Source organism: uncultured Modestobacter sp. (assembly GCF_947486615.1).
In the GTDB taxonomy this organism is placed as follows: Bacteria; Actinomycetota; Actinomycetes; order Mycobacteriales; family Geodermatophilaceae; genus Modestobacter.
Map to the genome: position 1 here is coordinate 287,432 of NZ_CANKUD010000002.1, position 57,412 is coordinate 344,843.

General features: G+C 74.7%; 52 protein-coding genes and 1 pseudogene (2 of these 53 cut by a window edge). 13 read left to right on the top strand and 40 right to left on the bottom strand.

The window, feature by feature from the left end:
* From Q1A09_RS04635 to Q1A09_RS04660, 6 genes are all read right to left on the bottom strand, one after another.
* Positions 1-979 carry the 5' portion of an NAD(P)H-quinone dehydrogenase gene (locus Q1A09_RS04635; RefSeq protein ID WP_299952311.1) on the bottom strand. Its footprint begins 524 nt before the window's first position, so the window shows 979 of its 1,503 coding nt (coding positions 1-979); the start codon lies at positions 977-979; its stop codon lies beyond the left edge, outside the window.
* Between the two features lie 15 nt (positions 980-994).
* The gene (gene meaB / locus Q1A09_RS04640) at positions 995-1,972 is read right to left on the bottom strand and encodes a methylmalonyl Co-A mutase-associated GTPase MeaB (RefSeq protein ID WP_299952312.1); all 978 of its coding nucleotides are present in this window, start codon (positions 1,970-1,972) and stop codon (positions 995-997) included.
* Positions 1,969-4,206: a methylmalonyl-CoA mutase gene (gene scpA, locus Q1A09_RS04645; RefSeq protein WP_299952313.1), complete on the bottom strand. Its 2,238-nt coding sequence runs from the start codon at positions 4,204-4,206 to the stop codon at positions 1,969-1,971. Before scpA ends, meaB begins: the two co-directional genes overlap by 4 nt.
* Positions 4,203-6,200 carry a methylmalonyl-CoA mutase subunit beta gene (locus Q1A09_RS04650; protein WP_299952314.1) on the bottom strand — a complete coding sequence of 666 codons (1,998 nt, stop codon included), beginning with the start codon at positions 6,198-6,200 and terminating at the stop codon, positions 4,203-4,205. The genes scpA and Q1A09_RS04650 overlap by 4 nt, the downstream gene beginning before the upstream one ends.
* Positions 6,201-6,267: 67 nt before the next feature.
* A complete protein-coding gene (locus Q1A09_RS04655; RefSeq protein ID WP_299952315.1) occupies positions 6,268-7,497 on the bottom strand; it encodes an amidohydrolase in 1,230 nt (409 codons plus the stop codon).
* Complete coding sequence (locus tag Q1A09_RS04660) at positions 7,494-8,630, bottom strand: glutamate--cysteine ligase (protein WP_299952316.1); 1,137 nt, start codon at positions 8,628-8,630, stop codon at positions 7,494-7,496. The genes Q1A09_RS04655 and Q1A09_RS04660 overlap by 4 nt, the downstream gene beginning before the upstream one ends.
* A gap of 74 nt (positions 8,631-8,704) precedes the next feature.
* Between Q1A09_RS04660 and Q1A09_RS04665 the strand changes: the two genes are divergently transcribed.
* Genes Q1A09_RS04665 through Q1A09_RS04675 form a run of 3 tightly spaced genes read left to right on the top strand, consistent with a single transcriptional unit; the run spans position 8,705 to position 12,038 of the window.
* Positions 8,705-9,523 (top strand): purine-nucleoside phosphorylase, encoded by an 819-nt coding sequence (locus tag Q1A09_RS04665; RefSeq protein WP_299952317.1) that lies wholly within the window; start codon positions 8,705-8,707, stop codon positions 9,521-9,523.
* Positions 9,524-9,558: 35 nt separating this feature from the next.
* The gene (locus tag Q1A09_RS04670) at positions 9,559-10,413 is read left to right on the top strand and encodes an NAD(P)-dependent oxidoreductase (protein WP_299952318.1); all 855 of its coding nucleotides are present in this window, start codon (positions 9,559-9,561) and stop codon (positions 10,411-10,413) included.
* A complete protein-coding gene (locus Q1A09_RS04675; RefSeq protein ID WP_299952319.1) occupies positions 10,410-12,038 on the top strand; it encodes a phospho-sugar mutase in 1,629 nt (542 codons plus the stop codon). Before Q1A09_RS04670 ends, Q1A09_RS04675 begins: the two co-directional genes overlap by 4 nt.
* A 60-nt stretch (positions 12,039-12,098) precedes the next feature.
* Here Q1A09_RS04675 and Q1A09_RS04680 read toward each other — a convergent pair whose 3' ends face one another.
* The 5 genes from Q1A09_RS04680 to upp all read right to left on the bottom strand — a co-directional run bounded on the left by Q1A09_RS04680 (position 12,099) and on the right by upp (position 15,198).
* The gene (locus Q1A09_RS04680) at positions 12,099-12,530 is read right to left on the bottom strand and encodes a DUF805 domain-containing protein (RefSeq protein ID WP_299952320.1); all 432 of its coding nucleotides are present in this window, start codon (positions 12,528-12,530) and stop codon (positions 12,099-12,101) included.
* A 222-nt stretch (positions 12,531-12,752) separates the two neighbouring features.
* Positions 12,753-13,238: a DUF805 domain-containing protein gene (locus Q1A09_RS04685; RefSeq protein ID WP_299952321.1), complete on the bottom strand. Its 486-nt coding sequence runs from the start codon at positions 13,236-13,238 to the stop codon at positions 12,753-12,755.
* A 29-nt stretch (positions 13,239-13,267) separates the two neighbouring features.
* Positions 13,268-13,687 carry a DUF805 domain-containing protein gene (locus tag Q1A09_RS04690; RefSeq protein WP_299952322.1) on the bottom strand — a complete coding sequence of 140 codons (420 nt, stop codon included), beginning with the start codon at positions 13,685-13,687 and terminating at the stop codon, positions 13,268-13,270.
* A complete protein-coding gene (locus Q1A09_RS04695) occupies positions 13,684-14,571 on the bottom strand; it encodes a Gfo/Idh/MocA family protein (RefSeq protein ID WP_299952323.1) in 888 nt (295 codons plus the stop codon). The genes Q1A09_RS04690 and Q1A09_RS04695 overlap by 4 nt, the downstream gene beginning before the upstream one ends.
* A 3-nt stretch (positions 14,572-14,574) precedes the next feature.
* Positions 14,575-15,198, bottom strand: coding sequence for a uracil phosphoribosyltransferase (gene upp, locus Q1A09_RS04700; protein ID WP_299952324.1), 624 nt, complete (start codon positions 15,196-15,198; stop codon positions 14,575-14,577).
* A 98-nt stretch (positions 15,199-15,296) separates the two neighbouring features.
* Here upp and Q1A09_RS04705 point away from each other — a divergent pair, with 98 nt between their 5' ends.
* The 6 genes from Q1A09_RS04705 to Q1A09_RS04730 all read left to right on the top strand — a co-directional run bounded on the left by Q1A09_RS04705 (position 15,297) and on the right by Q1A09_RS04730 (position 21,931).
* Positions 15,297-16,172, top strand: a complete 876-nt coding sequence (locus Q1A09_RS04705; RefSeq protein ID WP_299952325.1) for a GNAT family N-acetyltransferase — start codon at positions 15,297-15,299, stop codon at positions 16,170-16,172.
* A 39-nt stretch (positions 16,173-16,211) separates the two neighbouring features.
* The gene (locus tag Q1A09_RS04710) at positions 16,212-16,625 is read left to right on the top strand and encodes a hypothetical protein (RefSeq protein ID WP_299952326.1); all 414 of its coding nucleotides are present in this window, start codon (positions 16,212-16,214) and stop codon (positions 16,623-16,625) included.
* 138 nt (positions 16,626-16,763) lie between these two features.
* A complete protein-coding gene (deoC, locus tag Q1A09_RS04715) occupies positions 16,764-17,768 on the top strand; it encodes a deoxyribose-phosphate aldolase (RefSeq protein WP_366139753.1) in 1,005 nt (334 codons plus the stop codon).
* Between the two features lies 1 nt (position 17,769).
* Positions 17,770-19,215, top strand: coding sequence for an aldehyde dehydrogenase family protein (locus Q1A09_RS04720; protein ID WP_299952328.1), 1,446 nt, complete (start codon positions 17,770-17,772; stop codon positions 19,213-19,215).
* A gap of 70 nt (positions 19,216-19,285) precedes the next feature.
* On the top strand, positions 19,286-20,152 hold the full coding sequence (locus Q1A09_RS04725; protein ID WP_299952329.1) for an aldehyde dehydrogenase family protein: 867 nt from the start codon (positions 19,286-19,288) through the stop codon (positions 20,150-20,152).
* Positions 20,153-20,425: 273 nt separating this feature from the next.
* Positions 20,426-21,931 (top strand): hypothetical protein, encoded by a 1,506-nt coding sequence (locus Q1A09_RS04730; RefSeq protein ID WP_299952330.1) that lies wholly within the window; start codon positions 20,426-20,428, stop codon positions 21,929-21,931.
* A gap of 77 nt (positions 21,932-22,008) precedes the next feature.
* Here the strand turns inward: Q1A09_RS04730 and Q1A09_RS04735 are convergent, their stop codons facing one another.
* The 10 genes from Q1A09_RS04735 to Q1A09_RS04780 form a co-directional block, all read right to left on the bottom strand.
* Positions 22,009-23,643 (bottom strand): DEAD/DEAH box helicase, encoded by a 1,635-nt coding sequence (locus Q1A09_RS04735; protein ID WP_299952331.1) that lies wholly within the window; start codon positions 23,641-23,643, stop codon positions 22,009-22,011.
* Between the two features lie 335 nt (positions 23,644-23,978).
* Positions 23,979-25,064, bottom strand: coding sequence for an adenosine deaminase (locus Q1A09_RS04740; protein ID WP_299952332.1), 1,086 nt, complete (start codon positions 25,062-25,064; stop codon positions 23,979-23,981).
* Positions 25,065-25,099: 35 nt separating this feature from the next.
* Positions 25,100-25,915 carry an ABC transporter permease gene (locus Q1A09_RS04745; protein WP_299952333.1) on the bottom strand — a complete coding sequence of 272 codons (816 nt, stop codon included), beginning with the start codon at positions 25,913-25,915 and terminating at the stop codon, positions 25,100-25,102.
* Complete coding sequence (locus Q1A09_RS04750; protein WP_299952334.1) at positions 25,912-26,826, bottom strand: ABC transporter ATP-binding protein; 915 nt, start codon at positions 26,824-26,826, stop codon at positions 25,912-25,914. The genes Q1A09_RS04745 and Q1A09_RS04750 overlap by 4 nt, the downstream gene beginning before the upstream one ends.
* A gap of 143 nt (positions 26,827-26,969) precedes the next feature.
* Positions 26,970-28,253, bottom strand: coding sequence for a thymidine phosphorylase (locus Q1A09_RS04755; RefSeq protein ID WP_299952335.1), 1,284 nt, complete (start codon positions 28,251-28,253; stop codon positions 26,970-26,972).
* Positions 28,250-28,666, bottom strand: a complete 417-nt coding sequence (locus Q1A09_RS04760) for a cytidine deaminase (protein ID WP_299952336.1) — start codon at positions 28,664-28,666, stop codon at positions 28,250-28,252. Before Q1A09_RS04760 ends, Q1A09_RS04755 begins: the two co-directional genes overlap by 4 nt.
* A complete protein-coding gene (locus Q1A09_RS04765) occupies positions 28,666-29,940 on the bottom strand; it encodes an ABC transporter permease (RefSeq protein WP_299952337.1) in 1,275 nt (424 codons plus the stop codon). The genes Q1A09_RS04760 and Q1A09_RS04765 overlap by 1 nt, the downstream gene beginning before the upstream one ends.
* Entirely contained in the window at positions 29,937-31,178 is a 1,242-nt protein-coding gene (locus tag Q1A09_RS04770; protein ID WP_299952338.1) for an ABC transporter permease, read from the bottom strand. Before Q1A09_RS04770 ends, Q1A09_RS04765 begins: the two co-directional genes overlap by 4 nt.
* Positions 31,175-32,710: an ABC transporter ATP-binding protein gene (locus tag Q1A09_RS04775; protein WP_299952339.1), complete on the bottom strand. Its 1,536-nt coding sequence runs from the start codon at positions 32,708-32,710 to the stop codon at positions 31,175-31,177. Before Q1A09_RS04775 ends, Q1A09_RS04770 begins: the two co-directional genes overlap by 4 nt.
* A gap of 184 nt (positions 32,711-32,894) precedes the next feature.
* Positions 32,895-33,956, bottom strand: a complete 1,062-nt coding sequence (locus Q1A09_RS04780) for a BMP family protein (RefSeq protein ID WP_299952598.1) — start codon at positions 33,954-33,956, stop codon at positions 32,895-32,897.
* 353 nt (positions 33,957-34,309) lie between these two features.
* On the opposite strand from Q1A09_RS04780, the gene Q1A09_RS04785 reads away from it, so the two are divergent.
* A complete protein-coding gene (locus tag Q1A09_RS04785; protein ID WP_299952340.1) occupies positions 34,310-35,719 on the top strand; it encodes a D-alanyl-D-alanine carboxypeptidase family protein in 1,410 nt (469 codons plus the stop codon).
* A 196-nt stretch (positions 35,720-35,915) separates the two neighbouring features.
* On the opposite strand, the pseudogene Q1A09_RS04790 reads toward Q1A09_RS04785, so the two are convergent.
* The 4 genes and pseudogenes from Q1A09_RS04790 to hisC all read right to left on the bottom strand — a co-directional run.
* A pseudogene (locus tag Q1A09_RS04790) lies at positions 35,916-36,650 on the bottom strand (YihY/virulence factor BrkB family protein); the annotation flags it as partial.
* A gap of 196 nt (positions 36,651-36,846) precedes the next feature.
* Entirely contained in the window at positions 36,847-37,443 is a 597-nt protein-coding gene (locus Q1A09_RS04795) for a 2'-5' RNA ligase family protein (protein WP_299952341.1), read from the bottom strand.
* Positions 37,440-38,456: a tryptophan--tRNA ligase gene (gene trpS, locus Q1A09_RS04800; protein ID WP_299952342.1), complete on the bottom strand. Its 1,017-nt coding sequence runs from the start codon at positions 38,454-38,456 to the stop codon at positions 37,440-37,442. The genes Q1A09_RS04795 and trpS overlap by 4 nt, the downstream gene beginning before the upstream one ends.
* Before the next feature lie 36 nt (positions 38,457-38,492).
* Complete coding sequence (gene hisC / locus Q1A09_RS04805; protein WP_299952343.1) at positions 38,493-39,617, bottom strand: histidinol-phosphate transaminase; 1,125 nt, start codon at positions 39,615-39,617, stop codon at positions 38,493-38,495.
* 61 nt (positions 39,618-39,678) lie between these two features.
* On the opposite strand from hisC, the gene galE reads away from it, so the two are divergent.
* Positions 39,679-40,629 carry a UDP-glucose 4-epimerase GalE gene (gene galE, locus Q1A09_RS04810; RefSeq protein WP_299952344.1) on the top strand — a complete coding sequence of 317 codons (951 nt, stop codon included), beginning with the start codon at positions 39,679-39,681 and terminating at the stop codon, positions 40,627-40,629.
* 167 nt (positions 40,630-40,796) lie between these two features.
* On the opposite strand, the gene Q1A09_RS04815 is transcribed toward galE, so the two are convergent.
* Complete coding sequence (locus tag Q1A09_RS04815) at positions 40,797-42,131, bottom strand: hemolysin family protein (protein ID WP_299952345.1); 1,335 nt, start codon at positions 42,129-42,131, stop codon at positions 40,797-40,799.
* A gap of 198 nt (positions 42,132-42,329) precedes the next feature.
* On the opposite strand from Q1A09_RS04815, the gene Q1A09_RS04820 reads away from it, so the two are divergent.
* Positions 42,330-43,169 carry a CAP domain-containing protein gene (locus tag Q1A09_RS04820; protein ID WP_299952346.1) on the top strand — a complete coding sequence of 280 codons (840 nt, stop codon included), beginning with the start codon at positions 42,330-42,332 and terminating at the stop codon, positions 43,167-43,169.
* Positions 43,170-43,274: 105 nt separating this feature from the next.
* Here Q1A09_RS04820 and Q1A09_RS04825 read toward each other — a convergent pair whose 3' ends face one another.
* From Q1A09_RS04825 to Q1A09_RS04845, 5 genes are all read right to left on the bottom strand, one after another.
* The gene (locus tag Q1A09_RS04825) at positions 43,275-44,156 is read right to left on the bottom strand and encodes a DUF559 domain-containing protein (RefSeq protein WP_299952347.1); all 882 of its coding nucleotides are present in this window, start codon (positions 44,154-44,156) and stop codon (positions 43,275-43,277) included.
* Between the two features lie 258 nt (positions 44,157-44,414).
* Positions 44,415-45,629, bottom strand: a complete 1,215-nt coding sequence (locus Q1A09_RS04830; protein WP_299952348.1) for an NADP-dependent isocitrate dehydrogenase — start codon at positions 45,627-45,629, stop codon at positions 44,415-44,417.
* Between the two features lie 83 nt (positions 45,630-45,712).
* Complete coding sequence (gene mdh / locus Q1A09_RS04835) at positions 45,713-46,666, bottom strand: malate dehydrogenase (RefSeq protein ID WP_299952349.1); 954 nt, start codon at positions 46,664-46,666, stop codon at positions 45,713-45,715.
* Between the two features lie 82 nt (positions 46,667-46,748).
* Positions 46,749-47,075 (bottom strand): DUF3017 domain-containing protein, encoded by a 327-nt coding sequence (locus Q1A09_RS04840; RefSeq protein ID WP_299952350.1) that lies wholly within the window; start codon positions 47,073-47,075, stop codon positions 46,749-46,751.
* A complete protein-coding gene (locus Q1A09_RS04845) occupies positions 47,072-47,941 on the bottom strand; it encodes a bifunctional methylenetetrahydrofolate dehydrogenase/methenyltetrahydrofolate cyclohydrolase (RefSeq protein ID WP_299952351.1) in 870 nt (289 codons plus the stop codon). The genes Q1A09_RS04840 and Q1A09_RS04845 overlap by 4 nt, the downstream gene beginning before the upstream one ends.
* 94 nt (positions 47,942-48,035) lie before the next feature.
* Here Q1A09_RS04845 and Q1A09_RS04850 point away from each other — a divergent pair, with 94 nt between their 5' ends.
* On the top strand, positions 48,036-48,773 hold the full coding sequence (locus tag Q1A09_RS04850; protein WP_299952352.1) for a hypothetical protein: 738 nt from the start codon (positions 48,036-48,038) through the stop codon (positions 48,771-48,773).
* 52 nt (positions 48,774-48,825) lie between these two features.
* Here the strand turns inward: Q1A09_RS04850 and purH are convergent, their stop codons facing one another.
* From purH to Q1A09_RS04895, 9 genes are all read right to left on the bottom strand, one after another.
* Positions 48,826-50,376 carry a bifunctional phosphoribosylaminoimidazolecarboxamide formyltransferase/IMP cyclohydrolase gene (gene purH / locus Q1A09_RS04855; RefSeq protein WP_299952353.1) on the bottom strand — a complete coding sequence of 517 codons (1,551 nt, stop codon included), beginning with the start codon at positions 50,374-50,376 and terminating at the stop codon, positions 48,826-48,828.
* Positions 50,373-51,029, bottom strand: a complete 657-nt coding sequence (purN, locus tag Q1A09_RS04860; protein ID WP_299952354.1) for a phosphoribosylglycinamide formyltransferase — start codon at positions 51,027-51,029, stop codon at positions 50,373-50,375. The genes purH and purN overlap by 4 nt, the downstream gene beginning before the upstream one ends.
* 150 nt (positions 51,030-51,179) lie before the next feature.
* Positions 51,180-52,373, bottom strand: a complete 1,194-nt coding sequence (locus Q1A09_RS04865; RefSeq protein ID WP_299952355.1) for a DUF6350 family protein — start codon at positions 52,371-52,373, stop codon at positions 51,180-51,182.
* A gap of 61 nt (positions 52,374-52,434) precedes the next feature.
* Complete coding sequence (locus tag Q1A09_RS04870; protein WP_299952356.1) at positions 52,435-53,088, bottom strand: hypothetical protein; 654 nt, start codon at positions 53,086-53,088, stop codon at positions 52,435-52,437.
* Entirely contained in the window at positions 53,075-54,250 is a 1,176-nt protein-coding gene (locus Q1A09_RS04875) for a hypothetical protein (protein ID WP_299952357.1), read from the bottom strand. The genes Q1A09_RS04870 and Q1A09_RS04875 overlap by 14 nt, the downstream gene beginning before the upstream one ends.
* 177 nt (positions 54,251-54,427) lie before the next feature.
* A complete protein-coding gene (sucD, locus tag Q1A09_RS04880) occupies positions 54,428-55,306 on the bottom strand; it encodes a succinate--CoA ligase subunit alpha (RefSeq protein WP_299952358.1) in 879 nt (292 codons plus the stop codon).
* A gap of 81 nt (positions 55,307-55,387) precedes the next feature.
* Positions 55,388-56,548 carry an ADP-forming succinate--CoA ligase subunit beta gene (gene sucC / locus Q1A09_RS04885; RefSeq protein WP_299952359.1) on the bottom strand — a complete coding sequence of 387 codons (1,161 nt, stop codon included), beginning with the start codon at positions 56,546-56,548 and terminating at the stop codon, positions 55,388-55,390.
* A 106-nt stretch (positions 56,549-56,654) separates the two neighbouring features.
* Entirely contained in the window at positions 56,655-57,065 is a 411-nt protein-coding gene (locus Q1A09_RS04890) for a cobalamin B12-binding domain-containing protein (protein WP_299952360.1), read from the bottom strand.
* A gap of 34 nt (positions 57,066-57,099) precedes the next feature.
* Positions 57,100-57,412: the end of a hypothetical protein gene (locus tag Q1A09_RS04895; RefSeq protein ID WP_299952361.1), read on the bottom strand. Its footprint extends 728 nt past the window's final position; 313 of the gene's 1,041 nt are visible here — the last part of the coding sequence; its start codon lies off the right edge, out of view; the stop codon is at positions 57,100-57,102.

A 57,412-nucleotide genomic window follows, 5' to 3' on the forward strand; every position in this document is an offset into this window, starting at 1 on the left:
GCCCCGCCTTGGTCACCTCGACCCCGCAGGCCTCCAGGTTCAGCCCCTCGGTGTTGGGCACGGTGCCCACGGTCATCAGCGCGTGCGAGCCCTCGACGACGCGGCCGTCGGTGAGCTCGACCCGCACGCCCTTCTCGGTGCGCACGACGCTCTGTGCCCGGCTGCGCTCGGCGATCCGGCCGCCCCGGGACTGGAAGACCTCCTCGACGACGGCTGCGGCATCGGCGTCCTCCCCCGGCAGCACCTGGTCGCGCGAGGACACCAGGGTGACCGGGACGCCGGCCTCCAGGTAGCCGGAGGCGAACTCCGCCCCGGTGACACCAGAACCGATGACCACCAGGTGCTCGGGCATCTCCTCGAGCTCGTAGACGTCGCGCCAGGAGAGGATCCGCTCGCCGTCCGGCTCGGCGCCGGGGAGCACCCGGGGGTCGGCGCCGGTGGCGATCAGGACGACGTCGCCCTCCAGCGTCTCGGTGACCCGCCCGTCGACGTCCAGGACCTCGACCCGGTGCACCGTCAGCCCACGCACCTCGTCGGCGAGCCGGGCGGCGCCCCGGATGATCCGCACCCCCTCGGACTCCAGGCGGTGGTGGATGTCGGCGGACTGGGCGACCGCCAGCCCCTTGATCCGGGTGTTGACCGCCCCGAGGTCGAGGGCGGCCCGCCCCAGCTCCGTGCCGGTGACGCCGAGGGTGACGGAGTCCCGGACGGCGGTCATGGCGCCGGCGGAGGCGATGAAGGTCTTGGACGGCACGCAGTCGGTCAGCACGCTGGCCCCGCCGATGCCGTCGCGCTCGACGACGGTGACGTCGGCGCCGAGCTGGGCGGCGACGAGCGCGGCCTCGTAGCCGGCCGGGCCGCCGCCGATGATCACGATGCGGGTCATGGTCGTTGCTCCAAGCGTGGTCTGACGGGTGCCCGCCCATTGTCCCTGCCCGGACCACACGCGTCGCCCACCCACGCGGGCGGGCCACCCCATGGGGCTCTCGAGGCCTCAGCGCGGCGAGGCGAAGGCGTCGAGCAGCTGCTGGGCGGCGAGCGCGGGGGTGAGCTCTCCGGCCAGCACCGCGGCCTCGAGCTCCGGCGCCGCCGACCGCACGGCCGGGTGTTCGCGCAGCTGGTGCTCCAGCCCGTCCCGGACCAGCTGCCAGGTCCAGCGCACCTGCTGCGCCCGGCGTCGTCCGTCCAGCTCCCCCGCGGCCTGGAGCCGGTCCTGGTGCGTGACGACCTGCGCCCAGACCTCGGCCAGCCCGGTACCGGTCAGCCCGGCGCAGGTGAGCACCGGCACGGCCTCCCCGCGCAGCATGCGCATCGCCCCGGCCAGCTCGCGGGCGGCCCGCCGGGCGTCGACCTCGCCGGGCCCGTCGGCCTTGTTCACCGCGATCACGTCGGCGATCTCCAGGATCCCGCGCTTGATCCCCTGCAGCTGGTCACCGGTGCGGGCCAGGGTGAGGAACAGGAACGTGTCGACCATCTCGGCGACGGCCACCTCCGACTGCCCGACCCCGACGGTCTCCACCAGGACGACGTCGTACCCGGCGGCCTCGACCACCACCATCGACTCCCGGGTCGCCTGCGCGACGCCGCCGAGGGTGCCCGCGGTCGGTGCCGGCCGGATGAACGCGCTCGGGTCGACGGCGAGCCGGGCCATCCGGGTCTTGTCGCCCAGGATCGAGCCACCGGAGCGGGCCGACGACGGGTCGACGGCGAGCACCGCCACCCTCGACCCGGCCGCGGTCAGGTCCGTGCCCAGGGCGTCGATGAAGGTCGACTTGCCGACCCCCGGCACCCCGCTGATCCCCACCCGCCGGGCCTTCCCGGCGTGCGGCAGCAGCTGCACCAGCAGCTCCTGGGCCGCCTCCCGGTGGTCGGCCCGCCGCGACTCGACCAGCGTGATCGCCCGCGCCACCGCCCGTCGCTCCCCGGCGAGCACCCCCTCCGCCAGCGCCGGGACGTCGACGGGCCGGCTCACGTCCCGTCCGCGGTGGCCGGGTCCAGAGCGTGGCCGAGCCGGGTGGACAGGGTGCGCAGCAGGTCCTGCGCGGCGTCGGCGATGACGGTGCCGGGCGGGAAGACAGCGGCCGCGCCCATCTCCTTCAACGTCGGGACGTCGTCGGGCGGGATCACCCCGCCGACCACGACCAGCACGTCGTCGGCGCCGAGCTCGGCGAGCGCGTCCCGCAGCGCCGGCACCAGCGTGAGGTGGCCGGCGGCGAGGGAGGAGACCCCGATGACGTGCACGTCGGCCTCGACCGCCTGCCGGGCGACCTCCTCCGGGGTCTGGAACAGCGGGCCGACGTCGACGTCGAAGCCGAGGTCGGCGAAGGCGGTGGCGATCACCTTCTGCCCGCGGTCGTGGCCGTCCTGGCCCATCTTGGCCACCAGGATCCGCGGCCGGCGGCCCTCGGCCTCGGCGAACGCGGCCGCCATCGCGCGGGTGTCCTCCACCGGACCCGATCCCCCTGCCTCGTCGCGGTAGACGCCGGAGATGGTGCGCACCTGCCCGGAGTGCCGGCCGTACACCGCCTCCAGCGCGTCGGAGATCTCGCCCACCGTCGCCTTCGCCCGGGCGGCGTCCACGGCCAGCTTGAGCAGGTTCGCGTCCAGGTCGCTGCCCCGCCGTCCCTCGGCCGCGGCGCGGGCGGCGTCGGTCAGCCGGCCCAGCGCCTCGGTCACCGCGGCCCCGTCCCGGGAGGCGCGCAGCTCGGCGAGCTTGGCCTTCTGCTGGGCCAGCACGTCGGCGTTGTCGACCCGCAGCACCTCGACCGCCTCGTCGGCCTCCACCCGGTACTTGTTCACCCCGATGACCGGCTGCCGGCCGGAGTCGATCCGCGCCTGGGTGCGCGCGGCGGCCTCCTCGATCCGCAGCTTCGGGATGCCGTCGTCGATCGCCTGCGCCATGCCGCCGTGCGCGGCGACCTCCTCGATGTGCGCCCACGCCCGGCGGGCCAGGTCGGCGGTCAGCTTCTCGACGTACGCCGACCCGCCCCACGGGTCGATGACCCGCGTCGTCCCGGACTCCTGCTGCAGCAGCAGCTGGGTGTTGCGGGCGATCCGGGCGGAGAAGTCGGTGGGCAGCGCCAGCGCCTCGTCCAGGGCGTTGGTGTGCAGCGACTGGGTGTGCCCCTGGGTGGCGGCCATCGCCTCCAGGCAGGTGCGGACGACGTTGTTGTAGACGTCCTGCGCGGTGAGCGACCAGCCCGAGGTCTGGCAGTGGGTGCGCAGCGACATCGACTTCGGGTTCTGCGCACCGGCCTCGCGCACCAGCTTCGCCCACAGCAGCCGGCCGGCGCGGAGCTTGGCGACCTCCATGAAGAAGTTCATCCCGATGCCCCAGAAGAAGCTCAGCCGGGGCGCGAACGCGTCGACGTCCAGGCCCGCGGCCTTGCCCGCCTGCAGGTACTCGACCCCGTCGGCGAGGGTGTAGGCCAGCTCCAGGTCGGCCGTCGCCCCGGCCTCCTGGATGTGGTACCCGGAGATGGAGATCGAGTTGAACCGCGGCATCCGCGCGGCGGTGAAGCTGAAGATGTCGCTGATCAGCTGCATCGACGGCTTGGGCGGGTAGATGTAGGTGTTGCGGACCATGAACTCCTTGAGGATGTCGTTCTGGATCGTCCCCGTGAGCTGGTCCGGGCTCACCCCCTGCTCCTCCGCCGCGACGACGTAGAGCGCCAGCACCGGCAAGACGGCGCCGTTCATCGTCATCGAGACGCTCATCTTGTCCAGCGGGATGCCGTCGAACAGCTGCCGCATGTCCAGGATCGAGTCGATCGCCACCCCGGCCATCCCGACGTCGCCGAGCACCCGCGGGTGGTCGGAGTCGTAGCCGCGGTGGGTGGGCAGGTCGAAGGCGACGCTGAGACCCTTCTGCCCGGCGGCCAGGTTGCGCCGGTAGAAGGCGTTGGACGCCGCCGCGGTGGAGAAGCCGGCGTACTGCCGCACCGTCCACGGCTGGGTGGTGTACATCGTCGGGTAGGGCCCGCGCAGGTACGGCGCGATGCCCGGGTAGGTGCCCAGGAAGTCGACGCCGGCCAGGTCGTCCGGGGTGGACAGCGGCGGGACGGCGATGCCCTCGGGCGTCTGCCAGGTCGCCTCGCCGACGTCCCGGCCGGTGGCGTCGGCGTACGCCTTCGCCCAGTCGTCCGCCGTCGCCGTCGGCTGCGGGTGGCCCAGGTCCAGGCCGCCGAAGTCGGGGATCGCACTCATGCCGACACCTCCGTGCGGCCATCTTCGCCGACATGGCCGCCGTCTGGGGTTCCTTCGTCCTCGCCCGGCCGGCCATGTTGGCGAACATGGCCGGCCTCCCGGGCATGGCCGGGGAGGAGCTCGTCGCGGACGGCCGTGAGCACGGCCAGGGCATCGCAGCCGGCGTGCAGGTAGCCGTCGACGCCGTCCACCGCCAGGGACGGCGGACCGGCCAGCCACACCTGGGTGGCACCGGCGGCCCGCAGCTCGGCGGCGAGCGCGGCGGCGGAGTCGGCGTGGTCGCGGTCGGTGCCGCAGATGCAGGCCACCGTCGTCCCGGCGAGGCCGTCCACCCCGTCGCCGGTCGGGGCCAGCAGCCCGCCGGCGCCGAAGAGGTTGGCGGCGAAGGTGGCCCGCGCGGTGTGCCGGGCCACCGGCCCGATCGTGGCCAGGTGCACCCGCGGCCGGGGGTCGACGGCCTCGACCCGGTCGCGGAGCTCCTCGAACGCCTCCGCGGTCCGCACCCGGGGCAGCCCGCCCGGTGCCGGGGGCAGCGCCTCGGCCGCCGGACGGCGCTCGGGGAGCACCTCGGCCGGGTTCGGGAACTCGGTGACCCCGGTGATCGCGTCCGTGCGGTGCGCCACCCGCTCCTGCCGCTCCGCCCAGGCGGCGCCGATGCGGTCGGCGACCAGCCCGGAGGAGAGCGCTGCGGCCAGCCCGCCGGCCCGCTCGATCTCGGTGAACCACGCCCACGCGGCCTGGGCCAGGGACTCGGTCAGCGACTCGACGTACCAGGAGCCGCCGGCCGGGTCGAGCACCCGGGCGAGGTGCCCCTCCTCGACAAGCAGGCTCTGGGTGTTGCGGGCGATCCGCCGGGCGAACGCGTCGGGCAGCCCGAGCGCCGCGTCGAAGGGCTGCACCGTCACCACGTCGGCCCCGCCGACGCCGGCGGCGAAGCAGGCGACCGTGGTGCGCAGCATGTTCACCCACGGGTCGTGCCGGGTGACCATCACGTTCGAGGTGACCGCGTGCTGGCGCATCGCCCGCGCCTCGGCCGGCACCCCGCTGGCCTCGCCCACCCGGTCCCACATCCGGCGGGCGGCCCGCAGCGCGGCGATGGTGGTGAACTGGTCGGCGCTCGCCGACAGCCGGAACTCCAGCTGGCCGAACGCGTCCGCCACGTCCAGGCCCTGGGAGGTGAGTGCCCGCAGGTGGGCCACCCCGGCGGCGACCGCGCAGCCGAGCTCCTCCACCGCCGAGCCCCCGGCGTCGGCGAAGACGGTGCCGTCGGCGACGACCGTGCGCCAGCCGGCCGGCGCGCGGCGGGCCAGGTCGGCCAGGCCGGTCAGGTCCTGCGGCTCCCCCGTCGCCGCCTGGACGCTCAACGGGTCCATCCCCAGGCAGCCGCCGGGCGCCAGGTCGGTGCGGCCCTCGACCAGCGCCAGGAACGCCTCCGCCGCCGGTACCCCGCCCTGCAGGGTCACCGGCGCGAGGTCGAGCAGGACGTCGGCGAGCACCTCACCGAGCGCGCCGGCCGGCACGGCGCCGTCCCCGACGACCAGCCACAGCGAGGAGACGCCGTTCTCCAGGTCCGCGGCGATCGCCTCCCGGGTGCGCGCGACGTCGGGGTCGGCGTGCCGTTGCCGCACGTCCCACCCGGCGGGGACGTCGGGGTCGGCTCCCCCGGCCGCGGTCACCCCGGCCGCGCCGGCCCGGGAGCCGCGCACGAACGGCGGCAGCCCCGGCACCCCGGCGAGCGCCGGCAGGTCACCGGCGTCCGCGGCGGTGTAGAGCGGTGCCACGGTCACCCCGGTGGCGACGGTGCGCGCCAGCGCGTCCTCGACCGGGTCGGGCAGCTGCTCCCGCCCGGCCTTGCGCAGCACCCCGGCCACCAGGTCGCGCCACTGGTCCCGGGTGGCGGCGGGGAAGTCCCCGGCCAGCGTCAGGACGTCGGGCGCCGGTGGCTCGGCGGGTGGCCGGCCGGCCGGCGCGGTCGGGTGGTCGGTGGAACTCATCGTCGGGTCCCCGCCTCTCGTGGACGACGCGCGTCGGCCCAAGATCTACACGATCCGGGGCCCTTCCCTACCGTGCGGGTGCCACCGCGTCCGCGGTCAGGGCGTGCAGCGCGGTGCGGGCCAGCAGCCGCACCCCGACCCCGATCGCCCGCTCGTCGACGTCGAAGGTGCCCCGGTGCAGGTCCAGCGGGGTGCCGCCGCCGTGCGTCCCGAGCCGGGCGAGCGCGATGGGCAGCACCTCGGCGAACCAGCCGAAGTCCTCCCCGCCCATGCTCTGCGGGGAGACCGCCACCCCGTCGCTGCCCACCGTCTCCAGCGCGGCCGACCGCAGCAGCGCCACGCTGCGCGGGTCGTTGACCACCGGCGGCACGCCACGCACGTACTCGATCGACACCGCGGCCCCCGACGCCCCGGCGACCTCGGTGACCAGCCGGCGCACGAGGTCCTCGGCCTCGTCCCACACCGACCGGTCGAGCACCCGCAGGGTGCCGCGCAGCTGACCGGTCTCCGGGATGGTGTTCGCCGCGACCCCGGCGGTGATCGCGCCCCAGACCAGCGAGAGGCTCGCCCGCGGGTCGACCAGCCGGGACAGCAGGCCCGGCACCTCGGTGGCCACCCGCCCCATGGCGTGCACCAGGTCGACGGTCAGCTGCGGCCGCGCGGTGTGCCCTCCCGGCCCGGTCAGGGTCACCTCGACCCGGTCGCACGCGGCGGTGATCGCCCCGGTGCGCAGGCCGACCTGGCCGGCCGGCAGCGAGGGGTCGCAGTGCAGCGCGAAGGCCCGGGTCGCCCCGGCCAGCACGCCCTCGTCCACGACCTCCAGCCCACCGCCGGGCACCTGCTCCTCGGCCGGCTGGAACACGCAGCGCACGGTGCCCGGCAGCCCGTCCAGCGAGGCCAGTGCCTGCGCGACCCCGAGCAGCACGGTGGTGTGCACGTCGTGGCCGCAGGCGTGGCAGAGCCCCTCGCGGGTGGAGGCGTACGGCACGTCCTTCAGGTCGGTCAGCGGCAGTGCGTCGATGTCGGCGCGCAGCACCACCACCGGGCCGGCGTCCGGGTCGCCACCGACGTCGCAGACCAGCCCGGTGCCCGACTTCAGCCGCCGCGGCGCCAGGCCGGCCGCGGTGAGCCGCTGCTCCAGGAAGGCGGTCGTCTCGTGCTCGGCGAAGCCCAGCTCGGGGTGGGCGTGCAGGTGCCGGCGGACGGCGACCAGCTCCGGCTGGTGCGCCTGCGCCCAGGTATCGACCGCCCGGCCTGCCTGGTCGTGCCGGTCGTCGGGGGTCGGTGCTCCGGTCACGAGGGCAGCCCGTCGCGGAGCTCGGCCAGCAGGCTGTCGACCACCGGCGCCAGCTCGCCGTCGTGCGCGGCCGCGACCGCTCGCTGCCGCCCGGCGGACCCACCGGTGGCGAGCACCCGCCGGACGTCGGTGAGCTCGGCCTCGCAGCCGAGCTTGCGCGCGGTGGGCAGCAGCTCCTCGACCACGTCGGCGATCGCCTCCCGCACCGGCCGCACGGTGCCCTGCTCGTCCACGACGATCTCGGCGTCCAGGCCGTAGCGCACGGCCCGCCACTTGTTCTCCCGCACGACCCAGTCGGCCGGCGAGGGCAGGGTGTAGCCGCGGTCGAGCTGGGTGTCGAACTGCTCGACCAGGCACTGCGCGAGCGCGGCGACCGCGCCGACCTCGTCGAGGGTGGGCAGCCCGTCGCAGATCCGCAGTTCCACGGTGCCGAAGTCCGGGTGCGGGCGGATGTCCCACCACACCTCGCGGACGCTCTCGATCGCCCCGGCGTCGATCAGCGTGCCCATGTACTCCTCGAAGTGCGCCCAGTCGTCGAGCTGGTAGGGCAGCCCCGCGGTCGGCATGGCCTCGAAGACCTTGGTGCGCGCCGAGGCGAGCCCGGTGTCGCAGCCGGCCCAGTAGGGCGAGGACGCCGACAGCGCCAGGAAGTGCGGCACGTACTGGGTGAGCGCGTTGACGATCGGGATGATCTTGTCGGGTGAGCGGACGCCGACGTGCACGTGGACGCCGAAGATCTGCAACCGTCGGGCCAGCCACTGCATCCGCTCGACCAGCTGGGTGTACCGCTCCTTGGGCGAGATCTCCTGGGAGTCCCACCGGGTGAAGGGGTGACTGCCGGCGCACATGACCCCCAGGCCCCGGCGCTCGGCGGCGGCGACCACCTCGGCGAGCGTGCCGGCCAGGTCGGCCTTGGCCTCCGCGACCGTGGTGCAGACCCCGGTGATGATCTCCACGGTCGACTGCAGCAGCTCGTGCTTGGCCTTGGGGTGCTCGTCGAGGCCCTCGGGGGTGAGCTCGGCGAGGATCTCGGTGGCGCCGGCGGTCAGCTCGCGGGTCTGCGGGTCGATCAGCTGCAGCTCCCACTCCACCCCCAGGCTGGCCCGCTCGGAGGCGTGGAAGGGGATCTGCACGCCGGGGAGTCTAGGGACGGCGTCCGACACCCGCCGGGCGGTGAACTGTGGGTGCTGCTTCCTATGCTCACGGGGTGAGCCAGCCTGCCGCCGCCCAGCCTGCCGACCCGACCGCCCTGGCCGCCAGCGCCGCGTCCGAGCTGACCGCCGCCCTCGGCGACGGCCACGACGTCGCCGTGGTGATGGGGTCCGGGTGGGCGCCCGCCGCCGACGCCTTCGGCGAGACGCTGGCCAGCGTCGCCATCGGCGACCTCCCGGGGTTCGCCGCCCCGACCGTCACCGGGCACGGCGGGGAGATCCGCTCGGTCCAGGTGGGCGAGCGCAAGGTGCTTCTCTTCCTGGGCCGCACCCACCTGTACGAGGGCCGCGGGGTCGAGCCGGTGGTGCACGGCATCCGCACCGCCGCCGCGGCCGGGGTGCGCACCGTCGTCCTCACCAACGCCGCCGGCGGGCTGCGCCCCGAGCACCGGGTCGGCCAGGCGGTGCTGATCAGCGACCACCTGAACATGACCGCCCGCTCGCCGCTGGTGGGCGCCACCTTCGTCGACCTCACCGACCTGTACTCCGCCCGGCTGCGCACGCTGGCCCGGGAGATCGACCCGTCGCTGGCCGAGGGCGTCTACGCCGCGCTGCCGGGCCCGCACTTCGAGACCCCGGCCGAGATCCGGATGCTCACCACGCTGGGCGCGGACCTGGTCGGCATGTCCACCGCGCTGGAGGCGATCGCTGCCCGGGCCGCCGGCATGGAGGTGTTCGGCCTGTCGATGGTCACCAACGCCGCGGCCGGCATCACCGGCGAGGCGCTGGACCACCTCGAGGTGCTGGAGGCGGGCAAGGCCGCGGCCGGCCGGCTCGGCAGCTTCCTGGTCGAGCTGATCGGCCGGATGCCGTGAGCGGAGCGGGCCCCGGGAGCGCCCCGTCGAGCAGCGTGACCGGTCCGGTCCTGGTCACCGGCGCGGCCGGCGGGCTCGGGACGGCGCTGCGCGGCGGGCTGCCCGAGCGGGGCTGGGCGGTGCGCAGCCTGGACGTCGTCCCGATCGAGCAGCCGCGCCCGGGCGAGGAGCACCTGGTCGCCGACGCCGCCGACCTGGATGCGGTCACGGCCGCGGCCCAGGGCGCCTCGGCGGTCGTGCACCTGGCCGGGATCCTCGGCGAGGCGACCTGGCCGGCCATCGTGCGCTCGCACATCGAGACCACCCGCACCGCGCTGGAGGCCGCCCGCCGCGCCGGCGTCGGCCGCGTCGTGCTGGCCAGCAGCAACCACGCCAGCGGCTTCACCGCCCGGCCGTCCTCCGGCCTGCTCACCGAGGCCGACGCCCCGCCGCGGCCGGACACCTACTACGGGGTGGCCAAGGTGACGATGGAGGCGCTCGGCTCGCTGTACGCCGACCGCTACGGCCTCGACGTCGTCTGCCTGCGGATCGGCAGCGCCTTCCCCCGGCCCACCTCGGTGCGGCAGCTGGCCACCTGGCTCTCCCCCGGCGACACCGTGCGGCTGGTCGACGCCGCACTGCGCACGCCCTCCCCCGGCTACCGGGTCGTCTGGGGCGTGTCGGCCAACACCCGCGGCTGGTGGGACCTCACCGCCGCCCGCGCGCTGGGCTACGAGCCGGCCGACGACGCCGAGGCGTACGCCGACGAGCTGATCGCCGCCCAGGGCGAGGCGAACCCGGCCGACCCGGTGCACGCCCGGGTGGGCGGGGAGTACACCCTGCCCGGCGTGGACGTCGACGTGGTCGAGGCCGCCCAGGGCCCGGTCCAGCCCAGTGGAGGCCCGCGATGACCGACCTGCTGGACGACGCCCGCGCCTGGGCCGCCGCCGACCCGCACGCCGGCGACCGGGCCGAGATCGAGGCGCTGGTCGCCGCCGGTGACACGGCGGAGCTGGCCCGCCGGTTCACCGGCCCGCTGACCTTCGGCACCGCCGGGCTGCGCGGCCCGCTGCGCGCCGGCCCGGCCGGGATGAACGCCGCCGTGGTCAGCCGCGCCGCCGCGGGGCTCGCCCGGTACCTGGTCGACTCCGGGCAGGGCGGCCGCGGCGTGGTGATCGGCTACGACGCCCGGCACCGCTCCGACGAGTTCGCGCACGTGTCGGCCGCGGTGCTCGCCGGCGCCGGGTTCGCCGTGTCGGTGCTGCCCCGCCCGTTGCCCACGCCGGTGCTGTCCTTCGCCGTCCGGCACCTGGGCGCGGTGGCCGGGGTGATGGTGACCGCCAGCCACAACCCGCCGCAGGACAACGGCTACAAGGTCTACCTCGCCGACGGCGCCCAGCTGGTGCCGCCGGCCGACCGGGAGATCGAGGCCGCGATCGCCGCCGCCGGCCCGGCCCGCGAGCTGCCGCTCTCCGACGACTGGAACACCCTCGGCGACGACGTCGAGGCCGACTACGTCGCCGCGGTGGTGGCCGCTCTGGACCCCGACCGGGTGGACGCCGTGGCCCGCCGGCGTCTCGTGGTGGCCTACACCGCGATGCACGGCGTCGGGTCGGCGACCACGCAGCGGGTGTTCGAGGCCGCCGGCTTCGCCGCCCTGCACTGCGTCACCGAGCAGGACCGGCCCGACCCGGCGTTCCCGACGGTCGCCTTCCCGAACCCGGAGGAGCCGGGCGCGGTCGACCTGCTGACCGCGCTGGCCAGCCGTACCGGTGCCGACGTCGCGATCGCCGAGGACCCGGACGCCGACCGGTGTTCGGTGGTCGTGGGCGGGCGCCAGCTCACCGGCGACGAGGTCGGCGTGCTGCTGGGCGACTGGCTGCTCCGCCGCGGGGCGCAGGGCACCTACGCCAACTCACTGGTCAGCGGCTCCCTGCTCGGCGCCCTCGCCGCGGCGCACGGTGTGCCGTTCGAGCAGACCCCGACCGGCTTCAAGTGGATCATCCGGGCCGGCTCCGCCGCGGCGCCGCTGGTGTTCGGCTACGAGGAGGCGCTGGGCTACGCGGTCTCCCCCACGGTCGCGCACGACAAGGACGGCGTCTCCGCGGCGCTGGCCGTCGCCCTGCTCGCCGCAGAGCTCGCGGCCGAGGGCCGGACGCTGACCGACCGGCTCGACGAGCTGGCGGTCGAGCACGGGCTGTTCGCCACCGGCCAGCTGTCGGTGCGGGTCGAGGACCTCACGCTCATCTCCGACGCGATGGCCCGGCTCCGCGCCCAGCCACCCGCACAGCTGCTCGGCCGCCCGGTCCAGGTGGTCGACCTCGCGCACGCCGACCCGCCGCTGGACGCCGTCCGGCTGACCGGGGACGGCGTGCGGGTGATCGTCCGCCCCAGCGGCACCGAGCCCAAGCTCAAGGCCTACCTGGAGGCCGTCGTCCCGGTGCCGGACGCCACGGGGCTGCCGGCCGCCCGCACCCGCGGGGCGGCCGAGCTGGACCGGCTGCGCACGGAGATGGCTGCCGCCCTGGGGGTCTGACCGCCCGGTCCGCCGTCGGCACACCTCGTCGTGCGCCGCCGGCGACCGGCGGTTCGGCCCTCAGCTGTAGGACGTCGGGTAGGCCGGGTCCGCCATCGGCTGCCGCCCGGCCGGGAGCGGGCCGTACCCGTTGTCGTGCGGCTGACCGGGCAGGAACCAGGTCTGCACGATCAGCACGATCCACCCGATGACCGGCAGCAGCAGGAACAGCAGCCACCAGGCCGAGTGGCCCCGGTCGTGCAGCCGGGTGACGGTCGAGGAGACCGACGGCACCAGGGTCAGCAGGCTCACCACCAGTCCGATCGGCCCGCTCGTCGTGTCGAACGAGTAGGACGTCGAGTCCGCGGTGCTGGTGTCGAACGAGGTGAACCCGAATGCGATGTCCAGCAGCCCGGCGAGCACCGAGACCGCCAGGATCGGCAGGAAGTAGTGCAGCCAGAAGGTGCGGCGGGTGATCCGGCCGCGGGAGACATACCAGTTGCCGAAGCTCATGCGAACCCTCTTCTGCTCGGGACGAGGCCGCCGGGAGCGGGCGGCGGCTCATCCTGGCGGCAAGACCCCCCTGACGGTGTCCCCCGGAAGAGCGACACGCAGCACCCACCTGCGACTCTCTCCCGCGGTCGATGGCATCCCGTCCGCTCCTGACGGGCTGCTGGGCGGCTCGACAGCGATCACGGACCGCCGGCGCGCGCCGCGAGCCGGGCACCGACGGGGTCAGCCCCAGTAGGGCGGCGCGGACGGCGGCGGCGCTGGGGGTCCGGGCGGTGCGGTCGGCGGCACCGAGTACGGCGGCGGCGTAGGTGGCTGATCGGGTCCGGCCGGGGTGACCGCCGTGCCGGGGGCGGGGCCGTAGCGGTTCGGGCCGCCGTCCCCACGCAGGAAGCCGGTGAGCACCAGCAGCGCCACCGAGCCGACCAGCGGCACCAGCCCGATGAGCAGCCACCAGGCGGCCATCCCGCGGTCGTGCAGCCGGGTCACCCCACCGGAGATGGACGCCGGGAGGGTCAGCAGGCCCGTGGCGGTGACGAGCGGTCCGTAGCCGGTCTGGCCGGTGGCGATCAGCTCGACGTCGCTGTTGCCAAGCGCCACGTCGGCGAACAGGGCCAGGACGCTGAGCACCGCCAGCGGCAGGGCGTACTGCAGCCACCAGGTGCGCCGGTCGATGCGCCCGCGGCGCACGTACCACTGCCAGAAGCTCACCCCGCCAGTGTGCCTGGCGCCACCGGCGGTCAGCGAGGAGGCGGCCCGTACCGGTTGGCGTGCGGCTGCGTGCCGAGGAAGCCGCAGGTGATCAGCAGCACCAGCCAGCCGACGACCGGGAACAGGCCCCACAGCAGCCACCAGGCCGAGTGGTCGCGGTCGTGCAGCCGGGTGACGGTGGCCGCGATGTTCGGCACGGTGAGCACGAGCCCGACCACGGCGGTGACCGGTCCGCCCTGGTCGGGGAAGAACCACAGGACGTCGGCGAGGTCCGCGGAGCCCTCCCGGTCCTCGAACCGCGGGTAGCTGTCCGGGAACCACTGCGCGTCGATGACCGAGGCCATCAACCCGAGCAGGCCGATGAGCAGCACGTAGCGGACCCACCAATCGCTGCGCCGGATCCGCCCGGTGGGCACGTACCAGCCGAGCAGCCCCCCGCGATCGCTCATCCGCCGACGGTCTCCCGGCAGCCCGAGCGCAGCGACCGCTGTGCGGCGTCGAGCACCCGGACGACGTCCCGGCCGAACGCGGCGTCACAGGGGTGCGCGCCACCGGTGAGCGCGGCCGCCTGCAGCTCGTCGACGGCCACGGCGTGGGCCTCGACCGCGGTGCCGGACTCGGGCAGCAGCACCAGCCGGCCGGCGTCCCCGTGCACCCAGGTGTCGATCCCGGTGGCCAGCTCGGCGACGGTCGCCGAGACGGTCACGGTGCTCGCCCGACCCTCCGGGTGGGTGAGCACCAGGTGCACGGTGTCGCCCTGGCCCGCGCCGGCCTGCACGGCGGTGACCGGGCCGAGCGCCGGGACGAGCAGCGAGAGCGCGTGCGGACCGACGTCCCAGAGGGCGCCGTGCTCCCGCCGCCACGGGGTGTCGAACGGCCCGCCGGCCAGCCGGCCCAGCCAGGTGACCGCACCGCCGGCGAGCGTGGTGCGTGCGGCCTGCTCGAGCCAGGTGGAGGTCGCCGTCCGGAAGCGGTTGGTGAAGAACACCACCGAGGCGACGCCGGCGGCCTCGACGGCGGCGACCACCCGGTCGGCGGCCTCGGTCGACAGCGCGACCGGCTTCTCCAGCAGCAGGTGCTTGCCGGCCGCGGCGGCCCGCTCGGCGAGCGGTGCCTGGACGTCCGGCGGCAGCGCGAAGCTCACCGCGTCGACGTCGGCCAGCAGCGCGTCCACGTCGTCGGTGCCCATGACGTCGAACTGCGCGCCGGCCGCCTTCGCCTTGGCCAGGTCCCGGCCCCACACGCCGACCAGCTCGGCGTCCGGGTGCCCGGCGAGGGAGGTGGCGTGCACCTCGGTCGCCCAGTGGCCGGTGCCGAGCACCCCGAACCGCATGCCCTAGACCGCGCCGAACTGGCGGTCGCCGGCGTCGCCGAGGCCCGGGACGATGTAGGCGTTCTCGTTGAGCCGCTCGTCGATGCTGGCGGTGAACACACGCAGCGGCAGCCCGCTCTCCTCCAGCCGCTTGAGCCCCTCGGGCGCGGCCAGGGCGCAGAGCACGGTGATCTCGGTGCAGCCGCGGTCGGTGAGCAGCGTGCAGCAGTGCACCAGCGAGCCGCCGGTGGCCAGCATCGGGTCCAGCACGAACACCTGGCGGCCGACGAGCGACTCCGGCAGCGAGGCCATGTAGGCCTCCGGCTCGAAGGTGACCTCGTTGCGGGCCAGCCCGACGAAGCCCATCTGCGACTCCGGCAGCATCCCGTGAGCGGTGTCGGCCATGCCCAGGCCGGCGCGCAGCACCGGCACGATCAGCGGCGGGGCGGCCAGCCGGTAGCCGGTGGTGTCGGTGACCGGGGTGGTGATCGGCTCCTCGGCGACGGCGAGATCGCGGCTGGCCTCGTAGACCAGCATCTGGGTGAGCTCCCGCAGCGCGGCCCGGAAGGCGGCGTTGTCGGTGCGCTCGTCGCGCATCCGCGACAGTCGGGCGCGGGCGATCGGGTGGTCGACGACGGTCAGCTGCACGGCGCACACCGTATCGGCGCTGATCAGCAGACGTTGACCGGGAGCCACCGCGGGTGGTCCAGTTCCCGCTGCACGATCGAGCGCCGACAGGAGGAGCGATGAGCGACCCGACCCGGCTGGTGACGTCCGCCGACGTCGACGACCGAGCAGGTGGCGACGTGTCGATCTCGGCACTGCACGAGCTGGAGCTGGCCGATGGGAGTCGAGTGGTCCTCCTCGACGACCGGGGCTGGGGCACCTCGGGTGGCTGGTGCAGGGTGTCCGTCGCGGACGTCCGGTCGACGGCGATCATGGTGGTCGGCCCGGACGAGCCCTTCGGCGGCCGCTCGCAGGAGGAGATGGCGGCCGCCCACTGGGACGAGCTGGCCCGCACGGCCCGGTCGCTGGGCGTCGCGGTCGACGGCGCCGGACTCCGGCAGCTGCCGCACGACGTGGCGCTGAGCCCACGGCTGCTCGCGCGCCTCGGCGCGCCGCCGAGCGGGGCGGGGACCGGCGCAGAGCCCAGCCTGGACACGTCGCCGCCGACGATCGGCGTCGCGTCACCTGCAGCGGCCGGGGAGCTGCTGACCCTCCAGCGGGCGGCGTACGTGAGCGAGGCGCAGCTGTACGACGACGTCCGGCTGCCCGCGCTGACCCAGACCCTCGGCGAGCTGACGTCCGAGCTGGCCGCGAGCACCTGTCTGGCCGCCTGGTCCGGTCGCCGGCTGGTCGGCGCCATCCGCACCCGCGAGGTCGACGACGTCCTGCACGTCGGGCGGCTGGTCGTCGCACCGGACCTGCAGGGGCTGGGGATCGGGAGCCGGCTGCTGGCCGCCGCCGAGGCGGGCTCCCCCTGCCGCCTCGCGACGCTGTTCACCGGATCCCGGAGCGAGGCCAACCTCCGGCTGTACCGCCGCCACGGGTACGTCGAGGACCGGCGGGAGGAGCTGCGCCCCGGCCTGGAGATCGTGCACCTGGTCAAGGAGCTCCGCTGAGGCCGTGCGGCAGACCGGCCGAGAGGGCAGGGTCGCCTCATGGCGCGACGACCACGGAGCCCGACCGGCCGCGGACTGGCAGCCGTCGGCGTCCTCGTCCTCGTCGCCTGGATCGCCTTCATCACGATCGAGATCGCCACCGAGCCGGAAGCCGGAGCAGCCTCGGTCGACGCCCTGACCGCCCGGGCCGCCTCGGCACTCGGACAGCGGGACGCCGATGCGCTGCAGGAGCTGATGGTGGACGACGCCCCCGCCGACTACGCCGACCAGCTCCTCGACGGGTTCCCCGCGACCGACGGTGCACTGGACGGTGAGGTCGAGCGCTCCGACCGGGGCGACGCGATCATGATCGCCGATCCGGCCGGGCAGGGCACCTGCCTCACCTGGCAGGTGGTGCCCGAGGACGGGCGGTACCTCCTCGACGTCGTGCCGCCGCTGACCGGCTGCCGGTAGCGGGCAGCCGGTCAGCGGCGGGGGACGGTCGCGGCTGGGGCTCGCCGGCCGCCGTCAGGTGCCCCTGGTGCCGGCCCCCAGCAGTCGGGAACCCCGTACGAGGGTGAGCGTCCCAGGACTGTCGGCGGGCAGTGGAGAATGCCTCGCATGACCCACGTGCTGGACCCGGGCGCGCTGACCGGTGGAGGCAGCCTCACCGGCCCGCTGCCGGACCCGTTCGCCGACGTCACCCGCTCGAACGACGCCTTCCGCGCCTTCCTGCACGGCCTGCCCGGCGTCGACCAGGTGGGCGCGCAGGCCCGGGTGACCCAGCTGGGCACCCGCTCGATCAAGAGCACCGCCAAGGCCTGGGCGATCGACACCGCGATCTCGATGGTCGACCTGACCACGCTGGAGGGCGCGGACACCCCGGGCAAGGTGCGCAGCCTGGCCGCCAAGGCCCGCCGCCCCGACCCGACCGACCCGAGCTGTCCCGCCGTCGCCGCGGTCTGCGTGTACGGCGACCTGGCCGGCGTCGCCACGGAGGCGCTGACCGGCACGGGCATCAACGTCGCCGCGGTCGCCACCGCCTTCCCCAGCGGCCGGGCCAGCCGCGAGGTCAAGCTCGCCGACGTCCGGGACGCCGTCGCGAACGGCGCCGACGAGATCGACATGGTCATCGACCGCGGCGCCTTCCTGACCGGCCGCTACCTCGACGTCTTCGAGGAGATCGTGGCGGTCAAGGAGGCCTGCGGGCCGGCGCACCTCAAGGTGATCCTGGAGACCGGCGAGCTGGTCACCCTGGACGCCGTCCGCCGGGCGAGCTGGCTGGCGATGCTCGCCGGCGGCGACTTCATCAAGACCTCCACCGGCAAGGTCTCCCCCGCCGCGACCCTGCCGGTCTGCCTGGTGATGCTGGAGGCCGTCCGCGACTTCCGCGCCGCCACCGGCCGCCAGGTCGGCGTCAAGCCCGCCGGCGGCATCAAGACCACGAAGGACGCCGTCAAGCACCTGGTGCTGGTCAACGAGACCGCCGGGGCCGACTGGCTGTCCCCCGACTGGTTCCGCTTCGGCGCCTCCAGCCTGCTCAACGACCTGCTCCTGCAGCGCCAGAAGCTCCGCACCGGCCACTACTCCGGCCCCGACCACGTGAGCGTGGACTGACATGACCCAGCTCTTCGAGTACGCCCCGGCACCGGAGTCGCGGTCGATCGTCGACATCCGGCCCAGCTACGGGCTCTTCATCGACGGTGAGTTCACCGACGGCACCGGACCGGCGCTGAAGACGGTCAACCCGGCCACCGAGGAGGTGCTCAGCGAGGTCGCCGTCGGCACGGAGGAGGACGTCGACCGTGCGGTGCGCGCCGCCCGCCGGGCCTTCGTCAAGACCTGGGGGCCGATGCGCCCGGCCGACCGCGGCAAGTACCTGTTCCGCATCGCCCGGCTGCTGCAGGAGCGGGCCCGGGAGTTCGCCGTCCTGGAGACGCTGGACAACGGCAAGCCGATCCGGGAGAGCCGGGACGTCGACGTGCCCTTGGCCGCGGCGCACTTCTTCTACCACGCAGGCTGGGCCGACAAGCTCGAGCACGCGGGCCTCGGCCCGGCCCCGCGACCGCTGGGCGTGGCCGGTCAGGTCATCCCGTGGAACTTCCCGCTGCTGATGCTGGCATGGAAGATCGCCCCGGCGCTGGCCACCGGCAACACCGTCGTCCTGAAGCCCGCCGAGACCACCCCGCTGACCGCGCTGCTGTTCGCCGAGGTCTGCCAGCAGGCCGACCTGCCGCCGGGCGTGGTCAACATCGTGACCGGCGCCGGCGAGACCGGCCGCGCGGTGATCAGCCACCCCGACGTCGACAAGGTCGCCTTCACCGGCTCGACCGAGGTGGGCCGCTCGATCGCGCGCACGGTCGCCGGCACCGAGAAGCGGCTGACCCTGGAGCTGGGCGGCAAGGCGGCGAACATCGTCTTCGACGACGCTCCGATCGACCAGGCCGTCGAGGGCATCGTCCGCGGCATCTTCTTCAACCAGGGCCACGTCTGCTGCGCCGGCTCCCGGCTGCTGGTGCAGGAGTCGGTGCACGACGACGTCCTGGCCGCGCTGCAGCGGCGGATCGGCACGCTGCGGGTCGGCGACCCGATGGACAAGAACACCGACCTGGGTGCGATCAACTCCGCGGAGCAGCTGGCCCGCATCCGCGAGCTGGCCGCGTACGGGGAGACCGAGGGCGCGACCTGCTGGCAGCCCGAGGGCGAGCTGCCCGACCGCGGCTTCTGGTTCAAGCCGACCGTCTTCACCGACGTCTCCCCCGCGCACCGGATCGCCCGCGACGAGGTCTTCGGTCCGGTGCTGTCGGTGATGACCTTCCGGACGCCGGACGAGGCGGTCGCGAAGGCGAACAACACCACCTACGGGCTGTCGGCCGGCATCTGGTCGGAGAAGGGCTCCCGGATCCTGCAGGTCACCGACCAGCTGCGGGCCGGCGTGGTCTGGGCCAACACCTTCAACGAGTTCGACCCCACCTCGCCGTTCGGCGGCTACAAGCAGTCCGGCTACGGCCGCGAGGGCGGCCGCCAGGGGCTGGCCGCGTACCTGCAGGGAGAGCACCAGTGAGCGAGCATCGCAGCGAGCGCCAGCGAGCGAGGAGCGGAACGAACGACCGAGCGGAGCGAGGTGTGACGCAGTGAGCGACCGGCTGGCCGTCCGCAAGACCTACAAGCTCTACCTCGGCGGGGCGTTCCCCCGCTCGGAGTCCGGCCGCACCTACGAGGTGCACGACGCCAAGGGGCACTTCGTGGCCAACGCCGCCTGGGCCTCCCGCAAGGACGCCCGGGACGCCGTGGTCGCCGCCCGCGGGGCGTTCGCGAAGTGGTCGGCCGCCACCGCCTACAACCGCGGCCAGGTGCTCTACCGGGTCGCCGAGGTGATGGAGGGCCGCGCCGCCCAGTTCGCCGAGGAGGTCGCCGCCGGCGAGGGGCTGTCCACCGGCCGCGCCCGGGCCGCGGTGGACGCCGCCATCGACCGCTGGGTCTGGTACGCCGGGTGGACCGACAAGCTCGCCGCCGTCCTGGGCAGCACCAACCCGGTCGCCGGCCCGTACTTCGGCTTCTCCGTGCCCGAGCCCACCGGCGTCGTCGCCGTCCTGGCCCCGCAGCGGTCGAGCCTGCTCGGCCTGGTCAGCGTGCTGGCCCCGGTGCTGGCGGCCGGCAACACCGCCGTGCTGGTCAGCTCCAAGGAGCGCCCGCTGCCGGCGATCACCCTCGGCGAGGTGCTGGCCACCTCCGACGTCCCGGGTGGGGTGGCCAACCTGCTCACCGGTGACGCCGCGGAGATCGGCCCGTGGCTGGCCGAGCACGCCGACGTCGACGCGATCGACCTGGCCGGCGCCCCGGCGCCGCTGTCGATGGAGCTCGAGCGCTCCGCCGCCGGGACGGTCAAGCGGGTCCTCCGCGCGGCACCCGAGGAGCCGGACTGGACCGCCGACCCCGGGCTCTCCCGGCTGCGCCCCTTCCTGGAGACCAAGAGCGTCTGGCACCCGATCGGCGTGTGAGGCCCCGTCCCGGGTCCCGCCCCGAGCCTGCGAAGGGTGGGGAGGACGGGGTCCTTCTGCTGGCACCCGATCGGCGTGTGAAGCCCCGTCCGGGTCCCGCCATCAGCTCGCCGAGGGCGAGGAGACGGGGTCCTTCTCCTGGCACCCGATCGGCGGGTGACGACGGGACCTCCTGCCCCCACCGCGCCCGACCCGGTGGTGGGGGCAGGAGGAGGGCCGATGGCTGCGAGTACCGCAGTGCGCGAGCACAGGCTCACCGGGCAGGATGGGCGGGTGTCCAGGCCCAGCATCGTCCCCATCGCCCTGACCCTCGACGACCGCACGGGCTACACGCTCTGGGCCCCTCCGTGGGAGGAGGACGGCGAGGAGTGGCAGGCGTTCCTCGGCAGCACCGTCGACCTGCCGGCCGACATCAACGACGACGACCCCGAGGCCCCCGGCCCCACCGCCGTCGTCCACCTCTTCCCCTCCCCCGCTGCGCTGGCCGCCTTCTGCCGCACGGCCACCGACCACGACCTGGTCGACCACCCGGTCTGGCCGGTGGTGTCGACGCTGGGCGCCGCCGACCTCACCCCGGACGAGGACCACCGCTTCGACCTGGACGGCGTCTACGACGTGGTCGCGGAGAACCCCGACCGCTGGGCCGTCGACGAGCTGGCCGCGGTCGTGGACATGGTGGGCCGGCTGGCCGAGTGCTGCGACACCGCCGGGGACGACGACGAGGACGACGACGACGAGGAGACCGGCTTCGAGGCGGTCGCCGACCTGGTCGCCAAGCCGGAGGTGGCCGCCCTCGGCCTGGGCATCGACGCGTTCCTGGGCCGCACCGGCGAGGAGAGCTGGGCGCGGCTGGGCACCGCCGTCGACGAGCTGTGGGAGGACGTCCTCGAGGAGCTCGACGAGCACCTGGACTGGACCGGCGCCGGCACCGTCGCCGGGGACGCCTACCCGTCGGCTGCCGAGGAGGCCGAGGCGCGCGCCGCCGAGCCCGAGGACCTCGACGACCTGACCGACGACGACGAGGACGACGACGCGCCGGTGGCCCGCCCGGCCGCCGGCTCCACCGCCGCAGCTCCGGCCCAGGCGGCCACCGCCGGGGTGCGGGCGGTGCACGGCGGCAGCCGGCTGACCGCCACCCCCGCCGCGGTCGCCGCCGCCCAGGAGTTCTGGGAGGCGGTCGGCATCCTGCCGGTCGAGGTGGTCGTCCCGGAGGGCTCGGGTCTCACCCTCCGCTGCTACGTAGAGGACCGCGCCCGCTTCCTGGGCCGCGAGGGGCAGGTGTTCGTCTTCGCCACACCGGTCGACCTGGCCCGCTTCTGCGCCGGCGACGAGCCGCACGACCTCACCGAGATCGCCTCCTGGCCCGAGGTCGCCGACACCGACACCCTGCCGCTGCCCGCCGACCAGGACCGCTACGACCTGACCGCGCTCACCGAGGTGCTCGCCGAGGTCGCCCGCGGCGCCGGCGGGCTGGCGACCCACCAGGCGCTGGTGCAGCCGGCCGAGGGGGTGCTGGACCTCGCCGAGTACGCCGGCCTGCCCCGGGTGCAGCAGCTGCTCGGCCCCGGGGCGGTGCTCGGCCGGGCCGTCGCGCGCGGCGAGTCCGAGCCGACCGCCCCGCTGGCCGCCGAGGAGGCGCCCGCGCTGGCGGCGGCCTGGGACGACGTGGTCGAGGACGTCGGCACGGCGCTGGTCTTCCGCAGCGACCGGAAGGACCCCGCTGCCCCCCACCACTCGGAAGCTCGCGGCGGGCCCCTGCAGCGGGGCCGAGAGAGCTGAGACGGCAACGGCCGGCCCCCGCAGTGCGGGAGCCGGCCGTTGCCGTTGCTCACCCGTCCGTCAGGACGGGCCCTGCCTCAGTACGAGCGCGCGGGGCGCGACGGGCGGCCGCCGGAGCGCCCGTCGCTGGAGCCGCGGTAGCCACCGGTGCGTCGGTCGCCGCCACCGGAACGGTCCCGATCGCCGTAGGAGCGCTCGCCCGAGGGGCGGTCTCCGTACGAGCGGTCGCGGTCGCCCGAGGGGCGGCCACCGGCACTGCGATCCCGATCGCCGTAGGAGCGCTCGCCCGAGGGACGGTCTCCGTACGTGCGCTCGCGGTCGCCGGAGGGACGGCGCGGGCCGCCGCGGTAGCCACCGGGCCGCTCGCCCGAGGGGCGACGCCCGCCCGAGCTGCCGGCCGGACGGCGCGACTCGCGCACCGGCCGGACGATCGGCTCGACGAACGTGCCACCGGCGACGAGGTCGGTGATCGCGGCGTCGCCCGGACGGATCCGGGTGACCTGCGGGTCGACCTTGGCCTGGCGGAACCGGCGCTTGGACTGCCCCACCTGGTCGGGCAGCAGCAGCGAGACCACGACACCGGCGGCACCGGCGCGCGCGGTGCGGCCGGAGCGGTGCAGGTAGGTCTTGTGGTCTGCCGGCGGGTCGTAGTGCAGCACCAGCGAGACGTCGTCGACGTGGATCCCGCGGGCGGCCACGTCGGTGGCCACCAGCACCGGGCTGCGGGCGTCGGTGAACGCCTCCAGCGCGCGGCGGCGGGCCGACTGCGGCAGCCCACCGTGGATCGCCTCGGCGGAGATGCCGACGTGCTGCAGGTTGTCGGCCAGCCGGTCGGCGCCGTGCTGGGTGCGCACGAAGATGATGATCCGGCCCGGGCGGGCGGCCATCGCCTCGGTGACCTTCAGCTTGTCCGGGAAGGACACGCTGTAGGCCAGGTGCTCGGCCTGCGGACCGGAGTCGGCGGCCTTGACCACCTCGTGCCGGGCCGGGTCCTTGAGGTAGCGCCGGACCAGGGTGTCGACCTCGCCGTCCAGGGTGGCCGAGAACAGCAGCCGCTGGGCGTCGGGGCGGGTCTGGTCGAGCAGCTCCTTGACCACCGGCAGGAAGCCGAGGTCGGACATGAAGTCGGCCTCGTCGATGATCGAGACGACCACCTCCGACAGCGTCGTCTCGCCCTGGTTGATCAGGTCCTGCAGCCGCCCGGGGGTGGCGATGAGCACGTCGACGCCGCGACGCAGCTGCTGGATCTGGCGGTACATCGAGGCACCGCCGTACACGGCGGCCAGCTGGACGCCGATGGACTGGCCGAGGGGGGCCAGGTTGTCGTGCACCTGCTGGGCCAGCTCGCGGGTCGGCACCAGGATCAGGCCGCGCGGCGCGCGGCGACCCTGCTGCACGTCCGCGCCGATGCGGGCCAGCAGCGGCAGGCCGAAGGCCAGGGTCTTGCCCGAGCCGGTGGCCGCCTTGCCGAGCACGTCGCGCCCGGCGAGGGCGTCCGGCAGCGCGGAGGTCTGGATGGCGAACGGGTGGCGGATGCCCTTGCGCTCGAGCGCGGTGACCAGCGGCTGGGGCAGGCCCAGCTGGGCGAAGGTCGGGCCGGTCGGCTCGGGGGCGACCTCGGCCGCGGGGGCCTCGATCTCGACGACGGCCTCGGGGGCGGTCGGGTCGTTCTGGGGGGTGTGCTGGGTGTCGACAGAGTCGAACGAGGACAAGCGGGAACTCCGATACAGATCGGTGCGCGTCCCGTGGTGATGCTGATCGCCGGGGTGCCCGGCGTCCACACTGGTGATCGCGGCCGTCTTCTGTGACGCGTGATCTGCACGGATGCGCTGTGCCCGGACAGGACCGTCCGGGAGGATGACCGGCACGCGCCGGTCACGTCAGGTTAGCAGCGCAGCGCCCGGATTGATTCCCGTGTGATCAGGCTCCCTCGCCGGAGCCCGCCGCGAGTGGGAGGACCCCGTCCTCCTCACCCCTCGCGAGCTCGGGGCGAGCCTCTGGACGGGGCCGCGGGCGAGGAGGTCCGTCGACGGCTCGCCCGGGGGCGTCAGCGGCCCGCGCGGAGGGCGTCGTAGGCCGGGCGGACGACGTCCGTGGCGATCCGGGCGCGCACCGCGTCGTCGGCGAACCCGGCCCGCAGCGCACGCTCGGTCACGGTCTGGACGTCGTCCCAGGTCCACCCGAAGGTGCGCGCCACGTCGGTGACCTCGCTGGTCACCGACACCCCGCTCATCAGCCGGTTGTCGGTGTTCAGCGTGACAGCGAAGCCGGCCCGGTGCAGCCGGTCGACCGGGTGGTCGGCGAGCGACGGGTACGCGCCGGTCTGCACGTTGGACGACGGCGCGACCTCCAGCACCACCTGCTCGTCGCGCACCCGCTCGGCGAGCTCCCCCAGCGGCCCGTCGACCGGCACCTCGTCGGCGATCCGCACGCCGTGGCCCAGCCGCTCGGCCCCGGCGCCGTCCAGCGCCGCGCGGATCGAGGCGATGCCGGCGGCCTCACCGGCGTGGATCGTCCGGTGCGCCTCCGCGCGGTCGAGCAGCTCGATCGCCGCCGGGACGCGGTCCGGCGGGAAGCCGTCCTCCGGCCCGGCCAGGTCGAAGCCGACCACCCCGGCGTCCCGGTGGCGCACCACCTGCTCGGCCACCTCGACCCAGCGGTCGGCCTGGCGCATCGCGCACAGCAGCGTGCCGACGACGATCGGTTGCCCGGCGGCGGCCGCCTCCCGGGAGCCCTGCGCGTACCCGTCGAGCATCGCCTCGACCACCTCGTCCAGCGACATCCCACCGGCGGTGAGCAGCTCCGGCGCCATCCGCACCTCGGCGTAGACGACGCCGTCGGCGGCCAGGTCCAGCGCACACTCCCGGGCCACCCGCTGCACCGCCTCCGGCCGCTGCATCACCCCGACCGTGTGGGCGAACGTCTCCAGGTAGCGGACGAGCGACCCGGAGTCGGCGGACTCCCGGAACCAGCGGCCCAGCGCCGCCGGCTCGTCGGCCGGCAGCTCGCGGTAGCCGGCCTCCTCGGCCAGCTCGAGGACCGTCTCCGGCCGCAGCCCGCCGTCCAGGTGGTCGTGCAGCAGCACCTTCGGGGCGCGGGCGATCGAGTCTGCAGTCAGCGGTGCGGCGGGCATCCCCGCACGCTACCGGCGCGCTGCGCAGCGGCTGCTCAGCGGTCGACGCGGTCCTGCCAGCGGAAGGTGCGGACGCACAGCAGCAGGCCGATCACGCACCAGGCGGCCAGCACCAGCGCGACCCGGCCCAGCTCCCAGCTTCCCGCGGGCTCCTGGGCGGCCAGCGCGTCGGGCAGGAAGACCGAGCGCAGGCCCTGGGCCATCCACTTCAGCGGGAAGACCGCGGCGACCGTCTGCAGCCAGGTCGGCACCTCGCTGAACTGGAAGAACACCCCGGAGATGAACTGCAGCACCAGCGCCACCGGGGTCACCGTCGCCGACGCCGACCGGCCGTTGCGGGCCAGGCTGGAGATGGCGATGCCCAGCAGCGTGCACGCCGCCGAGCCGAGTGCGGCGACCCAGGCGAAGGTCAGCCAGCCGGTGCCCGAGGGCAGGTCGATGTCGTAGAACACCGCGCCGATCGCCAGCAGGATGACCACGATCGCCACCGTGACGACGAAGACCTGCACCACCTTGCCGACGAAGTAGGCGCTCTTGGGCATGGGCGTGCCGGCCAGGCCCTTGAGGGTGCCGTCGCTGCGCTCGGTGGCGATGCCGATCGCCATGTTCTGCAGGCTGGCGCCGAGGATGCCGGCCGCGATCACCCCGGCCATGAAGTACTGGGTGAAGCTGACCCCGCTGCCCAGGTCGTAGTCGAGCACGGCGCCGAAGACCAGGAGCAGGATCACCGGGAAGAACAGCGTGAAGACGACGGACTCGCGCTGGCGGAAGAACTCCCTCAGCTCCACCCCGGCCCGGGTCCGGCAGACCGCGGCCACCGAGGGCAGCGACCGCTCCGTGGTGGCGGTCATACGACGGGTTCTCCGATCATGCGCAGGTAGACGTCCTCCAGGGTGGGCCGGGCGACCGCGAGGTCGGGCACCTCCCCGGGGAACCGGGCGGCGAGCTCGGCGACGAAGGCGGTCGGGGTGCCGGTCTCGGCGGTGCGCCGGACGCCGTCCTCGCTCCAGGAGACCACCGCGGGTGCCTGCCCGCGGCCACCCAGCGCGGACGGGACGGCGACCTCGACCAGCCGGCCGCGGGTGATGACCCCGACCCGGTCGGCCAGCTCCTCGGCCTCGTCCAGGTAGTGCGTGGTGAGCAGCATCGTGGTGCCCAGGTCGCGCAGCGAGCGGATCAGCGACCAGAACTGCCGGCGGGCCTCCGGGTCGAAGCCGGTGGTCGGCTCGTCGAGGAAGAGCAGCCGGGGGCGGCCGACGATGCCCAGGGCGACGTCCAGCCGGCGGCGCTGGCCACCGGAGAGGGTGCGACCCCGGGAACCGGCCTTCTCGGTGAGGCCGACCAGCTCCAGCACCTCGGCCGGGTCCCGCGGGTCGGGGTAGTAGGCGGCCTGGGCGCGCAGCAGCTCCAGGCAGGTCAGCTGACTGTCCCCGGCGCCGGACTGGAGCACGATGCCGAGCTCGGCCTTCCAGCTCCGTCCGCCGTCCGCCGGGTCGATGCCGAGCACCCGCACCTCGCCGCCGTCCCGCTGCCGGTAGCCCTCCAGCACCTCGACGGTGGTGGTCTTGCCGGCGCCATTGGGGCCGAGCAGGGCGAAGATCTCCCCGCGCCGGATGTCGAGGTCCAGGCCGTCGACGGCGTTGCGGTCGCCGTAGCGCTTCACCAGCCCGCGGACGCTGATCGCGGCGTCGGGGTCGGGCGGGGTCTGCTCGGCCACCGCGGCGCGACCACCCGGAGACCGGAGGAGCGAGTCCTTCTGCACGAGGCGTCAGTGTCCTCCTCCGACCTGTGCCGTCGGCGGCGACCCTCCACCGGCGCCGTCGGGGCACACCCGGCCACCGGATGCGCGCCGGGCGCGACCCTGCGGGCGCACCCGGCCGGCCGGGTGCGCCCGCAGGTGTACCGCTAGGCCGTGATCCGGTCGATCAGCAGCGAGAGCGACCGGTCGTCGGTGTCCACGCCGACGGCGCCCTCCAGCGCCTCCAACGCGCGCGGGATGCGGGCGGCGTCGTCGGTCTGCAGCTCCAGCAGCGGCTGGCCGGCGGTCACCTGCTCCCCCACCCCGGCGGTCCAGACGATCCCCGCCGCGGCGGACACCGGGTCCTCCTTGCGGGCTCGGCCGGCACCCAGCCGCCAGGCGGCGACGCCGAGGGCGTAGGCGTCCAGCCGGGTCAGCGTGCCGGTGGCCGGGGCGGTCACCACGTGGCGCTCGGTGGGCTGCGGCAGCGGCGCGTCCGGGTTGCCGCCCTGGGCACTGATCATCCGCCGCCAGACGTCCATCGCGCGGCCGTCGGCGAGGGCGTCGGCGGGGTCGACGTCGTCCCGGCCCACGCCGGCCAGCATCTCCCGGGCCAGGGCGAGGGTCAGCTCCACGACGTCGGCCGGGCCACCGCCGGCCAGCACCTCGACCGACTCGGCCACCTCGACGGCGTTGCCGGCGCTGCGGCCCAGCGGGCGGTCCATCGCGGTCACCAGGGCCACGGTGCGCACCCCGGCCGCTTCCCCGAGCCCGACCATGGTGCGGGCCAGCGTGCGGGCGTCGTCCGGGTCGCGCATGAAGGCGCCGGAGCCGGTCTTGACGTCCAGCACCAGCGCGTCGGCGCCCTCGGCGATCTTCTTGCTCATGATCGAGCTGGCGATCAGCGGGATCGACTCGACCGTGCCGGTCACGTCGCGCAGCGCGTAGAGCACCTTGTCCGCCGGGGCCAGGTCGGCGCCGGCGGCGCAGATGACCGCGCCCACCTCGCGCAGCTGCTGGAGGTAGGCCTCCTCGTGCACGTCGGCGCGCCAGCCGGGCACCGACTCCAGCTTGTCCAGCGTGCCGCCGGTGTGCCCCAGCCCGCGGCCGGACAGCTGCGGCACCGCGACCCCGCACGCCGCCACGAGCGGGGCCAGCGGCAGGGTGATCTTGTCGCCGACGCCGCCGGTGGAGTGCTTGTCCGCGGTCGGCCGGCCCAGCGAGGAGAGGTCCTTGCGGACCCCGGAGTCGATCATCGCCTGGGTCCAGACGGCGAGCTCGTCGCCGGACATGCCGCGGAAGAACACCGCCATGAGCAGCGCGCTCATCTGCTCGTCGGGCACCACCCGGTCGGTGTAGGCGCGGATCACCCAGCGGATCTGGTCGGCGGTGAGCGTCCGGCCGTCGCGCTTGGCGCGGATGACGTCGATCGCGTCGAACGGCTGCGTCATGCTCCCTGCCCCCGGTCCGCTGCAGCCACCAGGTCGTCAGGACCGAAGGCGTCGGGCAGCACCTCGCTCATCGGCACGATGCCCAGTGAGACGGTCTCGATGAGCATGTCGCGGCCGCCGTGCTCCCAGAGCAGCTGCCGGCAGCGGCCACAGGGCATCAGCGGCTGCCCGTCGCCGCCGACGCAGGCCACGGCGACCAGCCGGCCGCCCCCGGTGCGGGCCAGGTCGCTGACCATGCCGCACTCGGCGCACAGCCCCAGGCCGTAGGAGGCGTTCTCCACGTTGCAGCCGGTGACCACCCGGCCGTCGTCCACCAGCCCGGCCACCCCCACGGGGAACTGCGAGTACGGCGCGTAGGCGTGGGTCATGGCCTCGCGCGCGCGGGTGCGCAGCGCGTCCCAGTCGACGTCCATCAGTGCTCTCCTCGTCGGTAGACCAGGCCGTCGGCCTTGGGCATCCGCAGCCGTTGCGAGGCCAGCGAGAGCACCAGCAGCGTGGTCAGGTGCGGGGTGAAGGAGACGATGCCCTCGGGCAGCTCGTCGACGGTCAGGAAGGCGGCCAGCGCGGCGGCGGCGAACGCCGCGGCGATCACCGACTGCACATACCGGCGCCGGGTGGCCTGCCAGATCGCCACACCGGCCAGCAGCACGGCGATCAGCAGCAGCAGCGCGACGACGGCGGTGGGGCTGCGCAGCTGCAGGGCGTCGGAGAACCCGAACAGCCCCGCACCCGCGGCCAGCCCGCCGGGCCGCCAGTTGCCGAAGATCAGCGCGGCCAGGCCGATGAAGCCGCGGCCGCCGGTCTGGCCCTCGCGGTAGATGTTGGCGACGAACACCAGGAACACCCCACCGAGGCCGGCGAGCGCGCCGGAGATGATCACGGCGATGTACTTGAGCCGGTAGACCGGCACGCCGAGGGAGTCCGCGGCCGCCGGGTTCTCCCCGCAGGAGCGCAGCCGCAGCCCGAACGCCGTGCGCCACAGCAGCAGGTAGGTGGCGGGCACGAGCAGCACGGCGAGCACGGTGAGCACGCCGACGCCACTGGTGAACCCGCGCAGCATGCCGGCCACGTCGGAGACCAGGAACCAGTGCTGGTCCTCCAGGTCGCCCAGCAGGTCCGGCCCCGAGGAGAGCACCGGCAGCGAGAAGCTCGGCGGCCGGTTCGACAGCGCCGGCGACTGGGTCACCCCGCCACCGGCCGGGTTGTCGCTGTACAGCAGCTCGGAGAGGAACCGGACGACGCCGCCGGCCAGGATGTTGATCGCCACACCGGAGACCACGTGGTCGACCCCGAAGGTGACCGTGGCGATGGCGTGCAGCAGGCCGCCGACCGCGCCGAAGACCGCGCCACCGATCAGCGCGCCGGCCCAGCCCCACTGGTAGCCGGCCCAGCCGGCCCCCCAGGTGCCGAGGATCATCATCCCCTCGAGGCCGATGTTGACCACGCCGGCCCGCTCGGAGAACAGCCCGCCCAGAGCGACCAGCCCCAGCGGGACGGCCAGCAGCAACGCGGCGGAGAACGTCGAGGACGACGTCAGCGCCTGCTCCCCGGAGATGACCCGGACCGCCGAGACGAGCACGAGCAGCCCGACCAGCAGCCAGGTGATCCGGCGCGCCCGGCCGCCGCCGAGGAGCAGCTCGGTGACCGGCCCCCGGCTCGGGGCAGAGGTCGTCGTCGCGGTGCTCACTGCTGGCCTCCTCGGGTGCCGTCGGCGGCGCCGCTGCGCACGCCGGGGCCGGTGCCGGTGCCGACTGCGGCGCCCGGGTCCGGCGGCGGGCCGCCGGAACCCTGTCCGCCGTCCGTGCTGCCGTCACCGGTGGTCGGTGAGGCCGGCTGGCTGCCGCCGCGCTCGGCCTGTCGCCGGGTGATCCGGCGGGCGATCTCGTTCGCGACGACGACGGCCAGCACGATGGTGCCCTGGATGATCGTGACGACCGAGGCGGGGATGCCCTCGAACTGCAGCGGGATGGCCGCGCGGTCCAGGAAGCCGAACAGCAGCGCCCCCAGCGCGATGCCGACGGGTGAGTTCCGCCCCAGCAGCGCCACCGCGATGCCAAGGAAGCCCAGCCCGGTGGTGAACTCGGTGCCGTAGTGGTGCGAGCTGCCCAGCAGGTCGGGCAGTCCGATCAGCCCGGCGACCGCGCCGGAGATCAGCATCGTCTTGATCACCATGCCGCGGGCGTCGACGCCGCTGGCCGTCGCAGCCGAGGGCGACATGCCGGTGGCGCGCAGGTCGAAGCCGAAGCGGGTCCGCTTGACCAGCACCGCGATCACGATCCCGGCGACGGCCGCCACGAGCAGGAAGCCGTAGAGCTCCGAGCGCGGCTCGGCCAGACCCAGCGCACCGAAGACGCCGTTGAGCCCGGGGAACCAGCCGGACTCGGGGATGTCAGCGGTGGTGATGATCGACGCGCCGGGCTCGCTGCCCCGCAGCGGCCCGGTGAGCAGGAAGGACGCCAGCCCCAGCGCGATGAAGTTCAGCATGATCGAGCTGATCACCTCGCTGACGCCGCGGGTGACCTTCAGGACCGCCACGATCCCGGCCCAGAAGGCGCCGACCAGCATCGCGACCACGATGATCAGCAGCACGTGCAGCGGGGCCGGCAGGGCGACGGCGGCACCGGCCGCGGCCGACAGGATGGTGGCGAGCCGGTACTGGCCCTCCACGCCGATGTTGAACAGCCCCATCCGGAAGGCCACCGAGACGGCGAGCCCGGCCAGGAACAGCGGCACGGCGCGGTTGAGGATCACCACCATCGCCTGGGTCTGCTGCGACGGGCTGTCCCCGAAGTCCAGCATCACCTCGACGGCGCTGAGCGGGTTCTCCCCGATCAGCACGATGACCAGCGCGGAGATGGCCAGCGCGACGACGATGGCCAGCACCGGCGCCAGCAGCGCGGTGCCCAGGCGGCGCAGGGTGCTCACGCGGCACCTGCCGTGCTGGCGGCGCCGGTCATGTGGGTGCCCAGCTCCTCCGGTGTCAGCCTCGCCGGGTCGAGCGTGGCGACCAGCCGCCCGCGGAGCATGACGTGCAGCGTGTCCGACAGGCCGATCAGCTCGTCGAGGTCCGCCGAGACCAGCACGATCCCCATCCCCTCCGCGCGGGCGTCCTTGAGCAGTTCCCAGATGACCGACTGCGCGCCGACGTCGACGCCGCGGGTCGGGTGGGCGGCGATGAGCAGCCGCGGCCGCGCGCTCATCTCCCGTCCGACGATCAGCTTCTGCTGGTTGCCGCCGGACAGCGCCATGGCAGCGGTGTCCGGGCCCGGTGCCCGGACGTCGTACTCGCGCATGATCCGCTCGGTGTCGGCGCGCGCGCCCTTGCGGTCGATGAAGGCGCCCTTCACCGACGGCGGGCGGGTCTGGTGCCCCAGGATCCGGTTCTCCCAGAGCGGGGCCTCCAGCAGCATGCCCTGCCGGTGCCGGTCCTCGGGGATGAAGCCCAGGCCCTGCTCGCGGCGGTGCCGGGTCGACCAGGCGGTGATGTCGTCGGCGCCCAGCAGGACGACGCCTGAGCTGAGCGGCCGCAGCCCCATGATCGCGTCGACCAGCTCGGCCTGGCCGTTGCCCTCGACGCCGGCGATGCCCACGACCTCGCCCTCGCGGACGGTCAGCGAGACGTCGTCCACCGCGGGGCGGCCGCCGGGCGCGGCGACGCGCACCCCGCGCAGCTGCAGCACCGCGGTCTCCCGGACGGTGGAGTCGCGCTTCTGGGCGACGGGCAGCTCGGCGCCGACCATCAGCTCGGCCAGCTGCTTGGCGGTGGTGGTCCGCGGGTCGGCGGTGCCGACCGTGGTGCCGCGGCGGATGACGGTGATCGAGTCGGCGACCTTGCGGACCTCGTCGAGCTTGTGCGAGATGAAGATGACGGTGAGGCCCTCGCGCTTGAGCTCGGCGAGGTTGCCGAACAGCTCGTCGACCTCCTGCGGCACGAGCACGGCGGTCGGCTCGTCCAGGATCAGCGTGCGGGCGCCGCGGTAGAGCACCTTGGCGATCTCCACGCGCTGCCGGTCGCCGACCCCGAGCTCCTCGACCAGGGTGTCGGGGTCCAGCCCCAGGGCGTAGGCGTCGGAGATCTCCCGGATCCGCCGCCGCGCCTCGGCGCGGTCCAGCCGGCCGCCCCTGGTGGGCTCGCTGCCCAGGACGACGTTCTCCAGCACGGTGAAGTTGTCGGCCAGCATGAAGTGCTGGTGGACCATGCCGATCCCGGCGTCGATCGCGTCGGCCGGGCTGCGGAAGGTGACCGCGCGGCCGTCGACCAGGATCTCGCCCTCGTCGGGGCGGTGCATGCCGTAGAGGGTCTTCATCAGCGTGGACTTGCCGGCGCCGTTCTCCCCCACGATCGCGTGCACCTCGCCGCGGCGGACGCGCAGCTGGATGTCGGAGTTGGCCACCACGCCGGGGAAGCGCTTGGTGATGCCGCGGAGCTCGACCGCGAGCGGTGCCGACTCGGTCAACGGGAACTCCTCGGGGGACCGGCGTGGTGGCGCGGGACGGAACCCCGGCCGCAGGTCTTCCGGCCGGGAGGTGGATCAGGGCGTCGTCGTCCGACTCGCAGACGGTACACACGGAAAACGGCGGGCTCGGGGGCGTGTGCCGCCCCCGAGCCCGCCGCTGCCCGTGCTGCTCAGCTCAGGCGTGTCACGGAGTGGTGGGAACCGTGACCGAGCCGTCGACGATCTGCTGGCGGTAGTCCTCGATGACGTCGGCGATGTCGTCGATGTAGCCACCGGAGGTGGACAGGCCCACGCCGTCGGACTCCAGGTCGTAGACGACGTCCGTGCCGCCCTCGGCCTCGTCGTTGGCGACGGAGAGGATGAACTCCATCACCGCGTTGTCGACGCGCTTGATCATGGAGGTCATGATCACGGCCTGCTGCTCCGGCGAGGCGGTCTGCCACTGGTCGGAGTCGACGCCGATGGCGCGCTTGTTGGCCTCGACGGCGGCCTGGAAGACGCCCTCACCGGACCCACCAGCGGCGTGGAAGACGATGTCCGCGCCGTTCTGGTAGAAGCCCTGGGCCACGCTGTAGCCGCGGTCCGGGGCGCCGAAGCCGCTGAAGTCACCGGCCGGCGAGAGGTACTGGCTCTGGATGGTGATGTCCGGGTTGACCGCGCGGGCCCCGGCCTCGAAGCCGGCCTGGAACTTCTCGATCAGCGGGCTCTGCACGCCGCCGACGAAGCCGATGTTGTCGGTCTCGGTCTTCGACGCCGCGGCCACGCCGGCCAGGAAGGAGCCCTGCTCCTCGGCGAACAGCAGCCCGGTGACGTTGTCGCCCTTGGCGCCGTCGGCGTTGGAGCCGTCGACCTGCGCGAAGGTGACCTCCGGGAAGTCCTGCGAGACGTCGGCGATGATCTCGTCGTAGTTGAAGCCGACCGCGATGACCGGGTCGTAGCCCTGCTCGGCCAGCTGGGTGAGCAGCTCACCGCGGTTGGAGGCGTCGTCGTTGGGCGACAGCGTCTGGACGTTGTCCTCCATCGACAGGCCGAGCTCCTCGACGGCGGCCTCGACGCCGGCGTAAGCGGAGTCGTTGAACGACTTGTCACCACGGCCGCCGGTGTCGAAGGCGAGGCCGATCATGAGCTCGTCGTTGCCGCCGCTGCCGCTGCCGCCGCCCGAGCCGCTGTCGCTCTCGTCGCTGGCGCAGGCCGCCAGGGCCATGCTGCCGGCCAGCAGCAGTGCTGCGGCCTTCATCCCACGCACTCGGCGCAAGACGGTCTCCTCTCTCGGAGGACCCTCCCGACCCGTGGTCGGTGTGGGTCCCGGTGCGGTGTGTTGCAGGCTTCCCCCGCCGTCCGGCTGCCCCGCACGAGGCGGGACGCCAGGCGACGGCGACCCCGGCACGCTAACCGCGGGGCCGACGCGGGTGACCTGTCGCAGAACGGATAGAGACCCGATCGTTGCCAACGGGCGACGCCTGCCCCCTCCAGGCGCCTCCGGGTGAGACGGCGACCACATCCGCACCGGTGCCGGACGCCACTCGGGGGCAGGTCCGTCGGCCGGTCGGGGACGGGCGTTCCCGGAGCACCGCCGGCGGGCGGGTTAGCGTGCCCGTCATGCGCCGACCCCCGCCGCTGCGCCGGCTGACCACCGCGCTGGCGACCAGCACGGTCACGGTGGTGCTCCTGCTGGCCGGCCCCGCGGCGGCCGAGGACGCGCGCCCCACCGTCGACCCGACGGCGCCGACGCCGTCGGTCCCCTACCCGGGCGGCCCGCCGCAGGGCAGCGCGCCCGACGGCAGCACCGTCGGTGGCGAGGGGCTGGACACCCGCGGCGTGGTCACCGCCCCGGGGGCGCCGGCGCTGCCCGAGGGCATCGACGCGCACGGCTGGCTGGTCGCCGATGCCGGCACCGGCGAGGTGCTGGGCGCCCGCGACCCGCACGGCCGCTACTACCCGGCCAGCACGCTGAAGACGTTGACCCTGCTGACCCTCGCCCCGCTGCTGGACCCCGCCCAGCTGGTCGCCGGCACGGTCGAGGACGAGGCGATCGAGGGCAGCCGGGTGGGGCTGGTGCAGGGCGGGCAGTACCCGGTCGACCTGCTGTTCCGCGCACTCGTCATGCAGTCGGGCAACGACGTGGCCAACGCCCTCGCCCGGACCGCCGGCGGCGTCGAGGCGACGCTGGCGGCGATGAACGACACGGCCGCCCGGATCGGTGCGTACGACACGGTCGCCGGCACCCCCTCCGGACTGGACGTCGCCGGGCAGTCCTCCTCCCCCTACGACCTCGCGCTGGTGCTGCGCCAGCTGATCGCCGACCCCTACGCCCTGGACGTACTGCAGACCCGGACCGCGGACATCCCGGCGGTCGGGCCGTACGCCGGCTACCAGATCCAGAACCAGAACAACCTGCTCAGCAGCTATCCGGGCACGCTCGGCGGCAAGACCGGCTTCACCGACGCCGCCCGGCACACCTTCGTGGTCGCCGCCGAGCGGGACGGCCGCCGGCTGCTGGTCAGCGTCATGCAGGCCGAACGGCGACCGGTGCACGAGCTGGAGCAGGCGCGGCGCCTGCTGGACTGGGGCTTCGCCACCCCGGCGGGAGCCGAGGGCGTCGGCCGGCTGGTCACCCCCGAGGAGGTGGCCGCCGACGCGGCCGAGGCCGCTGCCGAGGCCGCTGCCGAGGCCGCCGCGGCGACCGCCCCGACGCGCTCGCCGGCCGCCCGCCCCGACACCGGCTCCACCACCGCGGCCGCCGTCGGTCCCGCGGACGATGCTGCCTCGCCCCTGCTGCCCGCCGGGCTGGCCGTCGGCGCGCTGGTCGTCGTGGCGGCCACCGTGTTCGGACGGCGCCGGGCGATGCGTCCCGGCACGCACCCCGGCCGGCCGGTCAGCGGCGCGGCGGCTCGTGGTCCGGCGGTCGGTGGCCCGACGACCGGGCACCCGGCGTCTGGGGGCCCGGCGTCTGGTGGCCCGGCGTCTGGTGGCCCGGCGACCGACCACGACCGGCCGCCACGCGCCTGACCACCGACCGGGTGATCAGCCGGCCCCCGACCAGCCCGGCCAGCACGCCGGTGCCGAGCAGGCCCAGGGCCACCCGCGCCGGCGCGGGCCCCGCCGTCCGCTCGGCCACCAGGGCGATCTCCGGCAGCGGGGTGGGCCCGGCCGGGCCGTGCGGCACCCGGGTGTGCGCGTGCTCGATCGCCGGGACGGTCGCCGTCCAGCAAGCGGTGTAGAAGGCGAACCGGGCGACCACGTTGATCCAGACGATCAACCCGACCAGGCCGCCGAACGTCGAGGCGGTGACGTTCCCGCTGATGATCGTCAGGTAGACCCCGCCGACCAGCTTGAGCACCTCGAAGCCGACGGCGCCGAAGACGGCGCCGGGCAGCAGCTGCCGGTAGCCGAACGGGTTGCCCGGCACGCCCTTGAGCAGCCAGAGGAACAGCAGCGTGTCCCCGGCCACGGCCAGCACGATCGGCAGCGCCCTGGTGAGCAGGAAGAAGCCGGGCACGTCGTCGATCTCGGTCAGGCCGAGCAGCCGCCCCACCGCCGTGGTCGCCCCGGTGGTCAGCGCGATGCTCAGCACGCCGGCGACCCCGAACCCCAGCAGCGCGACCAGGTCCTTGCCCCGGTCGGCGAGGAAGTCCGGCTCGTCGGGGCGGCCGCGCCAGACGATGTCCATCCCCACCCGCAGCTTGTCCATCGCGCCCAGACCGACGAACAGCACGCCGACCAGCCCGACCACCCCGAACGTGGTGGCGCTGTCGATGGCCGTGGTGACGTTGTCGGCCAGGCCCTCGCCCGTCTCCCCCGGGACGGCGTCCCGCAGTGCGGCCAGGAGCTGGTCCTGCAGCAGCGGGTTGCCCCGGAGCACCAGCCCGGCGACCGCGGCGAGCAGCAGGGTCACCGGCGCCAGGGCCAGGAACACGTAGTACGTGACGCCGGAGGCCATCAGGTCGGCCTGCACCCGGTTGTAACGCCCACCCGCCCGGGCCAGGTGGTCCAGCCACGGCCGGCGGGCACGCTGGCGGTGCAGCAGCTCCGTCGCCGCACCGGTCAGGCGGCCGACGGGGTTGGTCACCGGCGCCAGTCTCGTTGCTCACCACCGACCTCGCGCGGCGGACCGGACCGGCCCCCCGCGTCGTGGGTCAGTGCGGCGGGCCGGTGAGGCGGTACTCGCGGGACACGGCCCACGCGCCGCCGGGCAGCTGCTCGAACTCGGTGAAGGTGTCCACCCGGAACTCGGCGTGCACCTCGGCCAGCCCGGCGTAGGCCATGTCCAGCATGTCGGCCGGGACGTCGTGGGCCACGGTGACGTGCGGGTGGTACGGGAAGCTGAGGGTGCGCTGCAGCGGGCCGCTGCGGACGTCGCCGGCGATCAGCTCGCAGTCGGCGATGCCCTGGGCGACCGCCACGAACACGACCTCGGAGATCGGCCGGAAGCTCCCGGTGCCGGCCAGGTGCATCACGAACGGCGGGTGCTGCCGGGCCACCTGCGACAGGTGGTCGCTGATCGCGCCGCGCTGGGCCACCGGCACCTCGGTCGGTGGCAGCAGCGTCACGTGCGGCGGGACGAGCCGCGCCTGCGGGTCACCGCACTTGCCCCGCCACTCGACCAGCAGCTGCGCCCACGGCTCGGGCACCGACACCACGACGCCGAGCACGCAGGTCTCGGCCGGGCCCGGCACCATCTCGGCGGGGCGGTGGACGAACGTGTCGTCGGCGCGCAGCGGACGGTCGGTCACGCCGACGGAGCCCCGACCGGGGGCAGGAACCCCACCCGCTCGTAGACCGTGGCCAGCGTCGGCGCGGCGACCTCGCGGGCCCGGGCGGCCCCGACGGCCAGCACCCGCTCCAGCTCGGCGGTGTCGGCCAGCAGCTCGGCGGTGCGCGCCTGCACCGGCGCGAGCGCGTCGGTGACGACCTCGGCCAGCTCCTTCTTCAGGTCGCCGTAGCCGCGGCCGGCGAAGTGCTCCTCCAGCTGCGCCACGCTCTGCCCGGACAGCGCCGAGTGGATGGCCAGCAGGTTGGTCACCCCCGGCTTCTCCACCGGGTCGGCGACGACCTCGCGGCCGGTGTCGGTGACCGCTGACCGGATCTTCTTGGCCGTCACCTTCGGGTCGTCGAGCAGGAAGATGCCGCCGGCCGGCGGCAGGCTCTTGCTCATCTGCTTCTCCGGCGTCTGCAGGTCCAGGACCTTCGCCGTCCCCGCCGGGATGAACGCCTCCGGGACGGTGAACGTCGCACCGAAGCGGCTGTTGAACCGCGTGGCGAGGTCGCGGGTCAGCTCCAGGTGCTGACGCTGGTCCTCACCGACCGGGACGCGCTGCGCCTGGTAGAGCAGGATGTCGGCGGCCTGGAGCACGGGGTAGGTGAACAGACCGACGGTGGTGCTGCCGCTGCCCTGCCGCTGGCTCTTGTCCTTGAACTGGGTCATCCGGCTGGCCTCGCCGAAGCCCGTCAGGCACTGCAGCACCCAGCCGAGCTGGGCGTGCTCGGGCACGTGGCTCTGCACGAACAGCGTGCTGCGGGCGGGATCGACCCCGAGGGCCAGCAGCTGGGCCGCGGAGACCAGGGTGCGGCGGCGCAGCACGGCCGGGTCCTGCTCGACCGTGATCGCGTGCAGGTCCACCACGCAGTAGAAGGCGTCGTGGTCGTCCTGCAGGCTCACCCACTGCCGCAGCGCGCCCAGGTAGTTGCCGAGCTGGAAGGAGTCAGCCGTCGGCTGGATGCCGGACAGCACGCGGGGAGCAGGCACGTCGTCCATCGAACCACGCGCCCCACGCGGCCCTGCTCAGGCTCCGGTCTGGTCCGCTGTCCCGCTGGTCAGGACGGCGTCCAGCGCGCCGAGGAAGACGTCGTCCTCCTCGGGCGTGCCCACGGTCACCCGCAGGCCCTCACCGGCGAACGGGCGGGTGATCACCGCCTGCGCCTCCAGGGCGGCGGCGACCGCGGCGGTGCGCTCGCCGAACGGCAGCCAGACGAAGTTGGCCTGGCTGTCGGCCACCGGCAGGCCCCGGTCGCGCAGCGCGGCGGTGAGCCGCGCGCGCTCGGCGACGACCGCCGCGCAGCGCTCGCGCACCTCCGCCTCGCTGGCCAGCGCCGCGACCGCCGCGGCCTGGGCCAGGCTGGAGACGCTGAACGGCACGTGCGTCCGGCGGACGGCGTCGGCGACCGCCGGGTCCTCGGCCAGCAGGTAGCCCACCCGCAGGCCGGCCAGCCCCCAGGCCTTGGAGAAGGTGCGCAGCACGGCCACGTTGGGCCGCCCGCGCATCAGCTGCACCCCGTCCGGGACGTCGGGGTCGGTGACGAACTCGCGGTAGGCCTCGTCCAGCACGACCAGCGTGTGCGCCGGGACGGCATCCAGGAAGCGCTCGAGCTCAGCGCGGCGCACCGCCGTCCCGGTGGGGTTGTTCGGGTTGCAGACGAAGACCAGCCGGGTCGTCTCGTCGATCGCCGCGGCCAGGCCGGCCAGGTCGTGGGTGTCCCGGGTCCCGCCGGGCGTGCCGGGGACCAGCGGCACCTGCTGGACGTGCGCGCCGGCGACCTGGGCCAGCAGGGGGTACATCTCGAAGGAGCGCCAGGCGAAGGCGATGCTCGACCCGGGGTCGTTGAACGCCTGGGCCAGCTGCTGGCAGACGGTGACCGCACCGCAGCCGGCGGCCACCTGCGCGGGCTCGACGCCGTAGCGGTCGGCCAGCGCGCGGGTGAGGACGGCGGCCCCGTTGTCGGGGTAGCGGTTGGTCTCCCCCGCCGTCGCGCCGATCGCCTCCACCACGGCCGGCAGCGGCGGGAAGGCGACCTCGTTGCTGGCCAGCTTCACCGCCCGGGGGACGCCGATCTCGCGGGCCAGGTCGGCGGGGTTGCGGCCGGGGCGGTAGGCCGGCATCGCGGCGACGGCGGGGCGTGCGCTGACCACCTGGAGCTCCTCCTCCGCGCGGGCGGCCGGACCCCGGCGGGGTGCTGGCTAGGCTCGCACCATGCGCGTTCTCGTCACCGGCGGCGCCGGGTACATCGGCAGCGTAGTCACCGCGGCCCTGCTCGAGGCCGGTCACGAGGTGACCGTGCTCGACGACCTGTCCACCGGTCACGAGGACGCCGTCCCGGCCGGTGCCCGCTTCGTCCGGGCCTCGCTGCACGACTCCGCACCGGTGCTGGCCGACGTGCGGCCGGAGGCGGTGCTGCACTTCGCGGCCAAGAGCCTGGTCGCACAGAGCCAGGCCGAGCCCCAGGTGTACTGGCACAACAACGTGGGCGGCTCCCTCGCCCTGCTCGAGGCGATGCGCGCCGCCGACTGCCGGCGGATCGTGTTCTCCTCCACCGCCGCGACCTACGGCGAGCCCGACGAGGTACCGATCCCGGAGACCGCGCCGACCCGGCCGACCAACACCTACGGCGCCAGCAAGCTCGCCGTCGACGCGATGCTGACCTCCTACGCGGCGGCCCACGACTTCGCCGCGGTGAGCCTGCGCTACTTCAACGTCGGCGGGGCCGCCTACGGCGTCGGCGAGCGGCACGCCACCGAGACCCACCTGATCCCCATCGCGCTGCAGGTCGCCGCCGGCACCCGCGAGTCGCTCACCGTCTACGGCTCGGACTACCCGACCCCCGACGGCACCTGCATCCGCGACTACGTGCACGTCAAGGACCTCGCCGCGGCGCACCTGCTGGCCCTGCCGGCCCCGGCGCCGGGTGAGCACCGGGTCTACAACCTGGGCAGCGGCACCGGCTTCTCCGTGCAGGAGATGGTGGACGCCGTCCGCACGGTCACCGGGCACGCGCTGCCGGTCGTCGTCGGTGACCGGCGCCCCGGCGACCCGGCCCGGCTGGTGGCCAGCTCCGCCCGGATCCAGGCCGACCTCGGCTGGGCGCCGGAGCACACCGACCTGACCGAGATCGTCGCCGACGCCTGGGCCTTCGCGCAGCGCTGAGGAGGTCGCGGCAACCACCCTGCGGGGTGGCCACGAGGGAGGGGCCGTCGGCGGGTCGTCGCGCGGGGCCTCCCGGCCGAACGGCTCAGCGGGCCCCCGCCCGCCGGCGTCCCGGCGCCGTGGGCCGGGGACCGGGCAGCGGCCGGGGTCGGCGCTCGGCCGACGACCTAGCGGGCCTCGGCGTCGGCCGGGGTGTCGCTGCCGGTCTCCTCGGGCTGGGGCGCGGCGCTGACCGAGATCCGGGCGATCCGCCGTCCGTCGAGCTCGAGGACGGTCAGCGTCCGGCCCTCCACGGTGGCCGTGTCCCCCACCAGGGGCAGCCGGCCCAGGTCGGCCAGCAGGTAGCCGGCGACCGTCTCGTAGGGCCCCTCGGGCAGCTCGAGCCCGGTGGCCTCGGCGAAGTCGTCCAGGTTGAGCAGCCCGTCGACCTCGTGCGGGCCCTCGGCCGGCTCGTCGGACTCGGCGGTGACGTCCTCGTCGTACTCGTCGTAGATGTCACCGATGACCTCCTCGATGAGGTCCTCCAGGGTGACGATGCCGTCGGTGCCGCCGTACTCGTCGACGACCAGCGCGAAGTGCCGGTTCTCCTTGCGCATCTGGGACAGCGCGGTGAGCACCCCCGCGGTGCCGGGCAGCTGCTTGACCTCGCGGACGAGGTCGCCGACCGTGGCCGCCCGACCGGCGGGGTGACTGGGCAGGAAGAGGTCGCGGACGTGCACGAAGCCGACCACGTCGTCCTCGGTGCGACCGACGACCGGGTAGCGCGACCAGTTGGAGTCCGCGACCTGCTTGGCCGCGCGGCTGGCGGTCATGCTCGCCTCGAGGAAGTGCACCTCGGTGCGCGGGGTCATCACCTCGCGCACCTCGCGGTCACCGGCCCGGAAGACCTCATCGATCAGCCGGCGCTCGTCGCTGGACAGCGACTCGTGCGCCGCCACCAGGTCGCGCAGCTCCTCCTGGCTGATCGACTCGCCGCTGACCTTGGGGTCCCCACCGAGCACCCGCACCAGCAGGTCGGTGGAGCGGGACAGCAGCCAGATGATCGGGCGGAACAGCTTGGCGATCGCGTTCAGCGGCGCGGCGACCACCAGCGCGAAGCCCTCGGCCCGCTGCAGCGCCAGCCGCTTGGGGGTCAGCTCACCGACCACCAGCGACAGGTAGCTGATCGCGATGGTGACCGCGACGAACGACAGCGGGTCGGCCAGGTTGCGCGAGAGCCCCAGGCCGTCGACGCCCCAGTCGGCCAGCGGAGCGGAGAGCGTGCTCGCACCGAACGCCGCGGAGAAGAACCCGGCCAGGGTGACCCCGACCTGGACGGCGGCGAGGAACTGGTTGGGGTTGCTGACCAGCTTGCTGAGGGCCTGTCCTCGCCGGCCGGTCTCGGCGAGCGCCCGCACCTGGGACTCGCGGAGGGAGACCAGCGCGATCTCGGCGCCGGCGAACGCCCCGCCGACCAGCACGAAGCCGAAGACCATGACGATGTTGAGCCATACGTCGCTCACGAGCGGCGTGCTCCTCCAGACGTGGTTCGCGACGGGGTGCCCCGTGACCCACCACGGTAGTGGCTGCGCCGATGCGCGGATCCCTGGTGCCGAACAGCGCCCCCCGGGCGGGTGTTCCCCGAGAAGGCCACCGCTGACCCTCCGCACACGGCTACTCTCGCTCGGGTAACGACCCGTGACCTGCCTGAGGACGACGCCGTGCCGCACCGCCCGACCCCGCCGTCCGCCGCCCGGACCCGGCGCGACCGGCCGCTGTGGGCACCGCTGCTGCTCGCCGTCGTCGTCGCCGCGGTGGCCCTGACCGCCGCGCTCAGCGGCGGCACCCTGCCCGGGTTCGCCGACGCCGCGAGCAGCACCGAGCTCGACCCGCGCGCCGGTGCGACCCCGCCCGTCACCGGGTCCGCGGACCCCGGGACGCCGTCCGGTTCGGCACCGGCCGCGAGCAGTCCGGCCGCGGCGCCGGTGGAGACCACGACTGCCGCCCCCTCGCCGGTGAGCACGCCCGCCCCGCCCCCGGAGCCCGAGCCGGCCCCGGCCCCGGCTCCGGCCCCGCCGTCGGTGATCGCACCGGCGCCCCGCTCCCCCGCGCCGTCCGTCGCTCCCGCCCCGGCGCCGGCTCCGGTGCCCGCCCCGCCGCCCGCTGCGGCGGCCGCGCCCGCGGCGCCCGGACCCGAGGGCCAGGTGCTCGCGCTGGTCAACACCGAGCGGGCCGCCGCCGGCTGCGCACCGGTCAGCGCCGACGACGGGCTCGCCGCCGTGGCCCGGGCGCACAGCACGGACATGCGGGACCGCGACTTCTTCGCCCACGTCAACCCCGACGGCGTCGACCCGTTCGCCCGCGCCGAGGCAGCGGGGGTCGACTACGCGCGGGCGGAGAACATCGCCTCCGGCCAGCCGGACGCCGCCGCGGTGATGGCCGCCTGGATGGCCAGCACGGGTCACCGCGAGAACATCCTCAACTGCGACCTCCGCACGCTGGGCGTCGGCGTCGCCACCGGCTCCGGCGGCCCCTGGTGGACCCAGCTCTTCGGCAGCTGACGCCGCCGCCGGCGGAGCCCACCTCCGCGCACCGACCACCGACGTTGATCACCTCGGTCACACCGGGGCCTCGACCGCCCTGACACCCCGGCAGAGCCGAGGTGATCAACGTTCGAGGGCGGCCGCGACACCGGCCAGCACGATCTCAGGGCGGCGCATGTCCTCCCTGGTCACGAAGTGCACCCGCCACCCCGCTGCGGCCAGCCGGTTCAGGCGGCCCCGATCCCGGGCGAACTGCTGCGGGTCGCCGTGCCAGGCACCGTCGTACTCGACGGCCAATCGCCGCTCCGGCCAGGCGAAGTCGACCCTCGCGACGAACTGGCCACCGGCCCGGACCTCGAACTGGGCCACCGGCAACGGCAGCCCGGATCGGTGCAGCAGCAGTCGCAGCCGCGTCTCGGGCGGGGACTCGGCCAGGCCGTCGGCCAGACCAGCCGTGCGCCGGGCCGCCGCACTCCCCCGGCACCGCGGGAGCCCGGCGACCGCCGTCCGCACTTCGTCCAGCTGCACCACCCGGGCGGCGACCAACCGGTCCAGCAGCACCACCGACTCGTCGCCGTCGTCCCGTCTGACGAGGTCGACGGCCGTGCGCACCCGGTCGGTCCACCGCAGCCACGGCCCGTCACGGACGACGTCCCCGGTGAGCGGCGCGCTCCGCACCCGGACGCCCGGCCCCGGCGTCCAACGGGTGCCCGGAGCGACGACGACCTCGACGGGGTCGGCCGGCGACGCCAGGTCGTCGAGCCCCCACAGGACCGCCGCCGTGCGACCACCCAGCGCCGCGGCGCCCGGCATCACCAGGCTCACCCCCCGTGCGATGAGACGGTGGTCCACCGGCAGCTCGGCATCCGCGTAGACGTCCCGGCGCAGCCGCCGCCACGCCTGGCTGCGCAGTTGGTCCTCGCTGAGCACTCCGGCGGCCATCGCCCAGGTGCCCCGGAAGACGCGGCCGCGCAGCTGCGGCGGGCGGCGCGGCGGCACGGGCACCGGCGCAGCCTGCCCGAGAGGCCCTCGCGGCCGCTGGCGTCGTCCACAGGCGTTGATCACCTCGGCCCCACCGGGGTCTCGACCGACTGGAGGCCCCGGTGGGGCCGAGATGATCACCACGAGGACGCGAAACGGCCCCCTCGCCGTCGGGCGAGGGGGCCGTTCCTACGACAGCTGTCGTCAGGCCGTGCTCACGACTGCTGTCGTCAGGCCATGCTCACGACTGCTGTCGTCAGGCCGTGCTCACGACTGCTGTCGTCAGGCCATGGCCTTCTGGAGGTTGCTGTCGATGGCGGCGAGGAAGTCCTGGGTGGTGAGCCAGGGGGCGTCCTTGCTGATCAGCAGCGCGAGGTCCTTGGTCATCTGACCGCCCTCGACGGTCTCGATGCAGACCCGCTCGAGGGTCTCGGCGAACCGGGTGACCTCGGGGGTGCCGTCGAGCACGCCGCGGTGGGCCAGGCCCCGGGTCCAGGCGAAGATCGACGCGATGGGGTTGGTCGAGGTCTCCTTGCCCTGCTGGTGCTGGCGGTAGTGCCGGGTGACCGTGCCGTGCGCGGCCTCGGCCTCGACGGTCTTGCCGTCCGGGGTGGCCAGCACCGAGGTCATCAGGCCGAGCGAGCCGAAGCCCTGGGCCACGGTGTCGGACTGCACGTCACCGTCGTAGTTCTTGCAGGCCCAGACGTAGCCGCCCTCCCACTTGAGGGAGGCGGCGACCATGTCGTCGATGAGCCGGTGCTCGTAGGTGATCCCGGCCTCGTCGAACTTGGCCTTGAACTCGGCCTGGAAGACCTCCTCGAAGATGTCCTTGAACCGGCCGTCGTATGCCTTGAGGATCGTGTTCTTCGTGGAGAGGTAGACCGGGTAGCCGCGGTTGAGCCCGTAGTTCAGCGAGGCGCGGGCGAAGTCCCGGATCGAGTCGTCCAGGTTGTACATCGACAGCGAGACGCCGGCGCCGGGGGCCTGGAAGACCTCGCGCTCGATCGGCTCGCCGCCGTCCTCGGGGGTGAAGACGACCTTCAGAGTGCCGGCGGAGGGGAACGTGAAGTCGGTGGCGCGGTACTGGTCGCCGTAGGCGTGGCGGCCGATGATGATCGGCTTGGTCCAGCCCGGCACCAGGCGCGGCACGTTCTGCATGATGATCGGCTCGCGGAAGATCACACCGCCGAGGATGTTGCGGATCGTCCCGTTCGGGGAGCGCCACATCTTCTTCAGGCCGAACTCCTCGACCCGTGCCTCGTCCGGGGTGATGGTGGCGCACTTGACGCCCACGCCGTGCTTCTTGATCGCGTTCGCCGCATCGACGGTGACCTGGTCGTCGGTGGCGTCGCGGTTCTCCATGCCCAGGTCGTAGTACTCGAGGTCGACGTCGAGGTACGGGAGGATCAGCTGGTCCTTGATGAACTGCCAGATGATCCGGGTCATCTCGTCGCCGTCGAGCTCGACGACCTTGCCCTCGACCTTGATCTTGCTCACGTTGTTCTCCTTCTTGCAGTCACGGCCCCGCTGCAGGGCCCCGCCACGAGCGTGCAAGCGGTGGGGGGCAGCGGGGTCCTTCTTCAGAGGTCGGCTACGTCGGCCTGCTTGGCGCGTACGGCCTCAGCCGCCTCGCGCAGGCCTGCCAGCTCACTGTCGGACAGGTCGCCCTCGACGACCGCCCGCACACCCTGTCGGCCGATCTCGGCCTCGACCCCCAGGTACACCCCGGAGATGCCGTACTCGCCGTCCACCCAGGCGCACACGGGCATGACGGCACCGCTGTCGGAGATGACCGCGCGGGCCATCCGGGCGGCAGCCGCGGACGGCGCGTAGTAGGCCGACCCGGTCTTCAGCAGCGCCACGACCTCGGCCCCGCCGTTGCGGGTTCGGTCGACGAGGTGGGCGATCCGGTCGGCGGGCAGCACGTCGGACAGCGGCTTGCCGTCGACGGTGCACCGGGAGGGCACGGGGACCATCGTGTCGCCGTGCGAGCCGAGGGTCAGCGTGCGCACCGAGGCGACCGGGACGCCGAGCTCCTCGGCGACGTTGTTCGTGAAGCGCGCGGTGTCCAGCATCCCGGCCTGGCCCATCACGCGGGCCTTCGGGAAGCCGGTGGCCAGCTGCGCCAGCGCGGTCATCTCGTCCAGCGGGTTGGAGACGACGATGACCACGGCGTCCGGCGAGGTCTGCGCGACGTTCTCGGCGACCTGGCGGACGATGCCGGCGTTGGTCTCGATCAGGTCCATCCGGCTCATGCCCGGCTTGCGGGGCAGGCCGGCGGTGATGACGACGACATCGGAGCCCTCGGTGCCCGCGTAGGAGCCACCGCCGACGCCGACCACCCGGGTCTCGAAGCCCTCGATGGCCCGGGACTGGTTGATGTCCAGCGCCAGCCCCTCGGGCTTGCCTTCGACGATGTCGGTGAGCACGACCGTCTCGAACAGGTCGTACTCCGCCAGGCGCAACGCGGTGGTGGAGCCGTAGAAACCGGCACCGACCACGGTCACCTTGCCGTTCCGGGCCCGCTCTGCCATGCCCGCCAACCTAGCCCCGGGCGGCCCCGGACGGCCATGCGGGGCCGCCGCCTCCTCCGATGAGGGCAGCGTCCGGCGCCGATCAGGTGGGGGGTGTGGCCAGCGCGATGGCGACGACAGCCAGCCCCACCGCACCGGTGAGGGTGACGTCGACCGCCCGACTGCGCACCGCGAGGAAGCCGATCCGGCGGACCGGGAGCAGCAGCCGCAGCAGCGCCGCCAGCAGCACCGCGAGCCCCATCACCACCAGCCCGGTGCGCCACTGCGCCGCGGCCACGAGGAGCAGCCCGGCGCCGACGACGACGATGACCAGGAACAGCGGCCACTGCCGGAGGAACCCGGCCAGCAGCGGTCGGCGCAGGTAGAGCGGCGGGCGCCCCGGCGCCGGACCGCCAGCGGGCCGGCTCACGCGGTGAGCACCTCGGCGCCGACCGCCTGCTCCGCGGCGAGCACGACGTTGGCCAGCAGCATGGCCCGGGTCATCGGCCCGACGCCGCCGGGGTTGGGGGCGACGAAGCCGGCGACCTCCCGGACGTCGGCGGCCACGTCACCGGCGATCTTCCCGTCGACCCGGCTGACGCCCACGTCCAGCACCGCCGCGCCGGGCTTGACCATGTCGGCGGTGATCAGGTCGGGGACCCCGGCCGCGGCGACCACGATGTCGGCGTCGCGGGTGTGCGCGGCCAGGTCGCGGGTGCCGGTGTGGCACAGCGTCACGGTGGCGTTCTCGGTGCGGCGGGTGAGCAGCAGGCCGAGCGGGCGGCCCACGGTCACCCCGCGGCCGACGACCACGACCTCCGCGCCGGCCAGCGGGACGTCGAAGCGGCGCAGCAGCTCGACGATGCCCACCGGCGTGCAGGGCAGTGCGCCGGGGACACCGAGCACCAGCCGGCCGAGGTTGACCGGGTGCAGCCCGTCGGCGTCCTTGGCCGGGTCGATCCGCTCGAGCACCGCGCTCTCGTCGATGCCGCGCGGCAGCGGCAGCTGGACGATGTAGCCGGTGCACTCCGGGTCGGCGTTGAGCTCGTCGACGACGGCGATGACGTCGGCCAACCCGGCGTCGGCGGGCAGCTCGCGCTCGATGCTGGCGATCCCCACCTCGGCGCAGTCCTTGTGCTTGGCCGACACGTACCAGCGGCTGCCCGGGTCGTTCCCGACCAGCAGGGTGCCCAGGCCCGGGCGCCGTCCGGCCGCGGCCAGCGCGGCCACCCGTTCGGTGAGCTCGGCCCGGATCGCCGCCGCCGTCGCCTTGCCGTCCAGAGTCGTCGCCGTCACGTGCTGCAGTCTGCCCGACGCCGGGGCCGCCCCTAGGCTCGGCGGCACGGACAGCGGCGCGGTGTCAGGCACCCGCGCAGGGAGGGAGCCCCCGATGAGCCAGCCCGAGGACAGGTCCGCGACGAACCCCGGGATCGCGCCGCACGGCAGCACCGCGGCCACCGGCCGGCCGCTGGCCGACCAGCCGACCGAGGTGGTGCACCGGCCGGAACCGGGGACCGACTGGCAGTCCCGGCAGGAGACCGTGGTCGTCGGCCCGCCGGTCGGCGCCGGCCCGGCGCCCGCGGGGCCGGCTCCCTGGCTGCTGGACGACGACCCGGCCGACGGACGGCACGCCGACGCGGACGACGACCGTTCCGCCACCGCCCCGGAGTACCACGACGCCCCGGTGCGGGTGCGCTGCGCAGACAACCTGGCCGGGCTGCTGCTCCTGCTGGCCGGCATCGCCGCCGGGGTGAGCCTGCTGCTGGTGTGGGTCAACGGCGGCGCCACCGGGCTGGACATGGTCCGCGACGGCTTCGACGACCTGGCCGACGACCCGCAGGGGCTCCTCGACCGGGACACCTGGCAGCCGCTGGCGGTCCTGTTCGGCGGCGCCGCGCTGCTCGTGCTCGGCCTGCTGGCGTTCGTGCCGGCGAAGACCCACCGGTTCCTCGGCGCCGTGGCCCTGCTGGTCAGCCTGGTGGTCGCCGCCGCGGTGCTGGTGCCGCTGGCCGACGCGGACTGGGACCTGGAACGGTGGGCGGTCGGCGCCTGGTTCACCGCCGCGGTCGCCGTCCTGGGCTTCCTGGGCGCGCTCAAGGCGCTGATGACCGGCCCCCGCCACCGCTGACCCCCCACCGCCCCCGGCCCCCCTCGCAGGGGCGGGGGGCGAGGGGGTCTTTTCAGTGCGCGAAGTGCCGGGTGCCGGTCAGGTAGAGGGTGACCCCGGCGGCCTCGGCGGCGGCCACGACCTCGGCGTCGCGCACCGAGCCACCCGGCTGGACGACGGCGCGCACCCCGGCGTCCAGCAGGACCTGCAGTCCGTCGGCGAACGGGAAGAACGCGTCGGAGGCGGCCACCGCCCCGGTCGCCCGCTCCCCCGCCCGGGCCACCGCCAGCCGGGCGGAGTCGACCCGGTTGACCTGGCCCATGCCGACGCCGACGGTGGCCTTGTCGCTGGCCAGCAGGATCGCGTTGCTCTTCACCGCACGCACCGCACGCCAGGCGAACACCAGGTCGTCCAGCCCGGCGGCGTCCAGCGGCGCGCCGGTGGCGAGGGTCCAGCTCGTCGGGTCGTCGCCGGGGGCGTCGATCCGGTCGGCGGTCTGCAGCAGCAGGCCGCCGCTGATCGCCCGCAGCTCCACCGACAGCCGCGGCGCCTCCGGCATGCGCAGCAGCCGGATGTTCTTCTTCGCGGTCAGCACGCCGAGCGCGTCCTCGGTGAACGAGGGCGCGACGACGACCTCGGTGAACACCTCGGAGATCTGCTCGGCCAGCGTCAGGTCGACCTCACGGTTGGCCGCGATCACCCCACCGAAGGCGGAGACCGGGTCGCACGCGTGCGCCTTGCGGTGGGCGGCGGCGATGTCGGCGCCCACCGCGATCCCGCACGGGTTGGCGTGCTTGATGATCGCCACGCACGGGTCGCTGTGGTCGGCTGCTGCCCGCCAGGCGGCGTCGGTGTCGACGTAGTTGTTGTAGGACATCTGCTTGCCGTGCAGCTGCTCGGCGTCGGCCAGCCCGGACTGCCCGCTGCGGTACAGCGCGGCGCCCTGGTGCGGGTTCTCGCCGTAGCGCAGGACGTCGGTGCGCTCCCAGCTGCCGCCGACCCACTCGGGGAAGCCGCTCTCGTCGTCCGGGGAGAGCACGTTGCCCATCCAGGAGGCGACGGCGACGTCGTAGGCCGCGGTGTGCCGGAACGCCTCGGCGGCCAGCTGCTGGCGCTGGGCGAGGGTGAAGCCGCCGGCGGTGACCGCCTCGACGACCTCCGCGTAGCGGCCCGGGTCGACGACCACGGCGACCGAGGGGTGGTTCTTCGCCGCGGCGCGGACCATGGCCGGGCCGCCGATGTCGATCTGCTCGATGCACTCGTCGGGCGAGGCGCCCGAGGCGACCGTGTCGCTGAACGGGTAGAGGTTGACCACGACCAGGTCGAAGGCGGCGATGCCGAGCTCGTCCAGCTGGGCCACGTGCTCGGGCTTGCGGCGGTCGGCGAGGATGCCGGCGTGCACCGCGGGGTGCAGCGTCTTGACCCGGCCGTCCAGGCACTCGGGGAAGCCGGTGACCTCCTCGACCGGCGTCACCGGCACCCCGGCGGCGGCGATCCGGGCGGCGGTGGCACCGGTGCTGACCAGCTCCACCCCGGCTGCGGCCAGCCCGCGGGCCAGCTCCTCGACGCCGTTCTTGTCGTAGACCCCGAGCAGGGCGCGGCGGACGGGGGTGCGGTCGCTCATCGGGAGGTCTCCTCGGTTCGTCCGACGGTCGTCGGCTCGGTGGGGGCCCGGGACACCAGGCCGGTCAGGGTCTGCAGCAGGAGCTCGCGCTCCACGGTCTTGATCCGCTCGTGCAGGCGGGTCTCGTCGTCCCCGGGCAGCACCGGCACCTCGCGCTGGGCCAGCACCGGCCCGGTGTCGAGGCCGGCGTCCACCAGGTGCACGGTCGCGCCCGTCGTCGTCACCCCGGCGGCGAGGGCGTCGCGGACGGCGTGCGCGCCGGGGAAGGCCGGCAGCAGCGCGGGGTGGGTGTTGACCACCCGGTCGGGGAACGCGCCGAGCACCGCTGGGCCGAGCAGCTTCATGAACCCGGCGCAGACCACCCAGTCGGGCCGGCGGGCGGTGAGCTCCGCGGCCAGCGCCCGGTCCCAGGCGGCGCGGTCGGGGTGGTCGGCCAGCGCGGTGACGAAGGTGGGCACACCGTGCTCGCGGGCGGAGGCCAGCCCGGCGGCGCCGGGCCGGTCGGACCCGACGGCGACGACCCGGAACGGGGCCTTCCCGCCGGCCGCGGCGGCCAGCAGAGCCGCACAGAGACTGCCCGCACCGGACAGCAGGACGACGACCCGGGACGGCACGGGACCGGACCGCGGGACGGCGGGTGCGTCGGCGGACACGGGTAGGACCCTAGTCGGGCGGGCCGGATGGGCCCCGGCCACCTCTCGGGCCCCTGGCCGACGGAGCACGCGGAGAGCGGGCTGGACGGGCTCCCTGCACCGCTCGGATCGCCGGCCGACGGGGGCTCGCGGAGAGCGGCCCCGGGCGGCTCAGCCCCGCGAGCGCCAGCGACTGACCGCGGCCGACAGCGCCGCGGCGATGCCCGCCTGGGCGGCGATCGCCAGGCCGGTGGCCAGCGCGGGTGCGCCCACCTCGGCGAGTGCGCCGTCCCCCAGCCGGCCGGCGGCGACCAGCACCCACAGTCCCGACGACACCCCGACCCCGACGCCGGCCACCACGCCCCACAGCGCGGCGGTGACCGTGCCGCCGTCCGCGTCGCCCAGCCGGCGGCCGAGGACCGCCCCGGTCACCAGTCCGGCCAGCGCCGGCAGCGCCTGGGAGACGAACGCCAGGAGCGGGACGGCCTGGGTGTCCGGGAGCGCCGCCATCAGCGGGAGGGCCGGCACGCTGCCCAGGGTCACCCCGCCGACCGAGACCAGTGTGCCCGCGCCGACCAGGAAGCCGGGCCCGGCGGCCAGCCCCATCACCGCGGCGGTCGCGTTGGGCAGCAGCAGCAGGCTCAGGCCCACCTGACCCGCCGCGCCGGCGCTGGCGCCCCCGAGCCCGGTGATCAGCCGGCTGACCCCGGCCACGTCGTCGACCAGGGCGACGGCGATCACCGCGGTGCAGCAGGCGGCGAGGGTCAGCGTCCCGGCGATCACGGCCTGGGCGAGGGCGGTGCCGGGCCCGGGGAACCGGTCGGCCACCGCGGCGCTGAGCCCGGAGTCGCGGAGCACCCCCCAGCCGGCGGCGACGAGCGCCAGCACCAGCGCGGAGAGGACGGTGCGCGGCAGGCCGACGCCGGCGCCGGGGGTGTCCACCAGCAGCGCCAGGGCCAGCGTGGCGGCGACGTGGGTGCCGACGACGACGGCGAGCACCGGCGCGACGTCCGCCGGGGTGCGCAGCTCGCGCAGGCCCACCACCGAGCCCGCGGCGCGGCTGAGCCCCCAGGCCACGAGCAGGGTCAGCAGCAGCGGCGCCAGACGCAACGGCCCGGAGGCCAGCTGCAGCTCCGCGCCCTGGGCGAGCAGCCAGAGCTGACCGGCCAGCCGCGCGGAGGAGCCGATCGGCAGGCCGCCGTCGGGATCGAGGGTCTGGACGACGACCAGCGCGAGGCCCAGGCCGAGCAGCCCCAGCACGGTGACGGCCAGGGCGGCCCCGCCGGCCAGCCAGCCGACCGGACGACGCCGCGCACTCCCCCCGGAGCCCCCGAGCGAGGGCAGACGGGTCAGCAGGGAGGTCACCTCCCCACTCTCGCAAGCCCGGCGACCGGGCGTGCGGTGCACGCGCCGACGTGGTGCCGGGTCACTCCCGCGCCTCGACGGCCCACGGCCGGCCGAGCCCCGGGCCGGCGGGGACCGGCCGCTCCGGCTGCGGTCGCTCGACTGCCGCGGCGTCACCGTCGGGTACCGGGTCCTCCCCCGTCACGGGCGCTTCGGCGACAGCCGTCCGCCGGGGCGCCGGCCAGGCGCGCACGGCGACCACCGCGGCAGTCAGCCCGGCCGCCGCCGCGGTCAGGGCGCTCAGCAGGGTCAGCGACCCCGCGGCGGTGAACCCCCGGTCGACTGTGGTGAGCCACTCCGGGACGGTCAGCAGCAGGCACACGACCGCCAACCCGGCCGGGACCAGCGGGGCGGGGAAGGGCAGCCGCGGGACGGCGCGCGCGGGCAGCAGGGTCCAGCCCGCTGCCAGCACCAGCACGACGGCCGCGGCGACGAGCATCCCGGCGTCGAAGCCGTTGACCGTGACGGTGCCGCCCTCGGGGGCCGGCGCGCGGAACCACGGCAGGCTCATGCCGAGCAGGTACAGCGCCGCCGTGGCCGGCAGCACCAGGCGAACCCGGGACAGCGCCCGCCGGGCGACCCGGCGCAGCCGCGCCGTCCGCCCCACCGGCCGAGGCGCCTCCCAGGCCGGCTCCGCGGGCGCCGAGCGCGGCCGGCCGGGCTCAGCCCCGGTCATGCGGCCCGGGGCGGCCGGCAGCCCCGCCGTCCTGGCCCGGCGGTTGCCAGGCGGTCGCCCCACCCGGAGGCGGCGGGGATGCGCCGGGGGCGCCCGGCCGGCCGGCGTGCCAGCCCTGCGGCGCGGGCGGCGCCCAGGACGACTTCTGCGGTGGCTGCCAGCCACCGGGCTGCGGCGGGACGGCGGCTCCGGTGGACATCGGCCCCGGCCGGCTGGCCCACGCGGCGGCCTGGCCCAGCTGACCGGTCGGCGCCGGTCGGTCGCGCAGCTCGGGCAGCAGGCCGAGCACGGCGAAGGTCGCGGCCGTGCTCACGGCGAACAGGGTCAGCAGCGCCGGCACGCTGAAGCCGTCGGCGAAGGTGCGCAGCCAGGCGATCAGCGTCATCAGCAGGGCCAGTCCGGTCAGGCTGACGGTGACCACGCCCCGCGGGACCTGTGGCCGGAGGTCGGCCCCGACGGCGACGACCGTCCAACCGGTGGCCAGCACCAGGAGCAGGAACCCGAAGGTCATCGGGGAGACGTCGAAACCGTTGTAGGCGTTGAAGAACCCGCCGCTGTACCAGTTCGGGAGCATGAAGATCAGCGTCAGCAGGGTGGCTGCCGCGACGGCCTGGTCGGCGATCCGGAGCCGCCGGACGTCGAAGCCCGGCACCGGGCGGGCCGGCCGGCCCGGCCCGTGCCCCGGGCCGGGCGCGTAGGTGGACGGCGGACCGTACGGCTGGTGCCCGGACGGCTGCCCGTAGGACTGCTGGCCGTACGGCGGCTGCCCGTACGGCTGCTGTCCGTAGGACTGCTGGTCGTACGGCTGCTGTCCGTAGGACTGCTGCCCGTACGGCGACTGCCCGTACTGCTGCTGGCCGTACGGTGCCCAGCCGGACGACGCCGGGCTGTGAGGCTGCTGCCCTGGGGGCGGTGGCCCCCACGACGGCTGACCGGGAGACGGCTGACCGGCAGGGGGCTGCCCGTACGGCGGCTGCCAGGCACCGGCGTCACCGGACCCGGCCGGCTGACCGGGAGACGGCTGCCCGGACGGCGGCCGCGCGGGCGGCCAGGGCTGGGCGCCGCCCGGCCCCGGAGGCGGCCACGCCTCGGGCGCCGGCTGCCCGTCGGCCCGCGGGTCCTGCTCGGGGTGTCCCGACTGCTCCGGACCACTCGCCGTCATCGCGTCGCCCTCCTCCTGCTCGATCCGCTCGCCGCACCGCCGCCGGACCTGTGCGGGCCCACCGGACGGCTCGGCGCGTCCCCTCCAGCATGCCTGCCAGACACCGCTGCCCGGCACCTGGACAGGTACCGGGCAGCGGTGTCGGTGCGCGCCGCGGCGAGGCCGCGGGGAGGGGCGTCAGCCGCCGACGATCTCCCGCATGAGGCGGGCGGCCTCCGACGGGGTCTTGCCGACCCGGACGCCGGCGGCCTCGAGGGCCTCCTGCTTGGCGGCGGCGGTGCCGGCCGAGCCGGAGACGATGGCGCCGGCGTGGCCCATCGTCTTGCCCTCGGGGGCGGTGAAGCCGGCGACGTAGCCGACGACCGGCTTGGTCACGTTGGCCTTGATGAAGTCCGCGGCCCGCTCCTCGGCGTCGCCACCGATCTCACCGATCATCACGATCGCCTCGGTCTCCGGGTCGTCCTGGAACGCCTGGAGGCAGTCGATGTGCGTGGTGCCGATGACCGGGTCGCCGCCGATGCCCACGGCGGTGGAGAAGCCGATGTCCCGGAGCTCGTACATCATCTGGTAGGTCAGCGTGCCCGACTTGCTGACCAGGCCGATCTTGCCGGCCTGGGTGATGTTGGCCGGGATGATGCCGGCGTTGGAGCGCCCGGGGCTGATCAGGCCGGGGCAGTTCGGGCCGATGATCCGGGTGGAGCCGCCCTGGGCGTGGGCCCAGAAGTAGGTCGAGTCGTGCACCGGGATGCCCTCGGTGATGACCACGGCCATCCCGATCTGGGCGTCCACGGCCTCCAGGACGGCGCCCTTGGCGGCCTTCGGCGGCACGAAGACGACGGTGACGTCGGCCCCGGTCTCCTTCATGGCGTCGGCGACGGAGCCGAAGACGGGCACGGAGGCGCCGTCGAAGTCCACGCTCTGGCCGGCCTTGCTGGGGTTGACGCCACCGACGACGGCGGTGCCGGAGGCGAGCATCCGCTGCGTGTGCTTGCGGCCCTCGGAGCCGGTCATGCCCTGGACGATGACCTTGCTGTTCTCGGTGAGGAAGATCGACATCTCAATTGTCCTGTTCTGGAACGGCCCCCTTCAGGGGCCCGCGCCGAGCCTGCGAGGTGTGGGGGGAAGGGGGCCGTTCGTTTAGGCGGCGAGCTCGGCGGCGCGGCGGGCGGCGCCGTCCATGGTGTCGACCACGGTCACCAGCGGGTGGGCGGCCTCGGCGAGGATCCGCCGGCCCTCCTCCACGTTGTTGCCGTCGAGCCGGACCACCAGCGGCTTGCTGGCCTCGTCGCCGAGCTGGCCCAGCGCCGCGACGATGCCGTTGGCGACGGCGTCGCAGGCGGTGATCCCGCCGAAGACGTTGACGAAGACGCTCTTCACGTCGGGGTCGGACAGGATGATGCCCAGCCCGTTGGCCATGACCTCGGCCGAGGCGCCGCCACCGATGTCGAGGAAGTTGGCCGGGCGGACGCCGCCGAACTCCTCACCGGCGTAGGCGACGACGTCCAGGGTGCTCATGACCAGGCCGGCGCCGTTGCCGATGATGCCGACCTCGCCCTGCAGCTTGACGTAGTTGAGGTCCTTCTCCTTGGCCGCGGCCTCGAGCGGGTCGGCGGCGGCGACGTCCTCGAGGGCGTCGTGCTCGGCGTGCCGGAAGCCGGCGTTCTCGTCCAGGGTCACCTTGGCGTCCAGGGCGAGCACGGTGCCGTCGGGGGCCTTGGCCAGCGGGTTGATCTCGACCAGGGTGGCGTCCTCCTTGCTGAAGACGTCCCACAGCTGGACGGCGATGGCGATCACCTGGTCGCGCACCTCGGCCGGGAAGCCGGCGGCGTCCACGATCTCGGCGGCCTTCTGGGCGTCGACGCCGACCGAGGCGTCGACGGGGATGCGGGCCAGCGCCTCCGGGCGCTCGACGGCGAGCTGCTCGATCTCCATGCCGCCCTCCTTCGAGGCCATGGCCAGGAAGGTGCGGTTGGAGCGGTCCAGCAGGTAGGAGAAGTAGTACTCCTCGGCGATGTCGCTGGCCTGGGCCACCATCACCTTGCGGGTGACGTGGCCCTTGATGTCCAGGCCGAGGATGTCCTGGGCGCGCGCCTTGGCGCTCTCGGGGTCGTCGGCGAGCTTGACGCCGCCGGCCTTGCCGCGACCGCCCACCTTGACCTGGGCCTTGACGACGACGGGCGCAGCGATCTCGCGCGCGATCGCCTCGGCCTGCTCGGGTGTCTCGGCGACGCCGCCGGGGAGCACGGGAACGCCGTGCGCGGCCAACAGGTCACGGGCCTGGTACTCGAAGAGATCCACGAGCAAGGACCGTAGCCCGCCCCCGGTCGGCGCGCGTCAGGTGCCCTCCGTGCGAGGGGGACGTCTCACCCGTCTCTTCCACTGGACGGCACCGGGACGGGCGCGCTCAGGCCTCCGCGACGGCGCCGACGTGGTCGCGCACCCAGCCGACGATCTCCTCGGTGGTCGCCCCCGGGGTGAACACGCGTTCGACGCCCAGCCGGGCCAGTTCGGGCAGGTCGGCGTCGGGGATGATCCCGCCGCCGAACACCACGACGTCGTCCACCCCGCGCTCGCGCAGCAGCTCGGCGAGCCGGGCGAACAGGGTCATGTGCGCCCCGGACAGGACCGAGAGGCCGACCGCGTCGGCGTCCTCCTGCACCACCGTCTCCACGATCTGCTCGGGCGTCTGGTGGAGCCCGGTGTAGACGACCTCCATGCCGGCGTCGCGGAGCGCGCGGGCGACGACCTTGGCCCCGCGGTCGTGGCCGTCCAGCCCGGGCTTGGCGATCACCACACGGATGCGTTCGGTTGCCACACCGGGGACTCTAGGGGTGCCGACGTGGTCTACGTCACCCCTGCGTCGGGGGCGTCCCGGCGCGCCACCGCCAGGCCAGCAGGGTCAGCCCGGCCATGCCGACCCCGAGCACCAGCAGCCCGGCACCGGGGACGGTCCACTCCAGGGCCTCGCCGTGCAGGGCGTCCCGGAGCCCGGCCAGCCCGGCGGCCAGCAGGAACACCGCGAGGGCGAGGAGGCCGCCGACCGCGCCCAGGCGGGGCCGTAGCGAGGGGGCGATGACGGCGCACAACACCAGGGCGCCGGCCAGCAGCAGGCCACCGAGCAAGGCCAGCCCCGGTCGCTCCAGCAGCGCCTGCGGCCCCTCG

Excerpts from the sequence above, each read along its gene's own strand:
- Q1A09_RS04870 (WP_299952356.1), bottom strand. The coding sequence starts at position 53,088 with ATGACCGGGGCTGAGCCCGGCCGGCCGCGCTCGGCGCCCGCGGAGCCG.
- Q1A09_RS04875 (WP_299952357.1), bottom strand. The coding sequence starts at position 54,250 with ATGACGGCGAGTGGTCCGGAGCAGTCGGGACACCCCGAGCAGGACCCG.
- Q1A09_RS04755 (WP_299952335.1), bottom strand. The coding sequence starts at position 28,253 with ATGACGCAGCCGTTCGACGCGATCGACGTCATCCGCGCCAAGCGCGAC.
- deoC (WP_366139753.1), top strand. The coding sequence starts at position 16,764 with ATGCCTCGCATGACCCACGTGCTGGACCCGGGCGCGCTGACCGGTGGA.
- Q1A09_RS04740 (WP_299952332.1), bottom strand. The coding sequence starts at position 25,064 with ATGCCCGCCGCACCGCTGACTGCAGACTCGATCGCCCGCGCCCCGAAG.
- Q1A09_RS04785 (WP_299952340.1), top strand. The coding sequence starts at position 34,310 with ATGCGCCGACCCCCGCCGCTGCGCCGGCTGACCACCGCGCTGGCGACC.
- Q1A09_RS04695 (WP_299952323.1), bottom strand. The coding sequence starts at position 14,571 with ATGCGGTTCGGGGTGCTCGGCACCGGCCACTGGGCGACCGAGGTGCAC.
- Q1A09_RS04720 (WP_299952328.1), top strand. The coding sequence starts at position 17,770 with ATGACCCAGCTCTTCGAGTACGCCCCGGCACCGGAGTCGCGGTCGATC.
- purH (WP_299952353.1), bottom strand. The coding sequence starts at position 50,376 with ATGAGCGACCGCACCCCCGTCCGCCGCGCCCTGCTCGGGGTCTACGAC.
- Q1A09_RS04650 (WP_299952314.1), bottom strand. The coding sequence starts at position 6,200 with ATGAGTTCCACCGACCACCCGACCGCGCCGGCCGGCCGGCCACCCGCC.
- Q1A09_RS04760 (WP_299952336.1), bottom strand. The coding sequence starts at position 28,666 with ATGGACGTCGACTGGGACGCGCTGCGCACCCGCGCGCGCGAGGCCATG.
- scpA (WP_299952313.1), bottom strand. The coding sequence starts at position 4,206 with ATGAGTGCGATCCCCGACTTCGGCGGCCTGGACCTGGGCCACCCGCAG.
- Q1A09_RS04680 (WP_299952320.1), bottom strand. The coding sequence starts at position 12,530 with ATGAGCTTCGGCAACTGGTATGTCTCCCGCGGCCGGATCACCCGCCGC.
- galE (WP_299952344.1), top strand. The coding sequence starts at position 39,679 with ATGCGCGTTCTCGTCACCGGCGGCGCCGGGTACATCGGCAGCGTAGTC.
- Q1A09_RS04710 (WP_299952326.1), top strand. The coding sequence starts at position 16,212 with ATGGCGCGACGACCACGGAGCCCGACCGGCCGCGGACTGGCAGCCGTC.
- mdh (WP_299952349.1), bottom strand. The coding sequence starts at position 46,666 with ATGGCAGAGCGGGCCCGGAACGGCAAGGTGACCGTGGTCGGTGCCGGT.
- Q1A09_RS04690 (WP_299952322.1), bottom strand. The coding sequence starts at position 13,687 with ATGAGCGATCGCGGGGGGCTGCTCGGCTGGTACGTGCCCACCGGGCGG.
- Q1A09_RS04705 (WP_299952325.1), top strand. The coding sequence starts at position 15,297 with ATGAGCGACCCGACCCGGCTGGTGACGTCCGCCGACGTCGACGACCGA.
- Q1A09_RS04675 (WP_299952319.1), top strand. The coding sequence starts at position 10,410 with ATGACCGACCTGCTGGACGACGCCCGCGCCTGGGCCGCCGCCGACCCG.
- Q1A09_RS04850 (WP_299952352.1), top strand. The coding sequence starts at position 48,036 with ATGAGCCAGCCCGAGGACAGGTCCGCGACGAACCCCGGGATCGCGCCG.
- Q1A09_RS04745 (WP_299952333.1), bottom strand. The coding sequence starts at position 25,915 with ATGACCGCCACCACGGAGCGGTCGCTGCCCTCGGTGGCCGCGGTCTGC.
- sucD (WP_299952358.1), bottom strand. The coding sequence starts at position 55,306 with ATGTCGATCTTCCTCACCGAGAACAGCAAGGTCATCGTCCAGGGCATG.